The 57,671-nt window shown below is 33.1% G+C and carries 40 protein-coding genes, 3 pseudogenes and 1 riboswitch (1 of these 44 running past the window's edge); of the genes and pseudogenes, 19 read left to right on the top strand and 24 right to left on the bottom strand.

Annotated elements, in window-relative coordinates; genetic code table 11:
- The first annotated feature begins 372 nt into the window (after window positions 1–372).
- A complete protein-coding gene (gene mbcS / locus B2G86_RS07020; protein WP_078357422.1) occupies window positions 373–1,953 on the top strand; it encodes an acyl-CoA synthetase MbcS in 1,581 nt (526 codons plus the stop codon).
- A 383-nt stretch (window positions 1,954–2,336) separates the two neighbouring features.
- On the opposite strand, the gene B2G86_RS07025 is transcribed toward mbcS, so the two are convergent.
- The 6 genes from B2G86_RS07025 to mqo form a co-directional block, all read right to left on the bottom strand.
- Window positions 2,337–3,524 carry a thiolase family protein gene (locus tag B2G86_RS07025; RefSeq protein ID WP_078357423.1) on the bottom strand — a complete coding sequence of 396 codons (1,188 nt, stop codon included), beginning with the start codon at window positions 3,522–3,524 and terminating at the stop codon, window positions 2,337–2,339.
- Between the two features lie 31 nt (window positions 3,525–3,555).
- The gene (gene fadB, locus B2G86_RS07030; protein ID WP_078357424.1) at window positions 3,556–5,814 is read right to left on the bottom strand and encodes a 3-hydroxyacyl-CoA dehydrogenase/crotonase FadB; all 2,259 of its coding nucleotides are present in this window, start codon (window positions 5,812–5,814) and stop codon (window positions 3,556–3,558) included.
- Between the two features lie 54 nt (window positions 5,815–5,868).
- Window positions 5,869–7,074: an acyl-CoA dehydrogenase FadE gene (fadE, locus tag B2G86_RS07035; protein WP_078357425.1), complete on the bottom strand. Its 1,206-nt coding sequence runs from the start codon at window positions 7,072–7,074 to the stop codon at window positions 5,869–5,871.
- A 64-nt stretch (window positions 7,075–7,138) separates the two neighbouring features.
- The gene (gene fadD, locus B2G86_RS07040; protein ID WP_078357426.1) at window positions 7,139–8,656 is read right to left on the bottom strand and encodes a long-chain-fatty-acid--CoA ligase FadD; all 1,518 of its coding nucleotides are present in this window, start codon (window positions 8,654–8,656) and stop codon (window positions 7,139–7,141) included.
- Between the two features lie 14 nt (window positions 8,657–8,670).
- Window positions 8,671–10,248, bottom strand: coding sequence for a fatty acid degradation protein FadX (gene fadX / locus B2G86_RS07045; RefSeq protein WP_078357427.1), 1,578 nt, complete (start codon window positions 10,246–10,248; stop codon window positions 8,671–8,673).
- A gap of 831 nt (window positions 10,249–11,079) precedes the next feature.
- The gene (mqo, locus tag B2G86_RS07050) at window positions 11,080–12,564 is read right to left on the bottom strand and encodes a malate dehydrogenase (quinone) (protein WP_078357428.1); all 1,485 of its coding nucleotides are present in this window, start codon (window positions 12,562–12,564) and stop codon (window positions 11,080–11,082) included.
- A gap of 320 nt (window positions 12,565–12,884) precedes the next feature.
- Between mqo and B2G86_RS07055 the strand changes: the two genes are divergently transcribed.
- Window positions 12,885–13,187 carry a hypothetical protein gene (locus B2G86_RS07055; protein ID WP_078357429.1) on the top strand — a complete coding sequence of 101 codons (303 nt, stop codon included), beginning with the start codon at window positions 12,885–12,887 and terminating at the stop codon, window positions 13,185–13,187.
- A 439-nt stretch (window positions 13,188–13,626) separates the two neighbouring features.
- Window positions 13,627–15,426, top strand: coding sequence for an acyltransferase family protein (locus tag B2G86_RS07060; RefSeq protein WP_078357430.1), 1,800 nt, complete (start codon window positions 13,627–13,629; stop codon window positions 15,424–15,426).
- Between the two features lie 94 nt (window positions 15,427–15,520).
- On the opposite strand, the gene B2G86_RS07065 is transcribed toward B2G86_RS07060, so the two are convergent.
- From B2G86_RS07065 to B2G86_RS13390, 5 genes are all read right to left on the bottom strand, one after another.
- Window positions 15,521–16,042, bottom strand: coding sequence for a VOC family protein (locus B2G86_RS07065; protein WP_078357431.1), 522 nt, complete (start codon window positions 16,040–16,042; stop codon window positions 15,521–15,523).
- 170 nt (window positions 16,043–16,212) lie between these two features.
- Window positions 16,213–17,190 carry an LLM class flavin-dependent oxidoreductase gene (locus B2G86_RS07070; protein ID WP_078357523.1) on the bottom strand — a complete coding sequence of 326 codons (978 nt, stop codon included), beginning with the start codon at window positions 17,188–17,190 and terminating at the stop codon, window positions 16,213–16,215.
- Window positions 17,191–17,195: 5 nt separating this feature from the next.
- Window positions 17,196–17,492: a DUF3219 family protein gene (locus B2G86_RS07075; RefSeq protein ID WP_078357432.1), complete on the bottom strand. Its 297-nt coding sequence runs from the start codon at window positions 17,490–17,492 to the stop codon at window positions 17,196–17,198.
- 64 nt (window positions 17,493–17,556) lie between these two features.
- Window positions 17,557–20,163: a YfhO family protein gene (locus B2G86_RS07080; RefSeq protein WP_078357433.1), complete on the bottom strand. Its 2,607-nt coding sequence runs from the start codon at window positions 20,161–20,163 to the stop codon at window positions 17,557–17,559.
- Window positions 20,164–20,216: 53 nt separating this feature from the next.
- Entirely contained in the window at window positions 20,217–22,418 is a 2,202-nt protein-coding gene (locus B2G86_RS13390) for a VWA domain-containing protein (RefSeq protein ID WP_198931327.1), read from the bottom strand.
- Between the two features lie 310 nt (window positions 22,419–22,728).
- Between B2G86_RS13390 and B2G86_RS07105 the strand changes: the two genes are divergently transcribed.
- The 5 genes and pseudogenes from B2G86_RS07105 to B2G86_RS07120 all read left to right on the top strand — a co-directional run bounded on the left by B2G86_RS07105 (window position 22,729) and on the right by B2G86_RS07120 (window position 29,018).
- A complete protein-coding gene (locus B2G86_RS07105; RefSeq protein WP_078357434.1) occupies window positions 22,729–24,594 on the top strand; it encodes a BglG family transcription antiterminator in 1,866 nt (621 codons plus the stop codon).
- Between the two features lie 79 nt (window positions 24,595–24,673).
- A pseudogene (locus B2G86_RS07110) lies at window positions 24,674–26,057 on the top strand (PTS fructose transporter subunit IIC); the annotation flags it as partial.
- A gap of 143 nt (window positions 26,058–26,200) precedes the next feature.
- Window positions 26,201–26,635, top strand: a pseudogene (locus tag B2G86_RS13625) (PTS sugar transporter subunit IIA); the annotation flags it as partial.
- An 83-nt stretch (window positions 26,636–26,718) separates the two neighbouring features.
- Window positions 26,719–26,818: riboswitch (TPP riboswitch) on the top strand.
- Window positions 26,819–26,927: 109 nt separating this feature from the next.
- On the top strand, window positions 26,928–27,680 hold the full coding sequence (locus B2G86_RS07115; RefSeq protein ID WP_078357436.1) for a 3-oxoacyl-ACP reductase: 753 nt from the start codon (window positions 26,928–26,930) through the stop codon (window positions 27,678–27,680).
- Window positions 27,681–27,710: 30 nt separating this feature from the next.
- Window positions 27,711–29,018, top strand: coding sequence for an NtaA/DmoA family FMN-dependent monooxygenase (locus tag B2G86_RS07120; RefSeq protein WP_078357437.1), 1,308 nt, complete (start codon window positions 27,711–27,713; stop codon window positions 29,016–29,018).
- Here the strand turns inward: B2G86_RS07120 and B2G86_RS07125 are convergent.
- Window positions 29,015–29,938: an AEC family transporter gene (locus B2G86_RS07125; protein WP_078357438.1), complete on the bottom strand. Its 924-nt coding sequence runs from the start codon at window positions 29,936–29,938 to the stop codon at window positions 29,015–29,017. The two genes, B2G86_RS07120 and B2G86_RS07125, sit on opposite strands and share 4 nt — an antisense overlap.
- Before the next feature lie 336 nt (window positions 29,939–30,274).
- On the opposite strand from B2G86_RS07125, the gene B2G86_RS07130 reads away from it, so the two are divergent.
- Window positions 30,275–31,519, top strand: coding sequence for a Glu/Leu/Phe/Val family dehydrogenase (locus tag B2G86_RS07130; protein ID WP_078357439.1), 1,245 nt, complete (start codon window positions 30,275–30,277; stop codon window positions 31,517–31,519).
- A 108-nt stretch (window positions 31,520–31,627) separates the two neighbouring features.
- On the opposite strand, the gene B2G86_RS07135 is transcribed toward B2G86_RS07130, so the two are convergent.
- Window positions 31,628–32,554, bottom strand: coding sequence for an osmoprotectant ABC transporter substrate-binding protein (locus B2G86_RS07135; RefSeq protein WP_198931328.1), 927 nt, complete (start codon window positions 32,552–32,554; stop codon window positions 31,628–31,630).
- A 192-nt stretch (window positions 32,555–32,746) separates the two neighbouring features.
- On the opposite strand from B2G86_RS07135, the gene fni reads away from it, so the two are divergent.
- From fni to B2G86_RS07160, 5 genes are all read left to right on the top strand, one after another.
- Complete coding sequence (gene fni / locus B2G86_RS07140; protein WP_078357441.1) at window positions 32,747–33,787, top strand: type 2 isopentenyl-diphosphate Delta-isomerase; 1,041 nt, start codon at window positions 32,747–32,749, stop codon at window positions 33,785–33,787.
- A 553-nt stretch (window positions 33,788–34,340) separates the two neighbouring features.
- Window positions 34,341–35,315, top strand: coding sequence for an SMP-30/gluconolactonase/LRE family protein (locus B2G86_RS07145; RefSeq protein ID WP_078357442.1), 975 nt, complete (start codon window positions 34,341–34,343; stop codon window positions 35,313–35,315).
- Between the two features lie 119 nt (window positions 35,316–35,434).
- Complete coding sequence (gene mvk, locus B2G86_RS07150) at window positions 35,435–36,358, top strand: mevalonate kinase (protein ID WP_078357443.1); 924 nt, start codon at window positions 35,435–35,437, stop codon at window positions 36,356–36,358.
- 5 nt (window positions 36,359–36,363) lie between these two features.
- Entirely contained in the window at window positions 36,364–37,347 is a 984-nt protein-coding gene (gene mvaD, locus B2G86_RS07155; protein ID WP_078357444.1) for a diphosphomevalonate decarboxylase, read from the top strand.
- 12 nt (window positions 37,348–37,359) lie between these two features.
- Complete coding sequence (locus tag B2G86_RS07160) at window positions 37,360–38,436, top strand: phosphomevalonate kinase (RefSeq protein WP_078357445.1); 1,077 nt, start codon at window positions 37,360–37,362, stop codon at window positions 38,434–38,436.
- A gap of 149 nt (window positions 38,437–38,585) precedes the next feature.
- Here B2G86_RS07160 and B2G86_RS07165 read toward each other — a convergent pair whose 3' ends face one another.
- Window positions 38,586–39,056, bottom strand: coding sequence for a peptide-methionine (S)-S-oxide reductase (locus B2G86_RS07165; RefSeq protein ID WP_078357446.1), 471 nt, complete (start codon window positions 39,054–39,056; stop codon window positions 38,586–38,588).
- Between the two features lie 143 nt (window positions 39,057–39,199).
- Between B2G86_RS07165 and B2G86_RS07170 the strand changes: the two genes are divergently transcribed.
- Window positions 39,200–39,676, top strand: coding sequence for a GNAT family N-acetyltransferase (locus B2G86_RS07170; protein WP_078357447.1), 477 nt, complete (start codon window positions 39,200–39,202; stop codon window positions 39,674–39,676).
- Between the two features lie 133 nt (window positions 39,677–39,809).
- A complete protein-coding gene (spn, locus tag B2G86_RS07175) occupies window positions 39,810–40,142 on the top strand; it encodes an SPIN family peroxidase inhibitor (protein ID WP_078357448.1) in 333 nt (110 codons plus the stop codon).
- Between the two features lie 56 nt (window positions 40,143–40,198).
- Here spn and gtfB read toward each other — a convergent pair whose 3' ends face one another.
- The 4 genes from gtfB to B2G86_RS13400 form a co-directional block, all read right to left on the bottom strand.
- Complete coding sequence (gtfB, locus tag B2G86_RS07180) at window positions 40,199–41,518, bottom strand: accessory Sec system glycosylation chaperone GtfB (RefSeq protein ID WP_078357449.1); 1,320 nt, start codon at window positions 41,516–41,518, stop codon at window positions 40,199–40,201.
- Entirely contained in the window at window positions 41,511–43,016 is a 1,506-nt protein-coding gene (gene gtfA / locus B2G86_RS07185) for an accessory Sec system glycosyltransferase GtfA (protein WP_078357450.1), read from the bottom strand. The genes gtfB and gtfA overlap by 8 nt, the downstream gene beginning before the upstream one ends.
- 30 nt (window positions 43,017–43,046) lie before the next feature.
- Window positions 43,047–43,223, bottom strand: a complete 177-nt coding sequence (locus B2G86_RS13395) for a hypothetical protein (protein WP_198931329.1) — start codon at window positions 43,221–43,223, stop codon at window positions 43,047–43,049.
- Between the two features lie 107 nt (window positions 43,224–43,330).
- Window positions 43,331–43,708, bottom strand: a complete 378-nt coding sequence (locus B2G86_RS13400) for an LPXTG cell wall anchor domain-containing protein (RefSeq protein ID WP_239734823.1) — start codon at window positions 43,706–43,708, stop codon at window positions 43,331–43,333.
- A 16-nt stretch (window positions 43,709–43,724) separates the two neighbouring features.
- Between B2G86_RS13400 and B2G86_RS13405 the strand changes: the two genes are divergently transcribed.
- On the top strand, window positions 43,725–48,977 hold the full coding sequence (locus tag B2G86_RS13405) for a hypothetical protein (protein WP_198931330.1): 5,253 nt from the start codon (window positions 43,725–43,727) through the stop codon (window positions 48,975–48,977).
- A 1,556-nt stretch (window positions 48,978–50,533) separates the two neighbouring features.
- Here the strand turns inward: B2G86_RS13405 and B2G86_RS13630 are convergent.
- A pseudogene (locus tag B2G86_RS13630) lies at window positions 50,534–50,635 on the bottom strand (YSIRK-type signal peptide-containing protein); the annotation flags it as partial.
- A 304-nt stretch (window positions 50,636–50,939) separates the two neighbouring features.
- Here B2G86_RS13630 and B2G86_RS07195 point away from each other — a divergent pair.
- Both B2G86_RS07195 and trhO read left to right on the top strand, forming a co-directional pair.
- Entirely contained in the window at window positions 50,940–51,401 is a 462-nt protein-coding gene (locus B2G86_RS07195) for a MarR family winged helix-turn-helix transcriptional regulator (protein ID WP_078357452.1), read from the top strand.
- A 215-nt stretch (window positions 51,402–51,616) separates the two neighbouring features.
- Window positions 51,617–52,564 carry an oxygen-dependent tRNA uridine(34) hydroxylase TrhO gene (trhO, locus tag B2G86_RS07200; protein ID WP_078357453.1) on the top strand — a complete coding sequence of 316 codons (948 nt, stop codon included), beginning with the start codon at window positions 51,617–51,619 and terminating at the stop codon, window positions 52,562–52,564.
- A 430-nt stretch (window positions 52,565–52,994) separates the two neighbouring features.
- On the opposite strand, the gene B2G86_RS07205 is transcribed toward trhO, so the two are convergent.
- The 5 genes from B2G86_RS07205 to B2G86_RS07225 form a co-directional block, all read right to left on the bottom strand.
- Complete coding sequence (locus B2G86_RS07205; RefSeq protein WP_078357454.1) at window positions 52,995–53,729, bottom strand: SDR family NAD(P)-dependent oxidoreductase; 735 nt, start codon at window positions 53,727–53,729, stop codon at window positions 52,995–52,997.
- Between the two features lie 17 nt (window positions 53,730–53,746).
- Entirely contained in the window at window positions 53,747–54,172 is a 426-nt protein-coding gene (locus tag B2G86_RS07210) for a MarR family winged helix-turn-helix transcriptional regulator (protein ID WP_237687708.1), read from the bottom strand.
- 253 nt (window positions 54,173–54,425) lie between these two features.
- Window positions 54,426–55,829 (bottom strand): 6-phospho-beta-galactosidase, encoded by a 1,404-nt coding sequence (lacG, locus tag B2G86_RS07215; protein ID WP_078357456.1) that lies wholly within the window; start codon window positions 55,827–55,829, stop codon window positions 54,426–54,428.
- Between the two features lie 16 nt (window positions 55,830–55,845).
- Window positions 55,846–57,579 (bottom strand): lactose-specific PTS transporter subunit EIIC, encoded by a 1,734-nt coding sequence (locus tag B2G86_RS07220; RefSeq protein WP_078357457.1) that lies wholly within the window; start codon window positions 57,577–57,579, stop codon window positions 55,846–55,848.
- A 2-nt stretch (window positions 57,580–57,581) separates the two neighbouring features.
- A protein-coding gene (locus B2G86_RS07225) for a PTS lactose/cellobiose transporter subunit IIA (RefSeq protein ID WP_078357458.1) crosses the window boundary here: on the bottom strand, window positions 57,582–57,671 show its 3' end. Its footprint extends 225 nt past the window's final position; 90 of the gene's 315 nt are visible here — the last part of the coding sequence; its start codon lies off the right edge, out of view; its stop codon occupies window positions 57,582–57,584.

A 57,671-nucleotide genomic window follows, 5' to 3' on the forward strand; every position in this document is an offset into this window, starting at 1 on the left:
CTCGTAAATCTATTTAATATACTTCTTAATCTATCTCCCGCTGCTGCTTGTAAGCCATCACCCATTTGCTTAATACCATATAGAAAAATACCTAAACCACCAATAAATGTAAAGATAATTTCTAAAGCCGACAGTTCCATAAGACACCTCTTTAAAGTTTTTGTAACCATTGTGAATATTAACCTATAATTGTAAATCTAGTGTAAAGATTTAATTAACTTTCCTTTAAGTTAACAAAAAATCGCTTACATTTGCAATATTTTTATGAAATATAAATAATTAGATACTCGTGTTTTCATATAGTTTCATTTATTCGTATTTATGATTATTCACTGATAAAATAAAATAATAATAAAAAATGAGGAGATTAACATGAAAAATTCAGACTTAATAGCACCAGAAACATACAACATTGTTAATGAAATCGAAAAACATACTGCCGACGAATCTAAAGAAGCGATTGTTTTTGAAGATGTTGAAGGCAAAGTTCAAACTATTACTTATTCAAAACTTATAAAAAATGCTAATAGAGTTGGAAACATATTTAAAGAACACGGTCTTAAAAAAGGCGATAAAGTGCTCATTCTAATGCCTCGTTCAATTAAAACATATGAAATATACATTGCAGCACTTAAACTTGGCATTATCATAATCCCAAGTTCTGAAATGTTACGTACGAAAGATTTGCAACATAGAATCACACACGGTGAAGTTAATGCTGTAGTCGTAATCGATCAATGCACAATTGAATTTGAAGGTATTAAAGAATTCAATCAATTAACAAAATTTGTTGTAGGATCTAAACAAGAAAATTGGATATCAATTGATGATGAAATACAAGAAGCTAGTGAAGAACTAGTTGTTGATGAAACAAAAAGAGATGATGTCGCAATTTTATCTTATACATCAGGTACAACAGGACTACCTAAAGCTGTTATTCATACACATGGTTGGGGTTATGCACACATACAAACTGCACCAAAACACTGGTTAAGTATTACTGAATCAGATACTGTTTGGGCAACTGCTGCACCTGGATGGCAAAAATGGATTTGGAGTCCTTTCTTATCAATTCTAGGTTCAGGTGCAAAAGCATTCGTATATAACGGTAAATTTAATGCAGCAAAATATTTAGACTTACTAGAAAAGCACCAAATAAACGCATTATGCTGTACACCAACAGAATATCGTTTAATGGCTAAGTTACCAAATTTATCTGACTATACATTAGAAAATCTTCACAGTGCTGTATCAGCAGGTGAACCATTAAATAAAGAAGTAATAGAACAATTCCAAAGTAACTTCAACATTAAAGTAAGAGATGGATATGGCCAAACTGAAAACACATTACTTATTGCATTTTTAAAAGATACAGAAAGTAGACCAGGCGCAATGGGTAAAGCAATACCTGGTAGTCACGTAGCAGTTATCGATGAAGACGGTGAACCTATAACAAATGGAAAAGTTGGCGACATAGCCGTTTCATTAGATTCACCATCATTATTCAAAGGATACTATAAAGATGAAGAACGTACGGAAAAATCAAAACGAGGTGACTATTATGTAACTGGAGACCGCGCTCAATTAGACGAAGACGGTTACTTCTGGTTCATGGGTAGAGAAGACGACATCATCATTAGTTCTGGATATACAATAGGACCGTTCGAAGTAGAAGATTCTTTAACTAAACACCCTAAAGTACAAGAATGTGCAGTTGTTGCAAGCCCAGATGAAATAAGAGGTAACATCGTAAAAGCATTCGTTATCTTGCAAAACGATATCACTGGCAATGACGAACTCGTAAAAGAATTACAAAGCTATGTCAAAAAAGATGTAGCACCATATAAATATCCAAGAGCAATCGAATTCGTAACTGAATTACCAAAAACTAACTCAGGCAAAATCAGACGAATAGAATTAAGAGAAGCCGAAAAACAAAAATATAATAAATAGTATCATAACGAAAATGAATAGAAGCTGGGACAATTAATTGTCTCAGCTTCTTATTTTATGGCATTAAATTTGGAAATGTCTTAGATTAACTTCTGAGTTAATCTACAACTTGCCCTATCTCTTCGATTAACTTCTGAATTAATCTACAACTTACCCTATCTCTTCGATTAACTCCTTAATTAATCTACAACTTATGCCATCTCTTCGATTAACTCCTTAATTAATCTACAACTTATGCCATCTCTTCGATTAACTCCTTAATTAATCTACAACTCGCACCATCTCTTAGATTAACTTCCGAGTTAATCTACAACTCACCCTTACAACTCAATTTCTCTAACTAAAAAAGCATTCGATTCAAAGAATCGAATGCTTTCTACTTATTATCTTACATATTCAAATATACCTGCTGCGCCCATTCCTACTCCGATACACATTGTAACCATACCGTATTTAGTGTCTGGTCGTTTACTCATTTCAGATAATAACTTACCTGTTAACATTGCACCGGTTGCACCGAGTGGATGTCCTAATGCTATTGCACCACCGTTAACGTTTGTTTTATTAATATCTAAACCTACTTCATTTATTGAAGCTACTGTTTGTGATGCAAATGCTTCGTTTAATTCTACTAAATCGATATCATCTACTGATAGGTTTGTTAATTCTAATACTTCTGGTATTGCATAAGCTGGTCCAATACCCATTAATTTAGGATCTACCCCTACTGCTTTGAACCCAACAAATTTAGCTATAGGCTTGATTCCTAGTTCTTTCACTTTGTCTCCAGACATCAATACTACAAAACCTGCACCGTCTGTAAGTGGTGCTGACGTACCTGCTGTTACTGTACCATCTGCTTTAAATACAGTTCTCAATTTAGATAAAGATTCTAAATTTGTATCAGGTCGTATTAATTCGTCTTGTTTAAATTCTTCTTTTGTTATAGATGGTCCATTTTTATCATAGCTCACTTTATGCACGTTTATAGGTATAATTTCATCTTCAAATTTCCCTGATTTTTGTGCTTCAGCTGCTCTTTTATGGCTTTCTACTGCATATTTGTCTTGTGCTTCTCTAGAAACTTTATATTCTTCAGCAACCATTTCAGCTGTTAATCCCATTGGGTATGAAACGCCAGTATCCGCTTCTTGCAACTCTGGACTATTTGTAGGTTCATTACCACCCATTGGTACTGCACTCATAAGTTCTACACCACCAGCTACGAGCACATCAGCTTGATCTGACATAATTTCATTTGCTGCAATTGCGATTGTTTGAAGTCCTGATGAACAATAACGATTGACCGTTTGACCTGGAACTTCATTTGGTAATCCAGTAAGCAACGCAATTGAACGTGCGATATTTTGTCCTTGTAAACCTTCAGGAAAAGAATTTCCGACAATGACATCTTGAACCATGCTTGGATTAAATGAACCCCCAACTCTATTAAGTACTCCTTTTAATACTTGAGCTGCAACCTCATCAGGTCTTTCGTGAAATAATGCGCCACCTGGTTTAGCTTTCCCTGCAGCAGAGCGTCCGTATGCTACTATATATGCTTCTTGCATTGATATCCATCCTCTCTTATTCAGCTACTCATTAGTTACGTAAAGGTTTTCCTTTTTCTAGCATGTGCGAAATACGATCATAAGTTTTTTCGTTTTGTAAAAGTGATAAGAAACCTTCTCTTTCAAGCTTTTGAATATATCTTTGATTGATATACGTATTACGTGGTAAATCGCCACCTGAAAGTATATGAGCTACTTTTAATGTGATTTCATAATCATAATCACTAATAAAGTGACCGATTCGTTGAGCATCTAATTGAGCTTGAGCTAACGCTTTGAAATCTCTACCTAATGCTGGATATTGAGCTTTAGGTTTAGGTACATAGTTTGTTTCAGATTCATAACGTGCTTTATTAAGTGCCACTTCAACACGTTTTTCTTTGTTGAAAATAATTGTATCAATGTCTCTTAAATAGCCATATTTCTTAGCTTCATATGCATTTGTAGAAACTTTAGCTAAACCTACATTCATAAGAACTTTAGAAATAGATTCTTGTTTATCATCATTTTTGTGATCAGTTCGTAATGTTCTGTCTACAAACTCAGCTAATCCTCCACCTGAAGGTAATAAGCCAACACCTGTTTCAACTAAACCAATATATGTTTCACTCGCTGCAACTATAAATGGTGAGTGTAATACAATTTCACAACCACCACCTAATGCTCTACCGTGTATAGCTGTTACGATAGGTTTAAGTGAATATTTCATTCTACCGAAACTTTCATGAAGTTTATCAATTGCAGGTCCAACAAGCTCTTCTACTTTTTTGCTTTCGTGCGCTTTTTTCATTAAGTATAAGTTTGCTCCTACACTAAAGTTGTTTCCATCAGCGTATATGACCATACTTGTATAATCTTCTTGTTCTAATAAATCGATAGACTCAATTAAATCACTTGCAAAGCCATCAGAGATAATATTATTTTTACTTTGTATTTTAAGTAATAATTGATCTTTATTGGCTACTGATAAATTAGAATCTTCTCTATTCCAAACTTCTCGGTCTACAAAAGCTGAAGTAGGTGTTACGCGTTCGATTGTTTCATCTTCCTTATAGAATGAACCGTTTTGTTGTTCAATCCATTCAGGTAATTCACCAAGTTCTTCTTTCATTCTTGTTTTAACGCGTTCAAATCCCATTAAGTCCCAAAGTTGGAACGGCCCTTTTTTCCAGTTGAATCCCCATACAAGTGCACGGTCTATATCTTTAAAGTCTGATGCCGCTTTAGGAACGTTAATCGCAGAATAATAGAAATTATTTCTTAATGTTTCCCATAAGAATTTACCTGCATCATCTTCAGCATTAAAGATTACATCTAAATTCGATTGTAAGTCTTTGCCGAATTTTGCTAGTATTTCAAATTTAGGTTGTTCAGGTTGAACATATTCATTTGAATCAATGTCATAAACTAGTCTCGTTTTTTTATCTTTTTTGTAGAAACCTTGTTTTGTTTTACGACCTAACGAACCATTTTTAATAAGTGTGTCTGCAATTTTTGTATCTTTAAAGTAAGGTTTTTCTTCTGGTACTTTTTGCAGACCACTTGTAACAGTAACCGCAATGTCTAAACCTACTAAATCTGACAAACCGTATGTTCCAGTACTAGGTCTACCAATTGCTCTCCCAGTTAAAGCATCTACTTCAGTAATTGAGAATCCTTGATCTTCACCACGATACATAATATCGTTCATCGTTTGAGTACCCACTCTATTTGCAACAAAGCCTGGCACATCGTTTGCAACTACTACACCTTTACCTAATACTTCTTCTGCAAATACTTGAGTTCTTTCAACTATTGCATCTGAAGTATTGCTATTAGGGATAACCTCTACTAATTTCATAATACGAGGCGGATTAAAGAAATGTAGTCCTAAAAATCGTTCTTTATCTTTTTTATCAAAAGCTTTAGAAATCGCTTCAATCGGAATACCTGAAGTATTTGTAGCAAATACTGCACTATCTTTTGCTACTTGAGTAACTTGTTTCCATACTTGATGCTTAATATCTAATTCTTCTTTCACCGCTTCAATATAAATATCTGCATCATCTTCACCAGTTAAATCATCTTGGAAATTGCCATAAGATAAATTTGATGCAAATTCTAAATCAAATAATAATGGTCTTTTAGCATCTGTTATTACGTCATATGCTTTTTTAGAAATTTTATTTGGATCTTTTTCATCTATTACTATATCTAATAATTTTACTTTTAAACCTGCGTTAACTAATAGTGCAGCAATTTGGCTACCCATAGTACCTGCACCTAGAACGGTTGCTTTATTTATCGTCATAAAAAGTCCTCCAAATTAATTTATTCTGAGATTATATTGTGTCATTTAGTTAGACTAAATAAATGCAGAATCGCCAGTCAATGCACGTCCAATGACTAATGCATTAATTTCATGTGTTCCTTCATATGTGTAAATTGCTTCTGCATCTGAGAAGAATCTCGCAATATCATATTCTGCTAATATTCCGTTACCACCAGTAATACCACGACCCATTGCGACTGATTCTCTTAATCTAAGGGAATTCATCATTTTGGCAGTTGAAGTAGCTACTTCATCGTATTCACCATGCTCTTGCATTCTTGCAAGTTGTGCACAAATTGCCATTGAGTGAGATAAATTACCTTGCATCATTGCTAATTTCTCTTGAATCAATTGATATTTACTAATTTCTTTACCGAACTGTTTACGCTCTGTTACATAATCAAGTGTTGCACGTAATGCACCTGCCATAGCTCCAGTTGCCATGTATGCTACGCCAGCACGCGTTGAATAAAGTATTCTTGCTATATCTTTAAAGCCATTAATATTTTGAAGTCTTTGGTCTTCTTCAACTTCTACATTCTCTAACTTAATAATAGTGTTCGGAATAATTCTTAATGCGATTTTATTCTCTATAACTTTAATATCTACACCTTTTTGTTCAGGTTTAACGATGAATCCTTTTGGTTTACCTGTTTCAACATCTACAGCATATAAAGGCATAACATCAGCTAAATTCGCACCGCCAATCCATTTCTTCTCACCATTTAAAATCCATTTATCACCTACACGTTTTGCTGTCGTTTCAAGACCACCTGCTACATCCGATCCATGTTCTGGCTCTGTTAAAGCAAAGCATGTTCTTAATTCATGTGATTGTAACTTAGGAATATAGTATTCAATTTGTTCTTTACTACCACCGAACAAGAATGAATTATGACCTAATCCTTGGTGTACACCTAATAATGTAACTAAAGATACGTCAAATCTAGCTACAACGTAAGATAAGAAAAATTGGAATAATTGACTCGTCGTTTTAGCACCTTCACGGCCTTCAAATAATAATGGATTTTGGAAATAGTTTAATTTCCCCATATCATCAAAGAAGTCTTCTGGTACAGTAGCGTTTACCCAATGTTCATTAATAGTCGGACGATATTTTTCTTCTAATAAATCATTAAGTTGTTTTAAAAACTTTACTTCACCTTCAGTTAAATCTTTTGAAATATTCAATATATCTTCTGGAAATAATTCTTTTAACATCTCTAATTTTGTTGGCATATCTATGACCTCCATATATTATTAAAGCGCTTACATTATTATTTAAAAATTTTTTAGACTATGATCAGTCCTCTTTATTATTTAATTTTTCAGCTTTTCTCTTCATCATTTCTTTAACTTCTAATTTATTAGGTTTAGATGTTGCTGTTAAAGGCATCTTAGTAACTGATAAATACATTCTAGGAACTTTGTAACTCGCTAAATGCTCTCTCATATGTTTATCTAACTTTTCTTCAAAATCAGGATCCTTTTCAGTTAGCAATACTGCAGCTGAAACCGATTCTCCAAATTTCTCACTTTCAAATCCAACAACTACACATTGTGCAACAAGTGGATGATCTGAAAGCACTGTTTCTACTTCAGATGGTAGTACATTTTCTCCACCTGTAATAATTAATTCTTTACGACGGTCTACGATAAAGATATCGCCATCTTCGTCTATTCGTGCAAGATCTCCTGTTAAGAAGTAACCATCATGAAAATTCTTGTCAGTCTCTTCTTGTTTATGCCAATAACCTGGCGTTACCTGTTTACCTTTAATTGCTAATTCACCGATTTCTCCTACTTCTACATCATTAAACTTCTCATCAAATAATTTCAAATCAACGTACATTACTGCTTTACCAATACTCATAGGCTTTTTAAGAGAATTAGACGGTGTATTCAGTAATGCAAGCGGTGCTTCAGTTAATCCATAACCATTAATGATATTTAAACCCATGCTCTCAAATTTTTTCTGAACGCCTGGTAATGGTGCTGATCCACCTTGAACAAGAAAATCTATATTATCAAAATTTTTCAGATTAAAGTTCGGTGCAACTAACATCGCATAATACATAGTTGGTATAAGCGATAAGTAATTAGGTTTATATTCAGCCATTAAGTCATTAAGTTGTTCACCCTCAAAGTATCGATGTAATACAAGCGAACCACCAGACATTAACAACGGTAACACTAAATCATTAAGTCCAAATACATGGAACATTGGCAATGAAACAATTGATACGAAATCTGAATTGATTTTATAAGTAAGAACTGTATTAATACCATTTGCAGTAAATGAATCATATGTGAACATGACACCTTTTGGCATACCAGTTGTACCACTTGTATACATCAATGAAGCTAACTCGTCACCCTCAACATCTACTGTATTGAAAGGTTTGTGATTCTTAGGGTTTACAACTTCATCATATTCTGGTGAATCGATATCCAAATGCAAATAGTCATCCGCAATACCTTCTAAGCTACTTAAATGTCGATTGGCATAAAATATTAGTTTAACACCAGAATCTTCTATTACACTTTCAATTTCCTTTGAATTAAGTCTCCAGTTCATCGGAAAGTATACTGCACCCATTTTAAATGAAGCGAATAATAAATCTAATAATGCGACATCATTTGGAGCGAATATACCAACAACGTCCCCTTTTTGAACGCCTTGTTCTTGAAGATGATTTGCTAAGTTCTCAGCACGAATATTCAACTCTTGATAACTCCACTTTGTACCTTTTAATGGATCGATAATTGCTGCCTTTTCCTCATCATAATGCGCTCTTGTTTTAATCCAATCGTAATTCATATTAAACTACCCCCTTATTTGTTTGAACCATTGCCTTTAATGTATTGATGTAATCCTCCCCAATTTTCTTGATAAATATTCTGATCTGTCACTTTAAGTTCATCAGCAATGATTGGTTGAAATGCTAAGTTTGCTAGTATATCCCGTTCTAAATCTAACCCAGCAGCTATTTCAATCAATTTCAGTCCATCATCAGTTAATTGGAATACAGCACGTTCAGTTACATAATAAATCTCTTGCCCTAATTCTTTAGCATAAGATGCATTGAAATCCATATTATGCACATTTTCAACAAACTTTTTCGAGTGCCCTTCTTGTTCAATAACTAATTCTTTATTATTGCAAGTAGCCTGACTTCCGACTACCATTGTTCCCGAGAATACAATTTTCTTAACAGTTTGGCTTATGTCGATGAATCCCCCACAACCATTCATTCTATCGCCATATTTTGAAACATTGACATTGCCAAACTGATCAACTTCAGCAAAGCTCAAGTAAGCGATGTCTAAACCACCGTTATAAATAAAATCCCATGTCATTTCATGTCGCATTTTAGCATCTAAGTTGTAATTCAAACCAAAGTTTTGACCACTGCCAATCATGCCACCAAATACACCAGTATCTATATTCAGCTGTACAGAGTTTTCTACTTTTTCCTCAACTAATAAATTAGAAAGTTCGTTATTTATACCAAAACCAATACTTACAACATTTCCTTCATTTAAAAATTGAGCAGCACGTCTTAATATCACTTTTCGAGTACTGAATTTATTAACTGGTTCAGGCATGCTGAGCACTTTGTACTCACCAGATATTGTCGGATTGTAATAATGTTGAATTGTTTGTCTATGAAGTTTCGGGTCATCATTTATAAATACATAATCCACAAGTTCTCCAGGTATAAATACTTCAGTTGGTTTAAAACTGCCATGTTGTACAATTTCTTTAACTTGGACAACCACTTTCCCACCATTTTGATGAGCAGCTAAAGCAACACCGTATCCTTCACCTAGATGTGCTTCTTGGTGCATATAAATATTCCCCTCGTTATCAGCGTATGTACCACGAAGCAAAGCAACATCAACTTTAGGAAAATCATATTGTAAAAATTCTTCACCATTTATATCTAATAAAGAAACAATATCTTCCTTAGTCATTTCATTCACTTTTCCGCCAGAGTATCTTGGATCCACAGAAGTGTGTAACCCTATTTTAGAAATCATGTTTGGAAACTTATTTGATGAATTTCTATAGTGAGTAGCTAATAGACCTTGTGGAACGAAATATGCTTCTAAATCATTGTCTTTGATTGCCTCAATTGTTTTAGGCGAACCAATAATAATACTCATAATAAGACGTTTAACCATACCTCTACTAACAAAAGAATCTAGATCATATCCATCACCACGATAATCGCTTATATCATTAGCTAACATAAATGTTAAATCATCAATATTTCCAAATTTATCATGGGCATTAACAATATGTTTTAAAACATTAGCTGGTAAATTACTTACCGATAAAGCAGCAAGTGCTATGACATCACCAGTTTTAACTATATCTTTTAAATCATCGAACGAAGCAATTTGCATACCATTATCCCCTATCTCTCATTATTACAATCAATCCATAAAAGACCTCCCCAACAAAATGTAAGCCCTTACATATACAAATATAACATAGTGTAAATATAAATTAAAAGTAAAAAGGTATACAACAATATCTTTTTAATAACTAAAAATAAATATTTACAACTAGCACTTAGTACTTCCTCACATACTGTAGATATAATATTTCAAAAAATAATCAAACCCACATGACAAGTGAATTTTTAACTATATAAGTAATGTTAAGGAAATATTTAACTATATTTATATAGTTTTATGAAGTACACTTAATTATTTATTACATATCTATTTATGACGATATACTAGATAATAAGGGGGAAATAGTATACTTTTATCAAAAAAATTCAAAATAATAATATTTGATAAATTAAATATTATTATTCAATTTCTTCGATTAACTTTCGAGTTAATCTACAACTTACACTATCTCTTCGATTAACTAACGAATTAATCTACAACTTTCCCTATCTCTTCGATTAACTACTGAGTTAATCTACAACTTTCCCTATCTCTTCGATTAACTAACGAGTTAATCTATAACTTACCTCATCTCTTCGATTAACTAACGAGTTAATCTACAACTTACCTCATCTCTTCGATTAACTAACGAGTTAATCTACAACTTTCCCTATCTCTTCGATTAACTAACGAATTAATCTACAACTTACCTCATTTTTTGAAAAAATAGCATATTTTGTACAATCTAGGTCCAAATTATTCGATACTAACTCATTAATACAAAAAAAGAAGCAATATTCCTCTACGGAATATTGCTTTCATACGATCAATTCTATTTTATTCTTCTAATTCTAATTCTTTAGCTGTTTGTTTACGGATTGTTTGTAATAATTGAGCATCTTCAATTAAAGATTCACCATATGATGGAATGATTTCTTTAATTTTAGGTTCCCATTCTTTAATATATTGAGGGAAATTCTTCTCAATAACTTCTAATGCTACTGATACAGATGTTGATGCTCCTGGTGATTCACCTAATAAAGCAATTACTGTATGGTCTTCTGAATTTACTACTTCTGTTCCGAATTGGATAAATCCTCTACCATGTTCTTCTGTATCTTTAATTACTTGTACACGTTTACCTGCAATGTGAATATCCCAATCTTCGTCTTTAGCATTAGGAACAAATCGACGTAATTCTTTCATACGGTCTTCTTTACGTTGCATTACTTGTTGAATTGAATATTTTACAAGTGATAAGTTTTTAACACCTGATGATAACATTGTAACAACATTGCTTGTATTAATAGATTTGAATAAATCTAAGTTAGATCCATTTTTCAAGAATTTAGGTCCGATTGCAGCAAAAGGTCCAAATAATAGACTTTCTTTTCCTTGAATATAACGTCTATCTAAGTGAGGAACTGTCATTGGTGGTGTGCCAGGTGGCTCTTTACCATATACTTTCGCATCGTGTTCATTAACAATTTTAGGGTTGTTACAAACTAAGAATGCACCACTAATTGGGAATCCTCCAAGATGTTTACTTTCAGGAATTTTTGTTTTTTGTAATAAAGGAATCGCATTACCACCAGCACCGATAAAGATATAATCTGCTACATGAGTTTGTGTTTCACCAGTTGCAAGATTACGTACTTTTACTTCCCATTTACTATTTTCAAGTTGTTTAAAGTCTACAACTTCGTGACGGAAATGTACTTGAGCATGGTCATGCTTTTCAATATTTTTAACTAATTTACGAGTTAATTCACCAAAGTTTACATCTGTACCTTCATTAATCTTACTTGCAGCAAGAGGTTCGTTTGAATTACGACCTTGCATCATTAAAGGCATCCACTCTTCTAAAACTTTATGGTCTTCTGTATATTTTAAACCTTCAAACATCGCTAATGATTTTAATGCATCATAACGACGTTTTAAGAAATCTACATTACGAATACCCATTACAAAACTGATGTGTGGTAATGGTCTAATAAATTCTTTAGGATTTTCGATTGCTTTACTCTTAACTAAATATGACCAGAATTGCTTAGACACTTCGAATTGTTCATTGATTTCTTTAGCTTTTTCAACATCAATAGAACCGTCTTCTTGCTCAACCGTGTAGTTAAGCTCACATAAAGCAGCATGTCCAGTACCAGCATTGTTTTTTTCATTTGAACTTTCAATAGCCGGCTGATCCAGTCTTTCAAATAATTTAATATTCCAATCTGGTTCAACATTTTTCAAAAATGAACCAAATGTCGTACTTAAAATACCAGCACCAATTAAAATAATTTCTTTTGGTTGCTTATTATCCATTTTAATCACCCTTCTCGATTAATATCCATAATATTCTTATATAAAAATAACAATCTCTTTTGAGCTTATCAATAACAAACTAAATCTTTATATAAAAACGCTTATAATACAAGAAAAAATCTGTATATCATTATATTAAAACAACTGGTATCAAATGTAAATTAGAAGATGTGAAAGCGCTAATATATTTACCTCCCAATTTTTTTGAGCATTCTAATTGTGTTTTTAGTCGTGTAATAATACACTAAAGATAATTAGGAACTGTCTCTCTAGTTTTAAATTTTGGATTTTAATATTTAGTAATCAAGGAGGTTTTTCAAATGACTGTTGAAGGTAAAAATCTTATCAAAGTGAACCGACAAAATGAGCATAGATCCTCAGAAATTTCAGTAATGATTGAAGAAGGTGGATTAGGCGCCGATAGTTACTATCAAATTGTTAAACCAAATGCTAGTCACAAAGAGACTGAAGAAAATATTTTTCAATTTGAAGAAGAAGTTAGTCAAAAAAATGATACTGATTTAATCGATTTACTCATTGTAAATGCACAAGAACATACTGCAGAAAATTATAAAGAAGCGTTGAATATCATTAAAGCTGAATTACTCAAACGTATGGGTTAATTCAATATTTAGGATTACTACTATGGAAGTGTTAGGGACATAATTCTGAGTAATGTCCGTATGAGGTAGTGTTAGGGACATAATTCTGAGTAATGTCCGTATGTGGTGCTTTCTAAGGAGCATTATTCAGAATTTTGCTAGTTAGAACTTTCTAAGGAGCACTATTCAGAATTATGCCAGTTAGAACTTTTTAAGGAGCATTATCCAGAATTTTGCTAGTTAGAACTTGCTAAGGTGCTCCACATATTGGCCAGATAGTAAAAGTATGATGAAGCAGAGGCTGGGACAAATTAATTGTCCCAGCCTCTCTGTTTCATTTTTCCAAAAACCTTATTTATGTACCCTCTCTGTTTTATCCTTTTTATGTATATATTTGTCAAATTATGGTATAATTCTACCGATTCAAATATATACATTGATTACAAGGAGCCAATAAACAATGCATGGTCAAGAAAAAAAGATAAATAGCCATCCAATAAGATATTTATATGGCTTAGATGGATTGAGAGCTTTAGCTGTTATATCAATTATCATTTATCACCTTAATCCTAAATGGTTATCGGGTGGTTTTTTAGGTGTTGATACGTTCTTTATCATTTCTGGCTATTTAATAACGAGCATACTCTTACACGAATATAATCATACCGGCTCAATTGATTTGATTCAGTTTTGGAAGAAAAGAATTAAAAGATTACTCCCGGCAGTCTTATTTTTAATAAGTGTTGTCTTAATATATACATTGATTTTCGAACCTAATATCATTAAGAATGTTAAACAAGATGCTCTTGCAGCATTATTTTATGTTTCAAACTGGTGGTATATTTTTCATGATGTTAGTTACTTTGATAGCTTTAAAATTATGCCACTGAAACATTTGTGGAGTCTAGCCATTGAAGAACAATTCTATATTGTATGGCCACTGTTACTCTTACTCTTAATTCGTATTAAGAAACTGAAAAAACATTTTTTACTGATTATTTTTATTTGTTCTCTCATTTCTGTTTTAGCAATGATTTTTATCGCACATCCTAATGCTGATAATTCGAGAGTTTATTTTGGTACAGATACTAGATTGCAAACTTTATTGTTAGGTGTTCTGCTAGCATACATATGGCCACCGTTTAGATTAAAAGATAAAATCAAATTACCACTTAAGATAACAATTGAATCTTTTGGCCTCGTTTCAATAGGATTACTCATTATATTTATTATGACTGTTTCCTCAAATGATAATTGGTTTTATTTTGGTGGTATTTATTTCATTTCATTGTGTACACTTCCTGCAATAGCTAGTGCTGTTCATCCTAGCACGCTATTATCAAAAATATTGGGTAATAGAATATTTTTATGGATTGGTCAAAGATCATACAGTTTGTATTTATGGCATTATCCAGTTATAACGTTTACTAATAGACACTTTGTTCAAGGACATATACCATTTTATATAATTATTGTAGAAATCATTTTAACTTTGATATTAGCGGAATGTTCATACCGTTATGTTGAAGTGCCTTTTAGAAAAGAAGGATTAAAATATTTCATACCTAATAAATATGCGTTAAAGAAAATGATTTTAAGAAGTTGCACTGCCCTAATATTGATAAGCTGCTCAATTATTACTTTATTCGGGCACTATGACTATTTACAACACGAAAATAAAAAAGAAGTAAAGACTGCTTATACTGTAACAGGTAATGACACCTCACATAAAAATGTCATTTTACCTGTACCTAAAATAGATATAAACAAACCACATACCACTAATAAAAATATCCATAAAGATCCACCTTTATTTATTGGAGATTCAGTAATGGTTGATATAGGAGAAGAACTTCATAAAGATTATCCAGATTCTATAATAGATGGTAAGGTGGGGCGTAATTTATATGATGCCATTCCACTCGTTCAAGATAAGTACAGTGATTTTAAACAAAAAAACCAACAAGTAGTACTCGAACTCGGTACAAACGGTGACTTTTCATATGAAGATTTAAATAATTTAATTAGTCTGTTCGGAGATTCTAAAGTGTACGTAGTAAATACAAATGTCCCTCGAGATTGGAAAAAAAGCGTAAATGAAAAATTATCAAAAGTTGCCAATACACATAAAAACGTACAATTAATAGATTGGAACTGTAGAGCAGAAGGTAACACAGACTACTTTGCCTATGATGGTATTCACCTAGAACGTAAAGGCGTACAAGCACTCGTTTCTGAAATAAACAAACATTTAAAATGATGATATTGTAGGCTAACAAGCTTGTTATATGAGTCTTGATCATTACACAAAAACTCCCTGAAGTTAGATTATATAATCCAACTTCAGGGAGTTTTTATTTTTCTGGTGTGAATACTTCCGCTTCACTATTTTCTGGGTAATAAAATCCTGAAGGTACAGTTTGTAATTCTATTAAACTTCCCCACGGCGTTTGCACATAGACAGTCTTATTCCCTTCTGTATCTTCATACCTTGTATTATCATGTGGCTCTGATAATGCTACACCACCTGCATTTTGTATACGTTCAAAAGCTTTATCAAATTCATCTACATAAAATGATAAATGTGTATAACCTACATCTTGTAACAAAACAGGTTCTTTTTGTTTAGCATCTTTGAATTCGAACATTTCTATATTTGGACCATTACCAAATACCATCATTCTCTTTTTAATTATTTTAGCCCCATCTTCAAGTCCTAATACATTTTCAACAAACGCTCCGGCTCTTGGAATATCAATTTCTGTTTGACTATCATAAGCTATTTTTCCATCAAGTGCTTCTTTGAAAAATTTAGTTGCTTCATCGATACTAGGAACCGTTAATCCTATATGATTAATTCCTCTTGTAATACTCAATGAAATCTCTCCTGTCTCATTTTGACTATTAAAAACGAGTGTCATTATGGCTATTTTGTTTCTCTTTCTTTCGTCTTGATCTCACTGTTTCTTCTATAATTGAACCTACTATAAGGCCGACTGATATAATTATTTTACCTATTAAAAGAATCATGGGAATCACCCTTTAATTAGACTAATAACGCTTGTGCGATTAATCGATACGATTGAATTCTGTCTTCATAAGAAATTGTATTCGTACTAATCATAATCTCGTCACAACCATATTGATTTTGGAGTGATTGAAGTTCTGATTTAATCTTTTTAGCATTTCCTATAATCATATTGTTCTTCATTTCATCTAGCATGCTTATTTCTCTTTCAGAAAGTTCTTCATACTCGACTACTTTATGATTTTTATCATCACTTTGAACTGCTGGAATTAAACTTTTTACTGCAAGCTCTTCCGCTTCTTGTGTTGTTTCTGCGCATATAACAGATACTGTGACAATCACTTCAGACTTTTTACCAGACACGCTCTCCTTAAAATGGTCACGATAACTTTGAACGATTTCTGTTCCATCTTGATCGCTCATGAATTTTCCAAACACATATGGCAATCCATATTTAGCTGCTAACAATGCACTTTTCTCACTCGTACCTAATAACCAAGGAACAGGCGCAACATCTGGTTTAGGCAACACGGCTACTTTGCTGTACTCATGTTCTTCTGGAAAATTATCTTCTAAAAACATAAGCAATTCATCTAACAATTCAGGTAATGCCCAAACTTGCTTTAAATATTGAGTAGATAACGCATTTGTCGCTTCTGCTGAACCACCTGGTGCCCTACCTATACCTAAGTCTATACGATTTGGAAACAATGTAGATAAAGTATTAAATAATTCCGCCACTTTATAAGGTCGGTAATGCGGTAATAATATAGCGCCAGCGCCTATTCTAATCTTTTTCGTATGCGCACCGATGTATGCCAATAACACTTCTGGTGCAGAGCTTGCGAGGTTTGATAACCCGTGATGTTCAGTCAACCAATACCTTGAATAACCTAATGATTCTCCTAATTTAGCTAATTCTACTGATCCATTTAAGGCATCTTGAGCAGTTTCATTTGGAGAGATTGGCGCTTGATCAAGTATACTCAATTTCATATTTATCATTCCTTTGTTTCTTCTGGTATTTCAACAAGAATGAGTCTATATTGCGCAACTTGATCTGACTCATATAAATTCGTTAAAGATGTAGCATAATTGAATATCTTAGCTTTAAAACGCTTATTTTTTTCAGGAATATTTATATCGAACTCTTCCCTATATAATAAAACGGCAATGTCGTGATACGCTTCACTTGTTACATCAAATTCAATTGATATCTTGTATAATCCTTGATCCACTTCATCTTCAAAATGAGTTAATTGAACACGCGTGTCATCTATATAAATTTCTTTAATCAAATTATCCCACCTTAGTAATCATTTCTTATAGATAATTATAATATTTATGTACTTATATTACTTGTTATTTGTTTATGAAAGATTTCAATTTTCCACCTAATTTAGTACAAAAAACTATACTTAAGATTAAAGAAATAATACTAATACTAACGATTATTTTAAAATAAGGAGGAAAGTATTTTAATACGATGTGATGTTCATTACTTTTCACATCTATTCCTGTCATTACATAATTCACTCTCTCTACTTTTCTCTTCACTCCATCTACTTCAGCTGTTAGACCTTTCTTGTAGGGAATATTAACGATTGCTTTACCTGATTTGTGTTCTTTCAATCGAATTTGTATATCATTTTTTGTTTCATTATATGTGTATTGATTTTTTGGGTATTGTTTAATGCCTGACTTTAAGTATTCATAATCCTCTTTATGTAATTCTTGCAACTTAAATTTATAAACACCAGGTGTAACTCGAACGATAATATCGCCATTTTTATCAGGTTTTGTATTATATAACAAATTATTTTCATGAGTACGATATTTTGATGATTCAAATAATCTTAAATTTTGATAATCATTAACAAAAACTTTAAAATTTGATTCTACAGATTTACGATCTATATACATAGATAAATAGTAATTTTCATTTGATTTAATATCATTGTTAAGATGAATTTTAATTTCGTTATGAGGCATAAACTCATATTTACCATTCTTTTTAGCGATATTTTTATATGTTATCTCAGCATGATTTAACATATTTTTCGATTCATTAATTTTTTCAGTTCCTTTATCAGTAATTGCGCCATCTATCATAGCGTGTTCTCTATCAATAGGCGTATTCAATTTTTCATCATCATAATATTTATGAGTAACTTTAACTGCAGGTAATTGCATTTTATTTTCATATATGTCGTACTTTCCATCTGCTTTAATTTTTTCGAAGTTAGTCGGATGTCCTTGATCGTATGATTTTTTCATAAAATATTTTGTAGAAAATAAACTATAAATATTTGAACGGTCTTGAAACAATGTATATCTACTAACTGATTCGTGAGGTAAATTAACTTTCATCTTCCTATAATAAAAATCTACCCACTGTTTATCAAAGATACTTGAGTAAATGCTCATCCCTTTATAGCCTTGATATAAAGGTGAGTTATCTTGACTCAGTACTCTCCAACCTATTCTTTCCTCATCTTTTTTATTACGATTCATTTCATTAATATAATATTTTTGTAAGCCACTATCGTATACGCTGGAATTCAAATAATATAATGAAGCCCTTTTACGATGATCATCATGATAAATTTGTTTGTCAGTATTAACATACGCTACTAAAATTGACAAAATGCCGATACTTATAATTAAAGCGATATATAATCCATTTCTCAATTTTTCTTTATTGGTAATTAAAATGAGATAACCGATACCAGAAATTATGGGAAACATTAATAGCCAAACTGTAAAATAATTTGCTACCATCCAGCCTATTATTAAAATAACCAACGTAGGTATTAAAGAGATGATATATGTTTTTATCTTAATTTCTTTGAAATATTGAACATATTGCACAATTAATCCACTTGAAAAGAACGCCAATAAATAATGCCATCTTTTCTGTGGTGCTGAAAATCCATTGAAAAAGATATCTGGCAAGCTTGTAACAGATAATAACATCAAAGTAATCGTCACAATACTAAACATCTTATAAAAACGATATTTATATAATGAGATAGTGAATATTGCTTGGATTGCCACAAACAAAATTACAATTAAATAATTGTCATAAAAGATATTTGCATGAACATTAAAGGGGTTAAATAAACCTACATCAACGTTATATTTTGGTCGTTCATTATTTATAAAGCTTCTAGCTGAATAGAAAAATGCAAATAAGCTAATACCAAATCCAAGAATAGTAGAACAAATAAACTTCATGTAGTCTTTTTTACTAATCTTTAAATCATCTTTCTGTTTATAAAAAATCCTAATAACAAAATAAAATATACCAGTTATAGCTTGGTAATAACCAAAATAAAAATTATTAATTAATGAAAGTGCTACAATCAAAATAATCGGCCAATATTGTTTTTTTCTAAAAAATAATTCAATAGCTATTAATAAAATAGGTAACCAAATAAAGACATCACTAAAAAAAGACCAGTGTGTCGTAAAACGATAGTAAAGTGATGAAGACGCAAAGAGCAATCCACCGAGTACACTAGTTAAATGCCCCATTTTAATGATTCTAAAGTACAAATACGTAAATCCTATAATAAGCATGCTCTTAAACACAGAAATATAAATTGCATTTTCTGCCCAAAATTTAATATCTCCTGTATTGAGTGGATGGATAATATTAATAAGTGATACACCTATAATGTTTAACATAAATATTACTGAAGTTGAGTAATAATAAGCTAAATCTGAATAAAAGTCTCCACCTAAACCAAAATCAGTTGAATAAAAGAAATTTCCAGAGGTATATTGTTCAAAAATGTACATTTGAAATGGCAACATCTGAGATATACCATCATTTGGTCCTGTAAAAATAATTTCATTTTTATAAAATTGATAGATTGGATACCCGTTTACAATTAATGCTAAAAGCAACAATATCCCAAATCCAATTATCACTTTCGCAATTTTTTTGTTAATTATATTTCTCATTATATTCTCCTATAAATAGAGCCCTTTCTTAAATTCAAGAAAGGGCATTAATGTTATTGTTTTCGTCTAAAAGCAAATAATCCAATACCTATCACTAATAATAAAATACCAATGAAAGTTGATATTACTGGATGAGATTTAATTGCTTCACCCGTATTTGGTAAAAAGTTATTTTTATCATTATTCTGTGTTTGACTATTTGAATGTTTGTCTTTATCTGTACTGCTAGAATCATCATTTGGTTTTAATTGATTCCCTTCTGCAGGACTACTTGGTTCTTTAGCACTTGGATCAGTATTTGGTTTTTCTATACTTGAATTTGTACTTGGTTCCTCTGTACTTGGTTCTTCCGTACTTGGCTCTTCCGTACTTGGCTCTTCTGTACTTGGTTCTTCAGTGCTTGGTTCTTCTGTACTTGGCTCTTCTGTACTTGGCTCTTCCGTGCTTGGTTCTTCCGTACTTGGTTCCTCGGTGCTTGGCTCTTCCGTACTTGGTTCTTCGGTGCTTGGTTCTTCGGTGCTCGGTTCTTCCGTACTTGGTTCCTCCGTACTTGGCTCTTCGGTGCTTGGTTCTTCCGTACTCGGTTCTTCTGTACTTGGTTCCTCTGTACTTGGCTCTTCTGTGCTTGGCTCTTCTGTGCTTGGCTCTTCTGTGCTCGGCTCTTCAGTGCTTGGTTCCTCTGTGCTCGGCTCTTCCGTACTTGGTTCCTCGGTACTTGGTTCTTCAGTACTTGGTTCTTCAGTACTTGGCTCTTCTGTGCTCGGCTCTTCTGTGCTCGGCTCTTCCGTGTTTGGCTCTTCCGTACTTGGTTCCTCGGTACTTGGCTCTTCAGTGCTTGGCTCTTCAGTACTTGGTTCTTCAGTACTTGGCTCTTCTGTGCTCGGCTCTTCCGTGCTTGGCTCTTCCGTGCTCGGCTCTTCCGTGCTTGGTTCCTCTGTGCTTGGCTCTTCTGTGCTCGGTTCTTCAGTGCTTGGCTCTTCTGTGCTCGGTTCTTCAGTGCTTGGCTCTTCTGTGCTCGGTTCTTCAGTGCTTGGCTCTTCAGTCGAAGGATCACAATTTAATGTATTAGCATTAATCATGCCTTCTTTTAATAATTGTCGGTCGTTACCAAATTGAACAAATCCACTCGTAACAACAGTGTTGTTTTCAGTCACTTTTTCTTGTTCATTTAATTTATAATTTACTTTTACATTTCTTATATTACTTCCAGCTTTTAAATCAAATGTAACTTTATTGCCTACTTTTTGATATTGAATATTTTCTCCAGTATCAGTAGTTATATTAAATTCTTTTAAGTCGAAATTCTTATTAATGTTAAGTTCAACTTGTGTTTTAGGTACAGAAAGAATTGAATTTGCTATTAATCCTGATAACCTTTTTGCAAAATTATTAATATCATTTTCAGCAATAAAATGACCTTCACTTGATGCACTATTAGCTAATCCATTTTTAATATATGGTGAAACTTGAGATTGATACTTATCATAATACTGTGTAGGCGAAGACAGCTGATTAATACTTTCCCAGAATCCTACTGACATTTCATAATCAGATGAATTTATAGTTTGCATTAAATTTTGAACTTGTGAAAGTGCCCCTTTATAATCTTGATTGTATTCTAATGAGTATGAATCCCCAGTTGTATAATCAGAAGTTTGATTATTTAGTTTATGTACGTATCCATCTAACTGAACATTGGCAACTCCATCAGTTATTAATAAAAATACAGTCTTTCTATCTTCTGACTCATTAGATCTTATACTTTTATATTGATCAATTGCATATTGAAGTCCTGTAGCAGTTGGTGTCCCGCCAGCAAGAACTAAATTATTATAAGCAGTTGTTAAGTCTTTATTCCTACTTAAGTTTTGTAAAGTTTTAGTGGAAACAGGAGTACCCCCTACTATAGCAGTGTTTCCATTATTATATTTAACTTGATTACCACCTTGATAAGAAGTGAGCATTACTCTGTCTTCAGGATCCATTTTTTGCACGGATTGTGTAACTGCAGACTTAACACTTGCTATATTATCTTTAAAACTACCACTAGCATCTTGAATGATTACTAGATCCACCGGTCTTTTGTCTTCTTTAATATCAAAAGAAAAATCACCTTCTACCGGTCTCATGCACATGTTATCTCCATCACCTACTCTTATTGAGTGTTCGATTGGTTCATCTTTTGCTTGTATAAATTGGTCAAAATAACCAAAAATTAATAAAAAAGATGCAAATAAAAATATTGTCTTCTTCATATATCCTCCTAATGTCATTTTATGGAAATGCATTTAATGGAATTATACTATAATTAACAATCGATTTGTATGATTTTATGTAAAATATTTTCCAGTTAATAATAATATTAATTTATATTTTTAATGAATTCTTTCATTTTGAATTAATCGAATATTTATATTATTATTTCTAAAAATTACCAAAATTCTATTAGTTATATCTTTATATTTAAAGAACGATAAACACTGATCAAACTTGTTTATCATATTTTTAATGCTTACAATATAATGGAAACGGAATAGAATGATTTGGGGAATGTGGTGAAAGAATATGTTAGATAGACACGTTAAGTTAATTAAATTATTACTACTAAATAGTGAAAGTTATTTAAACGGGAATGAAATAGCTGACTATTTAATCGTTTCTAACCGAACTGTAAGAAACGATATTAAATATATTAATACTGAAATTATTGAAAATGTCATTATAAGTGTTAAAGGTCGTGGATATAGGTTAAACAAAGAGCTATATAGCATTAATGAGATTGAAAATATTTTAATACAATATACTGAAAAGAACGGGCAAACGATGATAAAGCTAGCTTATCAACTGCTTATGTATAAACAATCTGTTACTTTAGATCAATTAGCCCAAGATTTTAATTTAAATAAAAATGAAATTATAGACTATATTGCACAAATTCAATCTTGGTGTGAGTCTTTTGATATTTCAATTAAACTCGTTAAAAGAAAAGGTGTAACAATTAAAGGTAATGAAATGGATATACGAAATGCAATTCTCCATTTAAATCAGCTTTCTACTAATGATGTCAAAGTAGAAGATTTTATTATTCATGAAATCCCAAAAGCACATAGTCAGCTAATCATGTATATTATGGAACAACATTTAAATGAACAAGGTATCCAAACTTCTAAAGTGCATATACGACAATTACTTGTACACCTAATTATTATTTTCAAAAGAATTAAAGAATCAAATGAAAAATGGGACATTAACGAAGAAGCACTCGTCATTTCCCGGGCAATTATTCAAGACATTAATCAACAATTAAAATACAATTTAAGCGATGAAACAGCAAAGTTATTTTCATTCTTTATTAGTTATTATTTTGATAAATACGATCTTGGATTTAAGCATATTTTCATCCAAAGTTATATAGATAGACTGATACACCAAATGAATCTGAAAGTTGGCATCGATTTCGAGCATGATGACTTACTTCGTGAAAATATTTATTCACATTTTAGTAGAACTTATTTAAGGATTGTAAAAAATATTTATATAAACAATCCACTTACCGATGATATTAAACGACAATATCCTTTTGTTTTTAATGCATTATATGAAACGGTTAATCATCTTGAGTCAGATGCACAACTTAATTTAAGCGAGGATGAAATTGCCTTTTTAGCATTACATTTTCAATCATCAATTGATAGAAATGTACAAGAACACTTCAATATTGTCATTACGTGCTATTACGGTCTCGGCATTTCAAGTTTATTAGAAGCACGCATACAAAAACTTAACGACAAAATTAACATTACAGATACGCTAAAACTTGAAGACGTTCCTCAATATCATTTTTCTAATACTGATATACTCGTTACGACACATGAAATCGATATGGCAAACGTACCTGATTCAGTTGAGGTCGTGCACGTTTCTCCATTATTTTCTGAAGATGATGCAAATAAAATTCAAACCATTTTAAATCAAAAGCAAAACCCAATCCTAAAAAAAGATGCCTTATCACCCATTGAATTTGTATCTCAACCTATTCAACAAAATGAAACTACAACAGTAGATATTTTTGAACAAACTCAAATTATATTGGAAGATAAACATGCTATAACAAATGGTTATATCGAAAGTGCTTTAGAACGCGAAAAATTCTCCTCAACTTATATAGGAAACAATATTGCGATACCACATGGTGATCCTACACGTGTTCTTAAATCTCATGTATTGATGTTTAGACATCGGCAAGAGGTACCTTGGAAGCAACATAAAGTAAAATTGATTTTCTTTTTAGCAATCGCTGATAGAGATGCTCAAGTTATGAAAAAAATCATTCATAGTATAGCTGCACTTAGTGAACAAGACGTAGAATATTTATTAAAACTTGATGATAAACAATTCAAAAATAAAATCATAAAACGATTTAAAGAATAATTGCCACTACTAACGGCAATTATTCTTTTTTATTAGCTTTTGAATGCGTTTACAATGAACTTAAGAAGGAGATGACGTTATGAAAATATTAGCTATAACATCTTGTCCAAACGGGATAGCACATACATACATGGCTCAAGAAAAATTAGAGCAAGCTGCTAAAGAAATGGGCATAGATATAAAAGTAGAAACACAAGGTGGTGTTGGGGCAGAAAATGTACTAACATCAAAAGAAATTAGAGAAGCAGACGGCATCATTATTGCTGCTGACAGACAAGTTGATTTATCACGCTTTGACGGGAAACGATTAATTAACGAAAGTGTAAGAGAAGGTATCCACAATCCTCAACTACTTATTCAACGCATCATTGATCAAGACGCTAAAATACATCATGATAAAAATGGTAATAAACAAGCTGATGATGATGATCAAAAAAGTGGTCTACAAATGGTATACCAACATTTAATGAATGGTGTTTCCTTCATGGTTCCATTCATTGTAGTTGGTGGTTTATTAATGGCTATAGCATTAACATTAGGTGGAAATGCTACGCCAGAAGGATTGAAAATTCCAGAAGATTCATTTTGGAAATCTATAGAAAACATTGGTAGCTTAGCATTTAGTTTCATGGTTCCTATACTAGCTGGTTATATTGCGGTCAGTATTGCCGATAAACCTGGTCTAGTTCCAGGTATGATTGGTGGTGCAATTGCCGCTGACGGAAGTTTCTATGGCAGTGAAGCTGGCGCAGGTTTCTTAGGTGGTATTGTTGCTGGTTTCTTAGCTGGTTATATAGCAAAATGGATTAAAAACATCAAAATTCCAAAAGCGATGGCACCTATTATGCCAATTATAATTATTCCGATTATATCTTCAATAATAGTAGGACTCATATTTATATTTGTTATTGGAGCACCAATTGCCAGCATTTTTGAAGGATTAACAACATGGTTAAAAGGTATGCAAGGTGCAAATAGTGTCATCTTAGCCCTTATTATTGGCGCAATGATTGCATTTGATATGGGTGGTCCTGTAAATAAAGTAGCTTTCTTATTTGGATCAGCATTAATTGCTGAAGGTAACTATTCAGTTATGGGTATGGTTGCAGTAGCAGTATGTACGCCACCAATTGGATTAGGACTAGCAACATTCTTTAATAAACGTAAATTTAATAAAGGTGAAATTGAAATGGGTAAAGCTTCATTCACAATGGGACTTTTCGGTATTACCGAAGGTGCTATCCCATTTGCAGCCCAAGATCCATTACGAATTATTCCAGCAAATATGGTTGGCGCAATGGTCGCTGCCGTTATAGCATCTATAGGTGGCGTTGGAGACAGAGTAGCTCATGGTGGACCAATCGTAGCAGTACTTGGTGGTATAGATAAAATATTATGGTTCTTTATAGCCGTTATTGTCGGAAGCATCGTGACAATGCTTGTAACATTACTTTTAAAGAAAAAAGAAAAATCATTAGTCACAACTGATACTGCAGATTCAGACAGTAACCTTACATCTTCTTTCATGGGAACTGAAGATGATGATCATAAAGAAGAAACAACATCAAACACTGAAAAGAAAGAAGAAAATACAGAAACGTTCGAAGTATTTGATAAGAATGTTATAGCAATAGAAAATCGTAACATGTCTAGAGATGAAGCTATAGATAAACTTATTCAAAACTTAAAACATCATAACTATATTGAAGATGAACAAATTTTGAAAGAAGGCGTACTTAAACGTGAGTCAGAATCAACGACTGCAATAGGTATGAATGTAGCCATCCCGCACGCTAAATCAAATGTCGTAAAACAACCAGTTGTAGCAGTACTCAATAATAAAAACGGTGTAGATTGGGAAAGTTTAGATCATACACAACCAAAAATCATCTTCCTAATCGCCGTACCAAATGACAGTAGTGATACACACTTAAAACTACTACAAAGACTATCACGTACGCTGATGGACGACGAAACACGAGAACAATTAATAAATGCAGATAGTACTGATAAAATATATAATATATTGAAAGAAATATAATTTGAAGCGCTCAGTATGAATCTTGCATCTCTTAGACTAACTTGACATACTTACCTAAAAACTATACATTGAAAATAATTAAATAAATGCACTAGGGGTGTTTTAAACTGAGATGAGTATTTACTCAAACCCTTCGAACCTGAACTAGTTCATACTAGCGTAGGAAAGTGTTGGTGAAATGAATTTGTAGGGACGAATATGCCCTTTTATAAATAGCTTTCTAATTTTACACAACTTTCTTACAAGATGGTTGTGTATTTTTTTATTTAAATTTTGATTAGGAGTGATTTAAATGACGAGAACAGTATTAGTTACAGGAAGTAGTAGAGGTTTAGGTGCAACAATTGCACGTACATTAGTAAATGAAGGTCATCAAGTTATCATCAATTACAACAACAGTAAAGAATCCGCTGAACATCTTGTTGCTGAACTTGGGAATGAATGTGCTATTGCTATTAAAGCAGACGTTACAAACCGTAAAGAAGTTAATCAATTAATATCAGAAGGAACAAAACACTTTGGACAAATTGATGTTGTTGTTAATAATGCACTCGTTAACTTTAAATTTGATCCTGTTAAGCAACAACCTTTTATCGATCTTTCTTGGGAAGATTATCAACAACAAATTGATGGTACTTTAAAAGCTGCTTTTAATATCGTTCAAAGTGTGGCGCCTCAATTTATTGAAAGAAAACATGGAGCTGTTATTAGTATTGGAACAAACCTATTCCAAAATCCCGTTGTGCCATATCATGAATATACAACTGCAAAAGCCGGATTAATCGGTTTCACACGCAATATTGCAGCAGAATTAGGCCAATATGGTATTACTGCAAATGTAGTATCTGGTGGCTTACTAAAAACGACCGATGCAAGTTCAGTTACAACACCTGATGTGTTTGATTTAATTGCCCAGTCTACGCCTCTAAAAAAAGTTACAACTCCACAAGATGTTGCAAATATGGTGAGTTTTTTAGCATCAGATAAAGCAACCGGCATAACAGGGCAAAACTATACTGTTGATGGTGGTTTAACGATGAACTAGCATTTCAAACGAGAATTAAGGAGAATATGAATGAAAAAATTCAATCATGAACAACTAAACATCGGTGTCTTATTATATGGATGTGGACATCATCAAGCTGCATGGCTTATGGAAGATTCATATATCGAGCAAATTGGAGATATTTCATACTATCAATCATTGGCTCAGCTTTCAGAAAAAGGATTATTAGATGCAGTGTTTTTTGCTGATAATCAATCGTTCCCTGCTAATGCAGACAGTGAAATGCCAGCATTTTGGCTAGATCCAATTGTGAATTTAACTGCTATATCTCAAGCAACAAAACATATTGGATTAGTTTCAACAATATCAAGTTCTTTCTCAAATCCTTATACTGCAGCTAGACAACTTTTAACGCTTGATCATGCTACTAATGGACGCGTCGGTTGGAACTTAGTTACATCTATGTCCGACTTAGAAGCACAAAACCATAGTATGCCTGCTCTCCCACCACACGACAGAAGGTATCAACAAGCTTATGAGTTTGCTGATTTAATGGATAAATTGTTCACTTCTTGGCATAAAAAAGATTTCATACATTCGCGAACAACAAATCAATTGATTAAACACGAACATATTCATTCTTTTAATCATTCTGGAGAGCATTTTCAAGTCAATGGACCTTTATCGACACCAAGCAGTCCACAAGGTAAACCTGTCGCTATGCAAGCAGGCGCTTCTAAACAAGGAATTGCTTTAGCAGTCAAACATGCTGATGCTGTCTATTCTGTTTCTTGGAATTTGAAACAAGCAAAAGCCTATAGAACCAAATTAAACAACGCGATTCAGCAAAGTAACACTCCGAATAAATACATTAAAGTATTCCCTGGATTAGTAACTTATGTGGCTGAAACGCATGAAGAAGCTTTGCTTAAAAAAGAAAAATTAGATAAACGACTTCCAATAGAAAATGCTATAAAACAACTTAGCACTTTTGTAAGACAAGACTGTACAAAATGGTCATTAGATGAACCCGTTCCGGAATTGCCTCCAGTAGAATCATTCGATGGTCCAGTAGGCAGATATGAAACTATTTTAGAAATTATTGAAGACACCCAACCTACAGTAAGAGCATTATTAGGTTATCTCAATGCTGGCGGTGGGCATCTTACTTTAATAGGGACACCTGTTGAAATTGTAGATGAAATGGAACGTTGGTTTAAATTAGGCGTAGCTGACGGCTTTAATTTAATGCCCCCTACTCTTCCATATAGTTTAGAAGACTTTGTAAAATTTATTATTCCAGAGTTACAACGTCGTGGACTTTATCGTGAATATTACTCAGGAAATACTTTTAGAGAATATTTAAATTTACATTAAAAAATAATATGAGATAAATAAATGACGATAACTACAGAAATCGAGCTGAATAAAGTAGACATAAAGACAAGTTCTGCCGCCAATTCTGGATAATTATCATATTCTTGAGCAATAACCGAACTATTTACAGATGTCGGCATAGCTGAAGCAATAAATAAAGTTTGTGCAATAATACCATCCAACCCCATGCATTTTATAATAACAAGTGCAATCGCTGGACCAACTATCAGTCGAACAAATATATAAATATACGATGACGACCATCTGAAGTTAATTTTAATGTTCGCAATTTGAGCTCCTAATAGAATTAAAGCAACTGCAATCATGGCGTCAGACAAATAACTAACTGTTGTCCACATAAATTCAGGAATTGGAATATGATTGTAGTTTAAGATGATTGCTAGTAAAAGCGCATAAATAATCGGCATCTTAAAATAATTAATGAGTGCTTTAAGTTTACCTAATTGAACAGATTGAATCGCAAAGACACCATATGTAAACGTAAAGATATTTTGTAAAGTTAACACAATCACTTGCGCTGACATTGCTAGTGGATCACTCTTAAAAACAATATCATTTAATGGTGCACCATAATTACCAGAGTTAAAAAAGAGCACGCTGTTCGTCAATGTCGTCTCTTTACCTTTATCTAAATTTTGTATTTTGGCCAATGCGAAAGCAACGATATATAACATCACGATGTAAATAATAAAGAAGATAACAATAGAAATCAGTAAATTAACAGCTAAGTCAGCTTTGTAGAACTTCGCAAAAATAAACCCAGGAACGAACACGTTAATATTCAATTTAGCTAACGTTCTCAAGTCTAACTTAACACGCTTTTGTAGAACATAACCTAATCCTGTCATTAGAAAGATAGGTACAACAACAGTAAGTAAAATATTGAACATTTCAGCCAAAAAAACACCCCCTCTTTCAAGTAACAAATGCTATTGATTACATTTATCATAACATTGTTAACAACTTGTTGGAGGGGGTATTTTCAGCGAGTACGTTATAACAAAAACGAGTCTAGGACATTTAACTTGTCCTAGCCTCGTTTCACACTATAATAAATCTTTACTCGTTATATTTGAAACAGCTCATAAATTTACTATATAAATAAGAATTATAAAATTTTCGAATTTTTTAGTAAATTCTGTTTATTTTATTGAAAAATATTTTCATAAGTACTATGATTAGTTTTAATATGTTTTTTTTAACATAGTTTTTATACATACGAAGGAGAGTCAATCATGAGTGAAAAAAGTAATCTTGTTACTTCAACACAGAATATTATTGAAGAAGCATTATATAAATTAGGTTATGATGAAGGCCTTTACGAGCTTATTAAGGAACCTGCTAGATTCTTAAAAGTTCGCATACCAGTAAAAATGGATGATGGTTCAGTACAAACTTTTACAGGCTATCGTTCTCAACATAATAGTTCAGTAGGACCGACTAAAGGTGGCGTTCGTTTCCATCCAGATGTCGACGAAAATGAAGTCAAAGCTTTATCTATGTGGATGACTTTGAAATGTGGCATCGTTAATTTACCTTATGGTGGTGGTAAAGGGGCCATTCAATGTGACCCTCATAATATGAGCAAGACAGAACTTGAACGATTATCTAGAGGTTTTGTCAGAGCAATATCTCAAATTGTCGGACCTTCTAAAGACATTCCGGCACCTGATGTGTACACGGATGCTCAAATTATGTCGTGGATGATGGATGAATATAGTTTGATGCATAAAGTAAATGCGCCAAACTTTATCACAGGTAAACCGATTGCATTAGGTGGTTCACTTGGACGTGAACAAGCGACTGCATTAGGTGCTGTTATTACAATCGAAGAAGCGGCTAAACGTAAAAATATTAACATAAAAGATTCACGTGTTGTCATTCAAGGATTTGGTAATGCTGGTAGCTTTATCGCTAAAATTCTACATGATAAGGGTGCGAAAATTGTCTGTATTTCTGAAAGTCGCGGTGCATTATATGATCCTGATGGTTTAGATATTGATCATTTATTAGAACTGCGTAAAGAACATGGTAGAATCACACCTTTATTTGATAATCTTATTACAAATAGTGAATTATTTGAAATTGATTGTGATATTTTAGTACCAGCAGCGTTAGCTAACCAAATCACTACTCAAAATGCCGGTGATATTAAAGCAACTATTGTAGCTGAAGCTGCTAACGGCCCTACTACACAGGAAGCTACACGCATCCTTACTGAGAATGGTGTATTATTAATTCCAGACGTATTAGCTAGTGCTGGTGGCGTAACTGTTTCCTACTTTGAATGGGTTCAGAACAATCAAGGTCTTTATTGGACTGAAAAAGAAGTCAATGATTTATTAAAAGAAAAGATGGTTGAAGCTTTTGATAAAGTGTATGAAATATCTCAAAGTCGACATTTAGATATGAGATTATCTGCCTATGTCGTAGGAGTTAGACGAACTGCCGAAGCAACCCGTTTCAGAGGTTGGGCATAGCATTATATATAAAGTAAGAGGCTGGGACAAATTATTGTCTCAGCCTCTTATCATTAGATTCGCATTAGTTAACCGTATGGGATTTCTGACTTACTTCTGCTTTTACATTTATTCGAAATAATTATGTTTTTTTAGGAACTTTTCTGCAATAATAGCTGGTTCTTCTTTTTCACCATCAGCTTTAAAATTCAGTTCTTGCATTTTTTTCGTAGAAACTTTATCAAGTAATTTTTCGATTGATTTTTTAGATTTCGGATTTTCTTTTAAATATTCATTTGTTGCTAATGGACTTGCATCGTAAGGTGGGAAGAAATGACGATCATCTTCTAAAGTCACTAAATCATAGGCAGCAATTCTTCCGTCTGTCGTATAACCAAGTGCTGCATCGATACTCTTATTCTTCAATGCATCATATACGAGTCCAATTTGCATTGATCTTATATGTTCAAATTCAAATCCATAAGCTTTTGTAAATGCTGGATAGCCGTCACCTTTACGCTTTATCCAAGTCGCGTCACTTGCAACTCTTAGTTCATCTTTATGTTTTTCTAAATCTGATACCTTTTTCAAATTATATTTTTTAGCTGTTTCTTTTGTTACAGTAAAAGCAAAAGTATTTTCAAATCCATATGAATCAAAAAATGTTTGGTCAAATTTATTTTGAAAACCTGTCTTAACTGCTTTTTCAGCTTTTTTAGTATTTGTAATAGGATCTGAATCAAGCGCACCTACTAAATCAGTACCTGTATATCTTGTAGCAGATATTTGAGCATCATCATTTAAAATTGCATTATGTTCAATGGCTGCAGAGCCAAGATTATTTACAATAACCGGTTTAACTTCCCCATTTGTATCATGTTCAATTTGTAGTCGAATCATATGTGCCATAATTTGAGATTCGCTTGTCGCAAGCGCAGTTATTTTAACACTGTCAGCTGATGCTCCGCCTAAACCCGGCAATGAACACCCACTTAATAATAATGTACAAATCATAATTAAAGTAAATTTGTGAAGTTTAATAACGTTCTCCTCCATAAGTTATATATCTATAGTATTTACTATTTATATTAACACAAATAGCTAATTCTGTTTTTCTAGTCTATATGAACGGCAGTCTACACGGTGTCTAGAATGATATTGTTTAGTTTATATTCAATATGACAACTGCTATAATGTGTATGAGATAAAATAAATCATTAAACATTTAGATGCACGGAGGATAAATGAATGGACGACTCACTAAGAAGTAAAAGAAAGAATGAACATATTCAATTAGCTTTAGATACTTATCAATATGCAGGTACTGATTTTGATAAAGTACAGTTAATTCATCAATCCATTCCTTCAATAAATAAAAATCAAATCGACTTATCTGTACAATTCCCTCACTTCACTTTCAAATATCCTATTTATATCAATGCGATGACAGGTGGAAGTGAAAGAGCAGCAACAATAAATAAGGAATTAGCACAAATTGCGAAAGCATGTGATATTCCAATGGCAGTCGGTTCTACACATTCAGCTTTAAAAGATTCTAATGCTGAATCTAGCTTCACAGTTGTACGAGATGAGAATCCTGATGGCCTAATTTTTAGTAACGTTGGAGCAGATATCGAATACGCTAAAGCAAAAAAATCAATTGAATTATTAAATGCAGATGCCTTACAAATTCATGTTAACGCACCACAAGAATTAATTATGCCTGAAGGTGATACTCAATTTGAAAATTGGTTAACAAACATTCAAGAAATCCAAGAAAACATTGATATACCCGTCATTATTAAAGAAGTAGGCTTTGGTATGAGCGCCGAAACAATTAAAAAGGTAAAAGATATAGGAATTCAATATGTTGATATAAGCGGTAGAGGTGGAACTAACTTTGCAGATATTGAGAACCAAAGAAGACCATTAAAAGACATGGCATTCTTAAATCAATGGGGACAAAGTACAGTACAAAGTTTACTAGAAGCTAAATTATTAAACACAGATATCCATGTACTAGCAAGTGGCGGTGTTAAGAACCCATTAGATGCTATAAAATCATTAGTATTAGGTGCAGAAGCAGTCGGCCTATCTGGATACGTACTTAAATATCTAGATGAGTATGGAGTAGAAGATACAATAGAACATATGAAACAATTCATAGAACAAATGCACGTAATAGCAAACTTGTTGAATGCATCTAAAGTATCAGATTTAAGATCAGTCGGTTATGTATTGTCACCAGATTTACAAACATATCTAGAACAACGCTCAAAAGTAATATAATTTCAAAAAACGTAGCAGCTTTTTCTAAATCAGGAAAAGCTGCTTTTCATTTGTGAAATGTCTTAGATTAATTGTGGAATTAATCTACAACTTAGCCCAACTCTTCGATTAACTACTGAATTAATCTACAACTTTAGTCTTCTCTTAGATTAACTTCTGAATTAATCTACAACTTACACCATCTCTTCGATTAACTAACGAATTAATCTACAACTTTAGCCTTCTCTTCGATTAACTACTGAATTAATCTACAACTTTAGTCTTCTCTTCGATTAACTAACGAATTAATCTACAACTTTCTCCATCTCTTCGATTAACTCTCTATTTAATCAAAGTCTTCCAATATATCATAATTTTACTCAGCTTTTCTCCTCTTATATTTATGTATTTATCCTATACACCCCCACTATCTCCTGTATATAAGACTTTTTTACGATATAATATTCATTTTCAATGTAAGATATAAAGTGATAATATTAAATATATATCTTAATCGTATCTTTAAAGTGCACGCTCGCTTTTTTATAGAGTATAAATTGAAGGAGAGTTGAATATGACTAATCAAGATATTCCATCTTTATATTACACAGAAGCCTCGAAAAGTGCTGTTCCGCTTCTTGAGAGTGAACAACATATACAAACTGTTACTGCCGACCCTTGGCTAAAAATTTCTGACGAAGGTCTTCAATTAGAAGGCTTGTGTTTTGATAGAGATCATAATCTTTTTTTATGTGAAGTATTTGGCGGAACCATTTTTAGAGTAGACTTACCTGAGAAAAAAGTGAATACTGTATTCAAATCTGAGAAAACAAACCCAGCTTCTGTTAAAATACATAAGGATGGAAGCTTATATTTGTCTTACTTAGGTGATTTCAAAAATTCTGGTGGTGTTATATCCACTGATTCGAACGGTCATAATCCTCAAAGTATTGTTTCAGACATTGATACTGAATATTGTATTGATGATTTAGTATTTGATAGTAAAGGTGGTTTCTATTTCACTGATTTTAGAGGTTACTCTACTAACCCTCTTGGCGGTGTTTATTATGTTTCACCAGATCATCAAACGATTACACCTATCATTCAAAACATGGCTGTAGCAAACGGCATTGCATTAAGTACAGATGAACGTATCCTTTGGGTTACTGAAACAAACGCCAATAGATTACATCGTATTTCTTTAGAAGAAGATGGTGTTACGATTGAACCATTTGGCGCATCAATTCCTTATCATTTTACTGGTCATGAAGGTCCGGATTCTTGTTGTATAGACAGTGATGACAACCTTTATGTCGCTATGTACGGTCAAGGAAGAGTTCTTGTATTCAACAAAAATGGTTACCCTATTGGACAAATATTAATGCCAGGTCGAGATCAAGGTCACATGTTAAGATCTACACATCCTGCGTTTATCCCAGGTACAAATCAATTAATCATTTGTGCTAACGATATAGAACGTGGTGGCGATTCTTGGTTATTTACAGCAAAAGGCTTCGCAAAAGGACATAATAGTTATCAATTTCATTAAAAGTGTAATTTATATACATTAATTAGTTAAAGTTTTTGAATATATGGTGACAGAGCTTTATAATAATATAGTGTTGTTTAACAAAAATAAAATAGGAAATATTAAAGGTGATTGAAAATATGGCACAAATAGGATACGGGGAAGCAAATGGTAAAGTCATTTTAATAGGAGAGCATGCTGTTACTTTTGGACAACCAGCAATAGCAATTCCATTTACAACAGGTAAAGTGAAGGTAACAATTAAGTCTCTTAGTAAAGATGACGCTTCATACATTAATAGCGATGTATATGAAGGTCCGTTACAACAAGCGCCTGAACATATAAAAGCTGTTACGACTCGCTTTGTCGAAAAACATCATATAGAAGACTCTATAAATGTTACTTTTGAAACGAATCTTCCCCCTTCAAGAGGATTAGGTTCCAGTGCTGCTATGGCTATCGCCTTTGTAAGAGCAAGTTATGATTATATAAATAAGCCACTTACCGACGAATTATTAATAGAAGAAGCGAATTGGGCAGAACAAATCGCTCACGGCAAACCGAGTGGCATCGATACTCAAACAATTGTTTCTAATAAACCTGTATGGTTCCATCAAGGAAAAGTAACAACTTTAAATCCTTTAGCATTAAAAGGATATATGGTTGTAATAGACACTGGTGTTAGAGGCTCTACAAAGAAAGCAGTAGAAGATGTCCATAACTTATGTGATCATAATGAGCAATGTATGCGATTCATCGAACATATTGGCAATCTCGTATATGAAGCAAACGAAGCAATTGAACGTCATGATTTCAACCAATTAGCACATGTGTTTGAGCTAGCTCAAGATAATTTACGTAAGCTTACTGTCAGTCATGATAATATCGAAGCATTACTTGAAATAAGCAAAACACAAGGAGCAACTGCTGGTAAACTCACTGGCGGTGGTCGCGGCGGTAGTATGATTGTACTCGCACAAAACCTTGAAATAGCTGAAAAAGTGGCAACAAGTGCTGAAAAATTCGGTGCACATCATACTTGGATTGAAAACTTAGGAGGTTAACGAGATTGAATATTAGTGGCAAAGCCCGTGCACATACAAATATTGCTTTAATTAAATATTGGGGAAAAGCCAATGAGGACTTAATCATTCCCATGAATAATAGTTTATCCGTTACACTAGATAAATTTTATACAGAAACTAAAGTAACATTTAGTCCTGATTATAAAAAAGATACTTTAATATTAAATGGACAAGAAGTTAGCGAAGAACAATCTAAGAAAATTTATCGTTTTATGGATATCGTTAGAGAACGTAGTCAATCATCACTACACGCACACATCGAAAGCGTCAATTATGTACCTACTGCTGCTGGTCTTGCATCTTCTGCAAGTGCATATGCAGCCTTAGCAGCTGCTTGTAATGAAGCGTTAGATTTAAACATGTCAGATAAAGATTTATCTCGATTAGCACGAAGAGGTTCCGGTTCTGCTTCAAGAAGTATTTTCGGCGGATTTGCTGAATGGGAAAAAGGATTCGATGATGAAACATCATATGCACATTCAATAGAATCAGATGGTTGGGAAGACGATTTATCTATGATATTTGTCGTTATTAATAACCAATCTAAAAAAGTCTCTAGCCGTTCAGGTATGTCTCACACACGCGATACATCTCGATTCTATCAATATTGGTTAGATCATGTAGATGAAGATATTGCATCTGTAAAGCAAGCAATTAAACAAAAAGACTTCAAACATTTAGGTGAAGTCATAGAAGAAAATGGATTACGTATGCATTCTACAAACTTAGGTGCACAACCACCTTTTTCTTACTTAGTTCCTGAAAGTTATGAAGTTATGGAAATTGTCCACAACTGTAGAAAAGCTGGATATCCATGCTATTTCACAATGGATGCTGGACCAAATGTTAAAATTTTAGTTGAAAAGAACAACCAACAATATATAATAGACGCTTTACTTGAATCTTTTAATGAAGAACAAGTTATTGCGAGTGATATTACTCACACAGGTATTGAAATTATGGAATAAGGAAGAGATAAAATGATTCAAGTCAAAGCACCAGGAAAGCTGTATATCGCTGGAGAATATGCAGTTACAGAACCTGGATATAAATCTGTATTAATCGCAGTTGACCGATTTGTGACGGCAACTATTGAAGATACTCATTCAACTTCAGGATTTATCCATTCTAAGACTTTACATCATGAACCGATTACTTTTAAAAGAGAACAAGATAAAATAATCATTTCTGATACAGATGCAGCAGATCAACTTAAATATATTACACAAGCTATTGAAGTGTTTGAACAGTTTGCTAAAAGCTCAAACGTCACTTTAAGACATTACAATCTTACAATAGATAGTAATCTTGATGATTCATCAGGACATAAATATGGATTGGGTTCTAGCGCAGCAGTATTAGTATCCGTTATAAAAGCGTTGAATGAATTTTACAATATGCAATTATCCAACTTGTACATCTATAAACTAGCCGTTATCGCAAACATGAAATTACAAAGTTTGAGCTCATGCGGTGATATTGCTGTTAGTGTTTATACAGGTTGGTTAGTATATAGTACATTTGACCACGATTGGGTAAAACAACAAATCGAAGAAACATCTGTATTGGATGTTCTATTTAAAAACTGGCCAGGTTTACACATAGAACCACTTCAAGCACCAGAACATATGGAAGTACTAATCGGATGGACAGGTTCACCAGCCTCTTCACACCATTTAGTAAGTGAAGTTAAACGCTTGAAAGCCGACCCAACAATATATGGACAATTTCTTGACCAATCGCAAACATTTGTCGAACAACTTATAAAAGCTTTTAAAACAAATAATATTCAAGGCGTACAAGAAACAATTAGAAAAAATCGCACAGTCATCCAATATTTAGATTCATTCGCTACAATAGACATCGAAACACCACATTTAAAAAAATTATGTGAAATCGGCGAAACATATGGCGGCGCAAGTAAAACATCTGGCGCAGGTGGCGGTGACTGTGGCATAACAATCGTTGAAAATGATAAAAACAAAAGAAAAATATTTGAAGAATGGTCTAAGAACAACATCAAACCACTCAATTTCAGCATTTATCACGGACAATAAAATATACTAAAAGAACCCCTTTGCTGAACAAATAAACACGTTGAGCAAAGGGGTTCTTTCGATATAGAATAAATTAAACTACATCTTCAACTAAAACTCATCTCTTCCTAATCAAAAACTAAGCACAGTCATCGTTTTATGACTGTGCTTTATTTATATTTATTCATTAATGTTTTTGGGATATGACAATAATCATTAGGAAATTTATCTAATCTGTCTTGATGTTCTTCTGCACTTTTTACATAATTCATCAACATCTTAACTTCTACTGCAATTTTTTTTGCATCGTATCGATTTTTAATAAATTGACGAGCAGTTTCTAAATGTTCTGGTTGCTCACTATAAATGCCTGTTCTATATTTCAAACCAACATCTTCACCTTGTTTGTTCACACTATAAGGATCAATAATTTCAAATAAATAACTCATCATATCATCAACTGTTACACTTTCAGGATTAAAGTTAACCTTTACACATTCTGCATAGCCATCATACTCACCTTCAATTGTACTACTACTGCCATTTGCCCTACCTGCTTCAGTCTCTATTACACCTGGTAAAGTCTTCAAAAAAGCTTGCACTCCCCATAAACAACCACCAGCTACATATATTGTTTCCATCATTAACGCTCCTAAAAATAAGATACATTCATTATACAAGAAAGTAATATAAATACACTGAATTTCATTTGTTATGTTACAATACATTAACTCAATTTTTAAAATTTAGCTATTTCACAATAAATTGGAGAACGAGGTGTTATATGAAACTCGTAGCTTATGATGACGCATACTATGAAAAAATAGAAAACTTTCAAATCAATTCTTCACAATTAGAATTCACTAATGCACCACTTGATAACATAAGATTAGCAAAACAAAACCCTAATAGACATTGTATACTGGGATTATCCAACCAAAATGATTTAGTTGTATTCTACGTCTTACATGAAGATTGTGAGTTTACAAATTACTTTTCGACCCCAGCAGAATCAACGATATTTATAAGATCTTTATCAACCGACGAACGTCACCTTAGAAAAGGTTATGCTAGGAAAAGTTTAGAACGCTTAGACGCATACTTAGTTGAACATATGTCACATATCAAACACATAGCTTTACTCGTAGACAAACCAAATCAAATTGCCTATCAATTATATACAAACCTCGGCTTCAAAGACGTGAAAGTAGAAGTAGATAATGATGGGGATATTCAATTATTGATGGAAAAAAGCTTATAGTAAAGTAACTTATCTACTACCTACCTCCTAATCCTTAACTATTTCTTAACTAATATTAAATAACTTTTAACTGCCTCATTTTTATATTTTTTTATATTATAATCAACTCATCAAACGATTTGGAGATGATTATATGAATATTAAAAAGTTAATTCCTGTTACTTTAGCAACTGTTATTTTAGGTTTTGGGGCAGCTAATATTACTGAAGCGAATCATGCTGATGCGAGAACTCATTCTCAAAATGGACTCACTTTACATGATGATACTCGCTTACCATTCCATACCAATCAAAATTTAGCAGCACTTTTGAATAAGGATACAGATGCTTTAACTAAAAACCAACTTATCGATTATTTTAAAATGTTAGGTTTTAAAAATGTAGGGCAAGTTATACAAACTGCTGAAAAACAAAATTTAGATGTATCTGAATTTAATAAGTACAGAAATCACACAGGTTGGGAATAATAAAAAAAGTAGGGACAAGTACACGTCCCTGCTTTTTTTAAATTCATGTCGAATTCCTATTTAAAGCCTTCTTTAAATGTTGCTTTATCTATTGATCCCGCATGTTCTAATTGACGATTTAATCTATCATTTATTACTGATTCATTATTATCAAGTTCTCTCAAGACCTCAACTAAATCATGATATTTTTCTAATGAAATTTGATTTTCTGTAGCAACATAATTTTCATTATGCAACGTTTCTTTATATCCTAATATTAATAATTGATAATCAAACGCTGCTTTAACTGCATCCAAAATTTCATTTCCTTTATTAATATCTAAATAAATATCGCATTTGTTATATAAAGAAATAATTTTATCTTTTGGAGCGTTCGGAAATAACGTTACATTATCGTAACTATTTAGTTTCGTTAATTTTTGTGACATTTCAGTTAAAGCTACAATATGAAATTGGTATTGAGGGAGACTATTAACTAAGTCTTCTAAATTAGGTATTTGATCAGAATTTGTTAATGTTAATACATTATGCGAATGTTGATTCTGACTCACAAAATCATATACATACCCTAATTCTAAAATTTGATTTTTATGCTCCTCATCTACTAATTCAATTAAATTGTTAAATTCATTTTTACTCGGTGCTATCACATGGCAGCCTCGCAATTTTTTAGAGAGCATCAATTTCATATTTCCTGGTAAATTACCGTTTGCTTTCTCTTGCCAAAACAAATAATCATTACCTTCAACCTTCAAGTCATGCAGCACAGCACATGGAATGGATAAAGAATTTATTAAGAAACTGTCCATAGGCATATTAGCTACTTTTAAGTAAAAAATAATAAATTGTACTTTTGAATGAAAAATATATTCTTTCTCTTGCCATTTTAAGATGATATCATTTGTTATAAAATTCTCTGTAATAATTTCTTGATTTTGATCATTGAACCAACGTTTGATGATTCTACGTTGATTATCATCTACAATTAATTGAGCATATTTTAGACCATTCTTATTATAGTAGTCTATTACTTGAGTTTTGCTATATTTATTTAGCCATTCTATGCGTTCAACAATTCTAAAGCCAAAATTATTTTTATAAATAATTCTTCCTTTAGTTTCACCCATATCCTTAATTTCTGCTGAGTTATTATTACCTTCTATTTCCCAAAATTGTGGAACATTAACTTGATTAAAAAACAATGCCTCTGATGATTGATTTTGATTACATGCAAAAAATTGATATGGTGTTAAAATATTTGAAGGTAAAAACCCATCTTCTTCAATCACAATTGTTACATTGTCCATATTAACATTTTTGAATGTTTTATAAAGAACTTTTGTTTTTGTATTGAATGATTCAAAAAGATTAATCATATAGCACCTCTTCAATTAAATTAAACCATCTTTGTCTTATTTTTTCTGTTTTAAAAGTTTCAGCAATCTCATAAGAATGACGATTATATGAAGCTTGATCATTTTTGAAAAATTGAATAATGGCATTAGCTAAATTATCTACAATTTGTTGTTCAGATTGTTCATTTGTATTTATAGGTATTAAGTATCCATTTTCATCATTACTTATAAAAGTTGTATTACCATAATCAACTTCAAAGCCAATCATTCCTAATCCTGAACCAATTGCCTCCATTAAAGTTAATCCAAACCCTTCGCTAGTTGAACCAGATAAAAACAACTCATATTCAGCATACACATCTTTTAAATCCACGTGTCCTAAAAGAGATATATAGTGACTTGCGTCATTTTCATTGATGATTTTTTGTAATGAATTTCTTTGACCACCTTCACCATAAATATCAAATTCAATCGATGATATAGTTTGTTTGGCAATAACGACTGCTTTAATCAACCAATCTATATGTTTCTCAGAAGCTAATCTCGAAGCCGTAATAATTGAATTAGGACGTCTACTCAATGGCCTAATAATGTTATCAATACTACCAACTGGTATTGTGTATATTACTGGAATAACATTGTAATATTTTCTGAATTGTCTCGTTAGCAAATCTTTTTGTCGGTCCGTTGCAGCGATATAAAAATTAATTTGCTTAGAATTTGAAAATACATATTCATAATGGTTATTCCATAAAATATGTTTATCTGATGTTGAATTTTCACTATAATGTTCCGCATGAATAACGATCCCCAACTTAGATTCACCTTTATTTTGAATTATAGATTGTGCAAATCCTTTGGAACGATCAACAATCACAATATCTTTGGAGGATAGTCTAAGTGACTCCATAAAATAGGCTACAAATTCTTGTTTAGAATATAAGATTTTATCCTTAAACATATATAATTCGCTACTATCATTAATATACTCATTATAAGCAATAGACCCATCTTCATTGTAAAATTGTCTCATATATATTTTCGCTCTGTTTTCATGAGGTGCATAATACTCTGAAAAAATTCTAGTATAAGAATAATAGTCTTTCCTAATTAATTTACCTCTAGATACAAATTCAGCTCTATCAACAAATGGCTGTCCTTGTTCCTTCAAATAACAAAGGACATACGTTTTATCTACATCATTAAAAAGTTTAATCGTCTTATTTTCTTCTACTTGGTGTGTTATCTCCATATCAAGTGTTTTAATCAAATCATTCACAGTATATGAAGTTGGTGCAATTTTAATGTCAGTAAAATATTGGTATAGCCAAATAATTTCATCATCAAAAAATCCTAAATGGCTCGTTAAAGACTGCAAATTTTCATGAGCAAAAAAATCTAAAAACACAAATTTAAAGCCTTCATTTTGTTTCCTTAACATATTTGCTCTATATAATTGTGCATACTCAACACCACTACTCGCCCAACCAATACCATAATTAATATTATAAATTGTCATAAAAAGCCCCTTCGCTACATATAAAAATCATTAAATAAACACTCTAAAAATACTAAACAACATAAAACTCACAATCATAAAAGTCCCTACAAACTTCAAAGATAAAAATTGTTTCTTCTCCTTGAGTTCCCCTTCAGATTCTTTAAATTGAAGTAACTCCTCTTCAATTTCCTTATTAATTTCTTCTATATCTTTATAGTTTCCCATAAACTATCCTTCTCCTTTTACATTTGTAATAATTATACACTTTTCACACATTTATCACAAAACAAGCTAAGAGAAAAACCCTTAGCTCATTTAAAAAATTCAATAAATCATGAAGACTCATTATCACGCTTGTTTTTGCGACGACTTCTAAATAAGAAAATTCCACCCATAGCAGCGAACATTCCACTCATTAAACCTGAGTTTTCTTTCACTTCACCTGTATCAGGTAATTTGTCATCACTAGCTTGTTTATCCTTTTCATCATTACCTATATGTTGATCATCAATTGAACTATATGAATCACTTACTTCAAGCGTGTTCTCTACATCACTATTCTGAGATAGCTCAGAATCACCCATAGATTCCGAAGTTTCTTGAGATTCACTTGCATTTAAAGACTCACTCTCATTTGGTGATACAGAAATACTTTCTGACTCACTAGAATTAATCATTTCAGATGTACTTAGCGATTCACTTAAAGACACTCTTATTTCCTCGGAAATGCTTGACGATTCAGATGCATTTATTGATTCGCTCTCGATTAGAGATATCGACTCACTTAATGACTCTGACGTGCTTAAGGATTCTGATGTACTTAATGATTCAGACGCGCTAATTGACTCAGACGTACTTAATGATTCTGACTCACTAATATATTCTGATGTACTTATAGATTCTGACTCACTAATTGACTCGGATGTACTTAATGACTCGCTTTCACTTATTGATTCGGGCTCACTTAATGATTCACTCTCACTTAAGGATTCCGATGTACTCAATGATTCGGATTCGCTTAATGACTCGCTGGTACTCAAAGATTCTGACTCACTAATAGACTCTGACGTACTTAACGATTCTGACTCACTCAATGATTCCGACGTACTCATTGATTCGGATTCACTTAATGACTCGGACGTACTCATTGATTCAGATTCACTTATTGATTCGGACTCACTCAATGACTCTGACGTACTTAACGATTCTGATGTACTTGTTGATTCGGATTCACTCAACGACTCAGACGTACTCATTGATTCGGACGTACTCAATGACTCGCTGGTACTTAATGATTCACTCTCACTCAAGGACTCAGACGCACTCAACGATTCTGATTCGCTTAATGATTCAGATGTACTTAATGACTCACTTTCACTCATTGACTCGGACGTACTCAATGATTCGCTCAATGACTCTGATGTGCTTAATGATTCGGACTCACTCAAGGACTCGGAAGTACTCAACGATTCGGATTCGCTTATTGATTCAGACGTACTCAAAGATTCTGATTCACTTAATGACTCGGACTCACTTAATGATTCGGATTCGCTTATTGATTCAGACGTGCTCAAAGATTCTGATTCACTTAATGACTCGGATGTACTTAATGACTCACTTTCACTCATTGACTCGGACGTACTCAATGATTCGCTCTCACTCATTGACTCCGATGCACTTAACGATTCAGACTCACTCAATGACTCGGATGTACTCATTGATTCTGATTCACTCAATGACTCACTGGTACTCAACGATTCCGACTCACTTAATGATTCTGATGTACTCAACGATTCTGATTCGCTTATTGATTCAGATGTACTTATTGATGTTGACTCACTCAATGATTCTGACGTACTTGCTGACTCTGATGCACTTAATGATTCGGACTCGCTCAATGACTCGGATGTACTTAATGATTCTGACTCACTTAAGGATTCCGATGTACTCAATGATTCTGACGTGCTTAACGATTCGGATTCACTAATTGACTCAGACGCACTCAACGATTCTGACTCACTTAAGGACTCGGAAGTGCTCAACGATGTCGACTCACTCAATGACTCGGATGTACTCATTGATTCACTTTCACTAATAGACTCTGACGTGCTTAATGACTCGCTGGTACTCAACGATGTCGACTCGCTCAATGACTCTGACTCACTTATTGATCCCGACGTACTTAATGACTCTGACTCACTTATCGATTCGGACGTACTTAAAGATTCGCTTTCACTCAATGACTCGCTGGTACTTAATGATTCTGATTCACTGATTGATTCAGATGTACTTGATGATGTTGACTCACTTAATGACTCAGATGCACTTAATGATTCCGATTCACTCATTGATCCAGAAGTACTTAATGATTCTGATGTACTCATTGATTCTGACATGCTCAATGATTCGCTTTCGCTCAAGGACTCGGATGTACTCAACGATTCACTTTCACTGATTGATCCCGATGTACTTATAGATTCACTTTCACTAATTGACTCGGACGTACTTAACGACTCGGACGTACTTAACGACTCGGATGTACTTAATGATTCCGCTGCACTTAATGACTCGGATGTACTCAACGATTCGGACTCACTTAATGATTCCGACGTACTTAATGATTCACTTTCACTCATTGACTCTGATGTACTTAACGATTCTGATTCACTAATTGACTCGGACGTACTCAATGATTCTGATTCGCTCAATGACTCGGACGTACTCAACGATTCGGATTCACTCAATGACTCAGATGTACTCAATGATTCTGATTCGCTCAATGACTCGGACGTACTTAATGATTCACTTTCACTCAATGACTCGGACGTACTTAACGATTCTGACTCACTAATAGATTCTGATGTACTTAAAGACTCACTTTCACTCAATGACTCGGAAGTACTCAACGATTCGGACTCTCTCAATGACTCTGATGTACTTAATGATGTTGACTCACTCAATGACTCAGATGTACTCAATGATTCACTTTCACTCAAGGACTCCGATGTACTTAAAGACTCACTTTCACTCAATGACTCGGATGTACTCAACGATTCGGACTCACTAAATGATTCTGACGTACTCAATGATGTCGACTCACTCAATGACTCAGACGTACTCAATGATTCTGATTCACTTATTGATCCCGATGTACTTATCGATTCGGACTCGCTTAATGACTCTGATGTACTCAACGACTCTGATTCGCTTATTGATTCAGACGTACTTAGCGATTCGGACTCACTTATTGATCCCGAAGTGCTCAACGATTCTGATTCGCTTAATGACTCTGACTCACTTATCGATTCGGACGTACTTAAGGATTCCGACGTACTCAATGATTCTGATTCGCTTATTGATTCGGAGGTACTCAATGACTCTGACTCACTTATCGATTCGGACGTACTCAACGATTCCGACTCACTCAATGACTCTGACGTACTTAGCGATTCACTTTCACTCAAGGACTCGGACGTACTAAACGATTCGGATGCACTTATAGACTCCGACGTACTCAATGACTCGGATTCACTTATTGATTCTGACGTGCTTAACGATTCTGACTCACTTAATGATTCTGACGTACTCAATGATTCACTTTCACTCAATGACTCGGACGTACTCAATGATTCACTTTCACTCAATGACTCGGACGTACTCAACGATTCACTTTCACTCAATGACTCGGACGTACTCAACGATTCACTTTCACTCAATGACTCGGACGTACTCAACGATTCACTTTCACTCAATGACTCGGACGTACTCAACGATTCACTTTCACTCAATGACTCGGACGTACTCAACGATTCACTTTCACTCAATGACTCGGACGTACTCAACGATTCACTTTCACTGATTGATTCAGATGTACTTAATGATGTTGACTCACTTAATGACTCGCTGGTACTCAACGATTCCGCTGCACTTATCGATTCGGACTCGCTCAATGACTCTGACGTACTCATTGATTCTGATTCACTTATTGATTCTGATTCACTAATTGACTCAGACGTACTCAATGATTCACTTTCGCTCAATGACTCGGATGTACTCAAAGATTCAGACTCACTCAATGACTCTGATGTACTCAACGATTCTGATTCGCTTAATGACTCTGATGTACTCAAAGATTCACTTTCACTGATTGATTCTGACGTACTCAACGATTCCGACGTACTTGCTGACTCTGATGCACTCAGTGACTCAGATGCACTAATAGACTCAGACGCACTCAACGATTCGGACTCACTCAAGGACTCTGATGTACTTATAGACTCTGACGTGCTTAATGACTCGCTGGTACTCAACGATTCGGACTCGCTCAATGACTCGGACGTACTCAACGATTCTGATTTACTTAATGACTCGGACGTACTCATTGATTCACTTTCACTAATAGACTCAGACGTGCTCAAAGATTCTGATGTACTTATCGATTCTGATTCGCTTAATGATACTGAATTGCTCAATGATTCAGACGTACTTGCTGACTCGGACATACTTAACGATTCGGACTCACTCAAGGACTCGGATATACTTAGAGACTCACTCTCACTTAAGGATTCCGATTCACTTATTGATCCTGACGTACTTAACGATTCGGATTCACTCAAGGATTCGGAAGTACTTATTGATTCTGATTCGCTTATTGATTCAGATGTACTTAACGACTCGCTCTCACTTAATGATTCTGACGTACTCAACGATTCACTTTCGCTCAATGATTCAGACTCACTAATTGACTCTGATGTACTCAATGATTCTGATTCACTAATTGATTCAGACGTACTCAATGACTCGGATTCACTTAATGACTCTGACTCACTTAATGACTCTGACTCACTTAATGATTCACTTTCACTCATTGACTCTGATGTACTTAACGATTCTGATTCACTCAATGACTCAGATGTACTCAACGATTCAGATTCACTTATTGACTCTGACGTACTCAATGACTCGCTCTCACTCAAGGACTCAGACGTACTCAATGATTCAGATGCACTTAATGATTCGGACTCACTCAAGGACTCGGATGTACTTAACGATTCTGATTCGCTTAATGATTCTGACTCGCTCAATGACTCAGACGCACTCAACGATTCAGATGTACTTAATGACTCACTCTCACTCAATGACTCTGATGTACTTAATGACTCACTCTCACTCAATGACTCTGATGTACTCAATGATTCACTTTCACTCAGTGACTCTGACGTACTCAACGATTCTGATTCGCTTATTGATCCCGACGTGCTTAACGATTCACTTTCACTTATTGACACGGAAGTACTCAACGATTCTGACGTGCTTAATGATTCAGACGTACTTGCTGACTCTGATGCACTTAGTGACTCGCTTTCACTTATTGATTCCGACTCACTCAATGACTCGGAAGTACTCATTGACTCGGATGTACTTAATGATTCTGACTCACTTAATGATTCTGACGTACTCAACGATTCGGATTCACTCAATGATTCACTTTCGCTTAATGACTCGGATTCACTTAAGGATTCCGATGTACTCAATGATTCTGATTCACTTATTGATTCAGACGTACTCAAGGACTCGGATTCACTTAAGGATTCCGATGTACTCAACGATTCGGACTCACTTATTGATTCAGATGTACTCAACGATTCGGACTCACTTATTGATTCAGATGTACTTAATGATGTTGACTCACTCAACGATTCACTTTCGCTCAATGACTCTGATGTACTCATTGACTCGGATGCACTAATAGACTCTGACGTGCTTAATGATTCCGACTCACTAATAGTCTCAGATTCACTTAATGATATTGACTCTGATGTACTCAATGATTCTGATTCGCTTAATGATACTGAATTGCTCAATGATTCAGACGTACTTGTTGACTCGGATGTACTCAAAGATTCGGACGTGCTTAACGATTCTGAAGCTGCTGTACTTACTGTCAGTGTAGCGATATTAGAGGGATCAAATGGCTGAGCATTATTTCCTTCACCTACTGTTACTATTACATAATATCTAGAACCGTTTAATTCAGTACTGACATTACTTAGGACTAAATTTTTATCTATAGATACTTCTGTATCAGCATCTTTATTTATTACATCTCCATTTAATCTGTACCACTTATATGTAACGACTTGACCAATATCATCAGGAATTAAACTTGGCGTTACTGTAAATGTAGCATCTTCTCCTACTTCAACTGTTTGATCAGATATAATATCTCCTATTTTAACGTCTATAAAATCTTCTATTTTTGAACCGTTTGAGTTAGTCATTTCTACTTTTACTCTAACTGTTCCTTTTTGTGATTTACTTGTTGTTAAAACTCCATATTGGTTTATTGTTGCTAAATTACTATTATTAACTGTCCACTGTATCGTTCCTGTTGCGTTAGTTGGATTAGTTATATATCCTAAGTTCCAATTTCTTTCGTTTGATAACATAATTGGATTATTTGTAATTGTAATCTTATCTGCTTGTATTTGCTTTTGTTGAACGTTCACTGAAAATACATTTGTACCATAAGTTGTCGCAGCACTCAACAGAGGTTTGTTACGAGCAACTAATTGGAAATAATAATCTCCTACATTGGATAATGTATAATTTAAACTATTACTAGTTTGACCACTGATAGCCGACCACTGATTATTTTGATAGATATACCATTGATAAGTTGTCGTTCCTAATCCGCCATTAAATAAGTCAGATTTCAGTTCTGCATGTGCTTTTACTTTTTCTCCAGCAATAATTACATTTCTTTCAGCAAAAGCATCAGAAGTAAATCCAGGTCTACCAAATAGCCCAAGAAGACCACTATAATATTTTTGAGATACAGCATGATAAGGAGTTGGTGCTGCACTTGCTGCTACTTTTGCTTGTTGTTTTACTTTTACATTTAAAGTCTGTTGCTCTTTGTTTGTAGCTTGTGCTTTTGTAGTGTCAGATGTTAATTTGTCTTCTGATATTTTTTGTTGTTTTTCTTGAATATTGTCTTTTAACGGCGTTGTTTCTTCCTTATTCTCAACTTGTTCTGTAATTGTGGATGAGTTCTCAGAATGTTCTTCTTTAGGAGTTTCATCTTTAGGAGTTTGTGTAGAAGTTATCGAAGAGGGTTCATCTTTTTCTTTCGTTGTTTCAATAGGTGGTAATTCATGTTGTATTTCTTTATCTTGTTCTTCTGGTTGATTTTCTTTTGAAATATCATTTTCTACAGTAGGTAATGAAGGTTCTGGTTCAACTTCTTTTGAATCCTCTACTGTTGTATCAGTTGGTTTATCTTGAACAATTTCATTTGGTGATTCATCGGTAATTATTTCTTCATCATTATTTGTTTCATTTTGGTCTTCATTTGTTGTCACTTCAGGATTAACATTTTCATCTTTTTGTACATTTTTATCTTGTGTTGGTTCTGTTGTTTCTGTTGTTTCTGTCGTTTCTTCGTTACTTACATCTATTTCTGTAAGAATTTCCCGGTTCTCATCTTCTTGATTGACTGTTTGTGTACTACTAATTTCACTTGCATTAGCTTGATGAGATGCTGCGACTGAAAAAATTGTAAAGCCAAGTAATACAGATCCTATCCCCATCGAAAATTTTCTAATAGAAAATCTTTGTTTCTCAATATTATTCATTTTAACCTCACTAATTATATTTTTTATTTGATTGTCCTTAATATTATACAATATTAAAATGAAAAATCTATTACTTTATAATATTTTTACAAAATTAATGTACATATATAAGTACAAACGTAGTTGTTTTGTGCATCATTAACTTTGTAAAGTGAGGTTATTTATTTAAATAACAATATTCTATAAATAAAATTACATATGATTAACTATATATTCTTCATACTATTTCCCTTCCAAAACTTTTCCTACTAATAAAAATTTGGTAAAATCTATTCCATAAAATTCATTAAATGGAGGATTTAATATGGAAACGTTAGATAATAATGAAAAATTACAAGATTTTAAAACGAAACTTTTAAGAGTAAATGCTAATTTTAAATTTCTATGTGCCCATGTTGCTAATGAGAATGGTTATTCATTGAATTTTTGTAACTTATTATATGTTATAAGTGAAAATGAAGGAATGACTTTAGCAGAGTTAGCTGAATCTGTTGATATGGATAAAGGGAATTTAAGTAGATTGCTGAACCAACAAATTCAGAGTGGATATGTTGAGAAGAAAATGGATGCTATTGATAACAGAAAAATACGTGTTTATATTACGGATACTGGTCAAAGTAAAATAAACGAAATTAGCCAAATTTGTATTACAAATCTTGATCAATTATTAAATATATTGCCTGAAGAAGAACTCGAAAATTTTATGATAACTTTAAATAAATTAGATGCACATTTCAGTGTTCTTTCTAAAAGCTTAAAAGATTAAACGTCACTCCATCTCTATTTCTAGTTTAATTTTCTAAATAAAAACGATTTCATATTATTTTACAAAATCAAACAATTGAAAAATGCAACTTTTTTGATACAATATAATGAGGATAAAAATGTGCACTCATATAAATAATATTCCACACTTCAACAAAGATAATATCAAATAGACTTTTATATAAATTAATAAAGAAAAATAGAGGAGATAAGAAAATGGATTATAGAGTATTATTATTTTATAAATATACAACAATTACTGACCCCGAAACTTTTGCAACAGAGCACTTAGAATTTTGTAAAGACTTAGAACTTAAAGGTCGTATTTTAGTAGCAACTGAAGGTATTAACGGTACACTTTCAGGTACGAAAGCTGATACAGACAAATACATGGAACAAATGAAAGCAGACGAAAGATTTGAAGGTATCACTTTTAAAGTTGATGAAGCTGAAGGTCATGCTTTCAAAAAAATGCACGTACGTCCAAGAGCTGAAATCGTAGCTTTAGATTTAGAAGATGATGTAAATCCAATAGAATTAACTGGTAATTATTTATCACCTAAAGAATTTAAAGAAGCATTATTAGCAGATGATACAATTGTTATCGATGCTAGAAATGATTATGAATATGACTTAGGTCATTTCCGTGGCGCAGTTCGTCCGAATATTACAAGATTCAGAGATTTACCAGATTGGATCAAAGAGAACAAAGAACAATTTATGGATAAAAAAATCGTCACTTACTGTACAGGCGGTATCCGTTGTGAAAAATTCTCAGGATTCTTACTTAAAGAAGGATTCGAAGATGTAAGCCAATTAGAAGGTGGTATTGCAACTTACGGTAAAGATCCAGAAACTAAAGGTGAATACTGGGATGGAAAAATGTATGTATTTGACGAACGTATTAGTGTAGATGTGAATCAAGTAGAAAAAACTGTAGTTGGTAAAGAATGGTTCGATGGAACACCATGTGAAAGATATATTAACTGTAGTAATCCAGAATGTAACCGTCAATTCTTAGTAAATGAAGAGAACGAACATAAATATTTAGGTGCATGTTCACACGAATGTGCAGAACATGAAAGCAACCGATATGTAAAAGCACATGACATCAGTGAAGAAGAAAAAGCAAAACGCTTAGAAAACTTTAAAGAATTAGTATAGAAGGATAAGAGGCTGAGACAAATTTTAAATTGTCTCAGCCTCTATTGTTTATTCTATAAAGTATAATTTATTGTTGTCTAACGCGCATGTTTCGTTAGTCTTGATCGTTAGAATTTCTAACGCGCTTGTTTACTTTTTCTTGCTCGTTAGACCGCTCAATCTTGTGATTTTAGTGTGCTTTTACTCTTTTTTACACCCGATTTGTCTTCTAACGAGCTTGTTTCGTTAGTCTTGATCGTTAGAATTTCTAACGCGCTTGTTTACTTTTTCTTGCTCGTTAGACCGCTCAATCTTGTGATTTTAGTGTGCTTTTTCTCTTTTTTACACCTGATTTGTCTTCTAACGCGCATGTTTCGTTAGTCTTGATCGTTAGAATTTCTAACGTGCTTGTTTACTTTTTCTTGCTCGTTAGCCGACTACAAAGCATCTACTATAGAGCAGTAAGTCCACCATCTATTACAAATTCAGCACCAGTAGAATAGCTTGAGTCATCTGAAGCTAAGAAAGTTACCATGTTTGAAACTTCTTCTGCTTGTGCTACACGTCTCATTGGTATTGTCTTTTTGAATTCTTCTACCGCTTCTTTTACGCCTTCTTGTTCCAACATTGGTGTTTGAATTACACCAGGATGTACAGAGTTTACTCGAATATTATATGGTGATAATTCTCTAGAAGCTGCTTTAGTCATACCTCTTACAGCAAACTTAGTATCTGTGTATCCAATTGCACCACCAACTAAACCATTCATAGAAGAAATATTTATAATAGAACCTTTATGTTGTTCTTTCATAATAGGCGCTACTGTCTTCATTCCTAAAAATACTGATAATTGGTTAATCTGTACAATCTTCATATAATCATCTGTAGTCAATTCTTCCAAAGGCGTATTGTACGTAATTCCCGCATTATTCACTAATACATCAATACGTCCCCATTTATCCATAGTTTGTTGAACAACATTTTTCCAATCATTTTCGTCAGATACATTATGTTTAATAAACATAACTTCTCCTTTTAATTCACATTCAGTCTGATGACCGCTTTCTTCATTAATATCTGTAATGATAACTTTTGCTCCTTGTTCTAATGCTTTTTCTGCATGTATTTTCCCCATGCCTTGTGCTGCTCCCGTGATTATAACAACTTTATTTTCTAGTCTTTCCATAATTAACAACCTTCCTTTTATTTTAAACGATCAACTTGTTCTAATAACTTTTTCTGTATTTTAAGAAGTTGTTCGGTTTCTTCATCATTCAATGTTGAATATATATCATTCCTTAAAATTTCTTCTTGCTTTTGAGCTTCTTCAAGTAACTTAATACCTTTATCCGTAATCGAAATGAGCGTTACTCTACGATCATACTCTTGAGGAACTCTTAAAATATATTCTTCTTTGATTAATTTATTTGTCATACCTGTAATAGCACCAGGCGTATAACCAATTTTTTCAGCAATTGTTGAAGACTTTTGAGGTCCGTCTTCTTTAAGCTTTGATAGTAAAATGATTTGAGAGATATTAACATTTTTAAAACGGTTCATAAATATTGTTATCGTCTTATCTTTTAATAATTCTAGCGTATGTAGCAATTCAAAAAATTTAGTATCCATCATGTCCTCCTTAGCTCTTGTTTGATTTGTTAATTATATTATACGACTAAATAGTTTAGCAGTAAACTATTTAGCATTAAAAGGTTTAATACTAAAATATTTAAAAGTAAAATTATTGATGTAAAGCTATTCGTGTGAACATTTCTCCTGAGTTTTGTCTATATGGCTACCCTTATCAGCACTGCAACTTGCTTGCTCAAATAAAAAAGCTTATCTTTTGGTTATATCCCGCTAGATAAGCTTTTTAAAAGTTTTATTCAATTATTTTTGTTTCTGATAACTTCTTATACCAATATGCACTTTTCTTTGGATACCTTTCTTGTGTATCAAAATCTACATAGAATAATCCATATCTTTTTTCATAACCATTTGACCATGAGAACACATCCATTAACGACCAGATAAAATATCCTTGAACATTCGCACCGTCTGCTATAGCGTCTGATATAATTTCTAAGTGTTTCTTAACATAATCTATACGCGCATCATCATTAACTGTATTATTTTCAAATTCATCTTTATATCCTAGTCCATTTTCCGTTATATAAATCTTCTTATAGTTTGGATAGTCTGTCTTCACTCTCATAATTTGGTCATAAAGTCCTTTAGGATATATCATCCAATCCCAATCTGTACGTGGCACATCGATGTCAAATTCACGTTGCCCTATACCTTTAAGCTGATATTTAGACCCACCTTTATTACCTTTAGAATTGTGGGTAATTTCAGTTTCTCCATCAAATGCGCTCATCCAATCACTCATATAATAATTGATGCCTAAGAAGTCATTTAAATCTTTTGAATCATTTAATATTCTTAAATCTTCATCACGAATATCAAGTTCTCCTCCATTGACTTCCAAAATGTGCTGAACCCCTTGCATTGTTTTATCGGAATATTTACCCAAATATGTGGCATCTAAAATAAATTTATTATGGATAATGTCTTCAAGTTCTGCCGCTCTCACATCTTCTGGATTATTTGGATCATATGGATATTTAGTAGGAAGTGCATGAACAATACCAATTTCTCCTTTATACCCTTTGTCTTTAAATAATTTAATTGCTCTTGCGTGTGCTATCATCATGTTGTGGTGTGATTGAAATACTTTTGCGAAATCATATTTAATACCTGGTGGAAATTTACCTACTAAATACTGCCCGTCTCCGATAGGTCCAATTTCATTAAATGTAGTCCAATAATTCACTTCTTCAAATTCATTAAAGCAAAAATCAGCATATTCAACGAAGTAATCAATATTTTGACGATTTAAAAAATCTCCATCAGAATGTAACTTTTCTGGTGTATCAAAATGATGTAGCGTTACAAACGGTTCTACATTTCTTTTATGACATTCTTTAAATAAATTATGATAGAATTCAACACCTTTAGCATTCACATTTCCGTAACCATCTGGAAAAATTCTTGACCATGCTATCGAAATTCTTATTCCATTAATACCAAATTTTTCACTAAGCTCTAAATCTATTGGGTATTGATTATAAAAATCACTAGCTGGCTCTGCTGTGTACCAATAATTTTCTTCTAAATAAGTATCCCAAGCTACTCTACCTTTTCCATCTGTTTGAGTTGCACCTTCAGCTTGATATGCTGCCGTTGCACCACCAAAAATAAAATCTTCTGGTAAGTCTTTCATATATATATATTCCCTTCTATATTTTGAGTTGATTTCTTACAAACGCTAAAGCACCTTTACCATCACGTGTTAATTTAATGTATTCTGCACCTTCAGTTTTTGCTAATTTAACACCTAATCTATCGGCATCTTGTTTAATATCCTCATAATTTGAAGCAACTTGTGGTGCAAGAACGATTAGATCATAATCTTTCATAATATCCATATGAGCGCCATAACCTCCAGCTGCTGCAGTAATTGGTTCTCCAAATTCTTTAGCTGCTTTATTTAAAGCGTTAGCAAGCAATCCACTCGTACCACCACCTGCGCATAATACTAATACGCTTTTTGATTCTTTGTTGCATAAATGATCATTACTTACTTTTCTATCTTCTTTTTTAATTTCATTGTTGCGAGAATTACTTATAATACTTTCAGCCTTACTTGTATCAAAATTTTCTTTAACTTTATTTTGCAAATTTTCAGATTTTTTAAGTCCGGAAATTTCTTCTTCAACAATTTGTCTGTCATAGACCCTCACGAATGGATAATAAATCATAATATCTACAATCACTAACGTAATTGCTAAAATAAATGACCATACACCTAAACCTGTACCCATCACTATTCCAATTGGTGCTGGCGTTGTCCAAGGAAGATTGACACTGAAGCTATTCATGCCTATTACATCAACAAATATTTTAAAAATCCATACGTTTGCAATTGGTGCTAATATAAATGGAATGAAGAACACAGGATTCAAAACTAATGGTGCACCGAAGAGAATAGGTTCATTTACACCAAAGAATGTAGGTACTACAGATGCTCTACCAATCGCTTTATTGCGTTTAGATTTAGTAAGCCACATAAACATGAACGGAACGACTAAGGTAGCCCCTGTCCCACCCATAGTTACAATAAACATTTGTGTCCCAGACGTTATAATCTTGTCTGCATGCGCACCAGAACTCAATAATTGATAGTTCGTTTCAATATTGGCATACGTTATAGCCGCTATTGCCGGTTCTACTATTGAAGGACCGTGAATACCAACGAACCAAAATAATGCAAATGCTCCAAATATAATCGTAATACCGACATATCCATCAGCTGCTGTAAATAATGGTGCGAAGAATTCAATAATAGCGTGCGCAACATTTGGTCCTAATATCGCTCTACTTAATAAATCAAATCCATATAACACTAAAATAACTAAAGCGAATGGAATAATATCTTTAAATACTTGGGAAATATTTGGTGGTACTTCTTCAGGCATTTTGATTGTAACGTTTTTCTTAACACAGATGTGATATATGATTACTGTGACAAATGCAGATAGAAATGCTGTTAGTAAACCTTTAGTACCTAAAAATTCACTCGTAAAGCCACCATCTTTAATCGAATCAGAAGCTAAAAATAAAAAGCCACAAATCGACGCTATCATAGTAGATATAAAGTTAATTTGATTTGTATTTTCTAATCTTCGGTTATATGAATCGGTTAACGATTTAGCAGTTGTACCCGCAACTAATAATGCAACAATACCCATTGTGTATTGATAAGGTTTCATAAGTGCCGCTTCAGAACTCTTGCTCCAAGTGAATCCAAATACGTTTGGTACATATGCTATTAATAAGAAAATACTTGAAAATAGAATGACCGGCATTGCTGAAATAAAACCATCACGAATAGCCCTTAAATAAATATTACGAGAAATTTTTTCAAAAAGTGGTTTAGCTTTTTCAATTTGCGCGATAATTGCTTCCATAATTATTAACTCCCTCTTTTGTAAAGTTCAACGATATGCTTCATCATATCTTTCAGAAGCAGCGTAGTCATAAGGTGGTCTTGGCCATGCATCAT

Origin of the sequence: Mammaliicoccus fleurettii, assembly GCF_002018435.1 — a bacterium.
GTDB lineage: Bacteria > Bacillota > Bacilli > Staphylococcales > Staphylococcaceae > Mammaliicoccus > Mammaliicoccus fleurettii.

What these genes read in the sequence shown, in the direction of transcription:
- B2G86_RS07120 (WP_078357437.1), top strand. Translation starts at nt 27,711, where the DNA reads ATGAAAAAATTCAATCATGAACAACTAAACATCGGTGTCTTATTATAT.
- fadB (WP_078357424.1), bottom strand. Translation starts at nt 5,814, where the DNA reads ATGACGATAAATAAAGCAACCGTTCTAGGTGCAGGTACTATGGGTAGC.
- spn (WP_078357448.1), top strand. Translation starts at nt 39,810, where the DNA reads ATGAATATTAAAAAGTTAATTCCTGTTACTTTAGCAACTGTTATTTTA.
- B2G86_RS07170 (WP_078357447.1), top strand. Translation starts at nt 39,200, where the DNA reads ATGAAACTCGTAGCTTATGATGACGCATACTATGAAAAAATAGAAAAC.
- lacG (WP_078357456.1), bottom strand. Translation starts at nt 55,829, where the DNA reads ATGAAAGACTTACCAGAAGATTTTATTTTTGGTGGTGCAACGGCAGCA.
- B2G86_RS07055 (WP_078357429.1), top strand. Translation starts at nt 12,885, where the DNA reads ATGACTGTTGAAGGTAAAAATCTTATCAAAGTGAACCGACAAAATGAG.
- trhO (WP_078357453.1), top strand. Translation starts at nt 51,617, where the DNA reads ATGGATTATAGAGTATTATTATTTTATAAATATACAACAATTACTGAC.
- B2G86_RS07160 (WP_078357445.1), top strand. Translation starts at nt 37,360, where the DNA reads ATGATTCAAGTCAAAGCACCAGGAAAGCTGTATATCGCTGGAGAATAT.
- fadD (WP_078357426.1), bottom strand. Translation starts at nt 8,656, where the DNA reads ATGAATTACGATTGGATTAAAACAAGAGCGCATTATGATGAGGAAAAG.
- B2G86_RS07195 (WP_078357452.1), top strand. Translation starts at nt 50,940, where the DNA reads ATGGAAACGTTAGATAATAATGAAAAATTACAAGATTTTAAAACGAAA.
- gtfA (WP_078357450.1), bottom strand. Translation starts at nt 43,016, where the DNA reads ATGACAATTTATAATATTAATTATGGTATTGGTTGGGCGAGTAGTGGT.
- B2G86_RS07115 (WP_078357436.1), top strand. Translation starts at nt 26,928, where the DNA reads ATGACGAGAACAGTATTAGTTACAGGAAGTAGTAGAGGTTTAGGTGCA.
- B2G86_RS07130 (WP_078357439.1), top strand. Translation starts at nt 30,275, where the DNA reads ATGAGTGAAAAAAGTAATCTTGTTACTTCAACACAGAATATTATTGAA.
- B2G86_RS07080 (WP_078357433.1), bottom strand. Translation starts at nt 20,163, where the DNA reads ATGAGAAATATAATTAACAAAAAAATTGCGAAAGTGATAATTGGATTT.
- B2G86_RS13390 (WP_198931327.1), bottom strand. Translation starts at nt 22,418, where the DNA reads ATGAAGAAGACAATATTTTTATTTGCATCTTTTTTATTAATTTTTGGT.
- B2G86_RS07205 (WP_078357454.1), bottom strand. Translation starts at nt 53,729, where the DNA reads ATGGAAAGACTAGAAAATAAAGTTGTTATAATCACGGGAGCAGCACAA.
- mbcS (WP_078357422.1), top strand. Translation starts at nt 373, where the DNA reads ATGAAAAATTCAGACTTAATAGCACCAGAAACATACAACATTGTTAAT.
- fni (WP_078357441.1), top strand. Translation starts at nt 32,747, where the DNA reads ATGGACGACTCACTAAGAAGTAAAAGAAAGAATGAACATATTCAATTA.
- mqo (WP_078357428.1), bottom strand. Translation starts at nt 12,564, where the DNA reads ATGGATAATAAGCAACCAAAAGAAATTATTTTAATTGGTGCTGGTATT.
- B2G86_RS07145 (WP_078357442.1), top strand. Translation starts at nt 34,341, where the DNA reads ATGACTAATCAAGATATTCCATCTTTATATTACACAGAAGCCTCGAAA.
- B2G86_RS07135 (WP_198931328.1), bottom strand. Translation starts at nt 32,554, where the DNA reads ATGGAGGAGAACGTTATTAAACTTCACAAATTTACTTTAATTATGATT.
- B2G86_RS07025 (WP_078357423.1), bottom strand. Translation starts at nt 3,524, where the DNA reads ATGCAAGAAGCATATATAGTAGCATACGGACGCTCTGCTGCAGGGAAA.
- B2G86_RS07060 (WP_078357430.1), top strand. Translation starts at nt 13,627, where the DNA reads ATGCATGGTCAAGAAAAAAAGATAAATAGCCATCCAATAAGATATTTA.
- B2G86_RS13405 (WP_198931330.1), top strand. Translation starts at nt 43,725, where the DNA reads ATGCTTGACGATTCAGATGCATTTATTGATTCGCTCTCGATTAGAGAT.
- gtfB (WP_078357449.1), bottom strand. Translation starts at nt 41,518, where the DNA reads ATGATTAATCTTTTTGAATCATTCAATACAAAAACAAAAGTTCTTTAT.
- B2G86_RS07210 (WP_237687708.1), bottom strand. Translation starts at nt 54,172, where the DNA reads ATGGATACTAAATTTTTTGAATTGCTACATACGCTAGAATTATTAAAA.
- B2G86_RS07165 (WP_078357446.1), bottom strand. Translation starts at nt 39,056, where the DNA reads ATGGAAACAATATATGTAGCTGGTGGTTGTTTATGGGGAGTGCAAGCT.
- B2G86_RS07070 (WP_078357523.1), bottom strand. Translation starts at nt 17,190, where the DNA reads ATGAAATTGAGTATACTTGATCAAGCGCCAATCTCTCCAAATGAAACT.
- B2G86_RS07105 (WP_078357434.1), top strand. Translation starts at nt 22,729, where the DNA reads ATGTTAGATAGACACGTTAAGTTAATTAAATTATTACTACTAAATAGT.
- B2G86_RS13395 (WP_198931329.1), bottom strand. Translation starts at nt 43,223, where the DNA reads ATGGGAAACTATAAAGATATAGAAGAAATTAATAAGGAAATTGAAGAG.
- fadX (WP_078357427.1), bottom strand. Translation starts at nt 10,248, where the DNA reads ATGCAAATTGCTTCGTTCGATGATTTAAAAGATATAGTTAAAACTGGT.
- mvk (WP_078357443.1), top strand. Translation starts at nt 35,435, where the DNA reads ATGGCACAAATAGGATACGGGGAAGCAAATGGTAAAGTCATTTTAATA.
- fadE (WP_078357425.1), bottom strand. Translation starts at nt 7,074, where the DNA reads ATGCCAACAAAATTAGAGATGTTAAAAGAATTATTTCCAGAAGATATA.